Source organism: Nocardia pseudovaccinii (assembly GCF_050942345.1).
Classification (GTDB): Bacteria; Actinomycetota; Actinomycetes; order Mycobacteriales; family Mycobacteriaceae; genus Nocardia; species Nocardia pseudovaccinii.
The window spans coordinates 1319041-1376711 of the sequence record NZ_CP192074.1 but is presented as its reverse complement, the minus strand read 5'-3'; the positions used below and the strand labels follow the sequence as shown (position 1 = coordinate 1376711).

Below are 57671 nucleotides of genomic sequence, written 5' to 3'. Positions count from 1 at the left end.
CAGACCAGCAGCTCCAACTCCGTTTCCGGAGCGCGGAATTCTCGGGTGCCCAACTCGGGCTCTGGCAGTGCGCTCCGGTCGACTTTGCCATTGGCGTTGAGCGGCAGGGCATCCAGTTGGATCAGCACGGCCGGAACCATGTAGCTCGGCAGGGTATCGGTCAGTGCGGATTTCAGCGCGTTCGGCTCGATCGGCTCGGTAGCGGTGAAATACCCGACCAGCAGGTCACCGCGATGGGCGATGACGACGGCCTCGGCGACCGCCGGACGTGAGCGCAGCGCGTGCTCGATTTCGGCGAGTTCGATGCGGTAGCCGCGCACCTTCACCTGGAAGTCACGGCGCTCCACGTATTCGAGGTTGCCGTCCGCACCCCAGCGGACCATATCCCCGGTTCGATACATCCGGGTGCCGGGTGCGCCGAACGGGTTGGCCACGAACCGTTCCGCGCTCAGGTCGGGCTTTCCGTGATAGCCGCGGGCCAGCTGCGCGCCGCCCAGGTACAGCTCACCGGTCACACCCGTCGGGACCGGATGCAGGCGGTCGTCGAGTACGTAGACCTGGTTTCCGGATTCGGGTGTGCCGATGGGGACGACCGTCTGGCGAATACCGCCGCCGGTGCGGAACCGGGTCACCGAGACCGCCGCCTCGGTGGGGCCGTACAGGTTATCGATCCTGGCAGTGGTACGTGCGCCGATCCGGTCGACGGTCGCGGCGGGCAGTGCCTCGCCGATGACGAGCAGTCGCCGCAGCGATCTCGGCAGTCGCTGGTCGCCGCTGACCTCGGCCAGCATGGCCAGCAGCGCTGGCACCAGCGTCACCGTGGTGACCGAGGCGCGCCGGATCAGATCCAGCACGCTCGCCGGATCACGCTGTGCGCCTTGTGGTGCCAGCACCACTCGGGCACCGGTGCGCAAGGCCCACCAGAATTCCCAGACCGAGAGATCGAAGGCGGCCGAGGTCATCAGCAGTGTGGCGCCGTCGGCTTCGAGCGCGTATTCCGTTTGCAGCCAGTCCAATTGGTGTGCGACCGCCGCGTGCGGGACGGCGACGCCCTTCGGGGTTCCGGTCGATCCCGAGGTGAAGATGACATAGGCGGTGTGTGCGGGAGTCAGCGTCGACGGCCGCTCCTCACCACGAATCGGACTGCTGTCGAGGACACCGGCGGCAACCGAGATATCCAGCACCACATCGTGATCCGCCACCGACTCGGGCAGCATCGGCCGCTCGGCCGAGGTCAGCACCAGCGCCGGGTTCGCGGCGGCGAGTACGCTCGTGGTCCGGTCGAGCGGGTGGGCCGGATCGAGCGGGACATACGCGCCGCCCGCGGTCACCACCGCGTACATTGCGACCAGCAGGTCGACACTGCGCGGAATAGCCAGGGCCACCAGCGATTCCGGGCCGATACCGCGGCCGATCAGCGCGCGGGCGAGCCGGTTCACCCGTGAGGAGAACTGGCCGTAGGTGACCACTACGGCGTCATCGACAATCGCTACCGCATCGGGCGTCTCGGCGACCTGCGCCTCGAAGGCCGCGATGAGGGTAGTGGTAGCGAATTCGTATTCGGTCCGATTCCAGGACACCAGCATCCGGTCGCGTTCGGCGGTGTCCAGTAGCGCCAGATCTCCGACCGGCAGCCGCGGTTCGGCACAGATGGCGGCCAGCAGGCGTTGCAGTCGTCCGGCGAGACCGGCGACCGTGGCTTCATCGAACAGTGCGGTGGCATAGGTGATCGAAGCGGCCATGCCTGCCGCATTTCCATCCGGACCGTAGCGATCGGTGACGACCAGATGCAGGTCGAATTGCGATATTTCCGAGTCGAAATCGACTGCGGTGGCCGTCGATCCGTCCAGTGCGAATTCCGCCTCGGCCTGGTTGTGGAAAGAGAAGCCGACCTGGAACAGCGGATGCCGTGCGGTCGAACGCTCCGGATTCAGTACCTCGACCAGCCGCTCGAACGGTACGTCGGCATTGGAGAAGGCGGCGACATCCGCGGCGCGCACCCGATCCAGGAGTTCGGTGAAACCGGTAGCCCCGTCCACCTGGGTACGGAGCACGAGCGTATTGACGAACATGCCGACCACATCGTCGAGTTCGGCCGCACCACGGCCCGCGACGGGAGTACCGACGGCGATATCGGCGCTGCCGGACAGGCGGGCCAGCAGTACCGCGAAGGCGGCGTGCAGGACCATGAACAGTGTCGCCCCGGTGTTCCGGCCCAGATCCGCCAATCGCGACTGCATATCGGCGTCGATGGTGAAGTCGACATGCCGACCGCGGGTGGAGACGATGGCGGGTCGGGGGCGGTCGGTCGGAAGCGTGAGTTGTGCGGGCAGTCCGGTGAGGGTTGCGGTCCAGAACCCGAGTTGCTGAGAGATCAGCGAATCCGGATCCTCCTCGCTGCCGAGCAGATCCCGTTGCCAGCGGCTGAAATCCGCGTATTGCACCGGCAGCGGGGTCCACTCCGGTGCATTGCCGTGCTTACGTGCGGCATAGGCGGTCATCACGTCACGTGCCAGCGGTACCAATGACGAGCCGTCCGCGGCGATATGGTGCACGACCACTACCAGCACATGCTCACCGAAATCGACGGGACCGGCCACCGGACGGAACAGCCTGGCGCGCAATGGAACCGAGTCGGTGACATCGAATCCGCCACCGACGAAATCCGCGACCGCGGAGCTCAGATCGTCGACGGGCACCGGAATCGGGGCCAGCACCGGCACTCCCGCGTCGGCCATCGGCAGAACAACCTGTACCGGTCCGCTTTCGCGCTGCGGGTAGACGGTGCGCAGCACTTCGTGGCGTTCGACCACGTCGCTGATGGCCGCATCGAGTGCCGCGATATCGAGATCACCGGTCAGTCGTACTGCCAGTGGGATGTTGTAGGCGGTGGACTGGCGGTCGAGGCGGTTGAGGAACCACATGCGCTGCTGTGCCAGCGAAAGCGGGATCGGATCGGTGTCGGCGCGCCGGGCCAGTGCCGGACGTGCATGCGTCGCAGTGGTGTCGAGAGCGGCGGCCAAGGCCGATACGGTCGGGTTCTCGAAGACAAGTCGCACGCCGACCGAGGTCTCCGATCGAGCGCTCAGCCGTGCGGCCAATTGTGTTGCGGTCAGGGAGTTTCCGCCGACGGCGAAGAAGTCGTCGTCGAGACCGACCGCTGCCAGGCCGAGCACCTCGGCGAAGACCTCGGCCACGATCCTCTCGGCGGCCGTCTCCGGTGCACGGAAGGTCGCGGTACGGAACTCGGGTGCGGGCAGTGCCTTGCGGTCCAGCTTGCCGACCGGGGTCAGCGGGATCTCGTCGAGGACCATGATGGCGGCGGGCACCATATAGGCGGCCAGTGAGCGCGCGGCGAAAGCGGTGAGCTCGGCGGTGTCGATCGCTCGGTCAGCTACCACATACGCGACCAGCGAAACCGAACCCGCGGCATCGGTGTGCCCGATCGTCACCGCGAATTCGACGCTCTCGTGGGCCGAGAGCACCGAGTCGATTTCACCGAGTTCGATGCGCTGACCGCGCACCTTCACCTGATAATCGGCACGTCCGACGTACTGGATCGCGCCGGATGCGGTCCAGCGCACCAGATCACCGGTCCGGTACAGCCGTCCGGCCGCTGGACCGTAGGGATCGGCGACAAAACGATCCGCCGTGAGTCCCGGCCGCGCGTGATATCCGCGAGCCAGACCCGGCCCGCGCAAGTACAGTTCGCCGGTCACCCCATCCGGGACGGGTTGCAATCGAGTATCGAGCACCACCGCGGAGATGCCGTGGACAGTGGTGCCCAGATCGAATTCGCCGGGCCGCAGCGGCGCGCTGATATTGGTGATGATCGTGGTCTCGGTCGGGCCGTAGGTGTTGTGGAACGCACGCCCGGTTCCCCAGCGCCGCACCACATCGGGGCCGTACGACTCGCCGCCGACGGTCAGGTGGGTGAGTTCGGGGAGTTCGTCGGAATCGAGTGTCTGCAGCACTGCCGGGGTGATGAAGGCGTGGGTCACCCGTTGATCCCGGATGAGCGCGGTCAATTCCGCGCCGCCGTAGACACCGGCCGGGGCGATCACCAGTGCGGCACCTGCGGGCAGGGCGAGCAAGAGTTCGAGCATGGAGGCGTCGAAGCTGGGCGATGCCACGTGCAGGACGCGCGATGTCGCGGTGACCTGGTAGCGATCCCGCTGTGCACGCGCCACTCCCGCCAGGCCGCCGTGGGTGGCGATTACGCCCTTCGGGGTGCCGGTCGAACCCGAGGTGTAGATCATCCACGCGGGATTGGCCACGCGGACCGGACGTGTCAGCTCATCGGGAGCAATGGGTGCCGCGCTCGAATGCCGCATGCGGGCCGCCGTGGCGGGTGCGTCGAGCACCAGCCATTCGACGGCGTCGGGCAGCATCTGGCGGCACGTAGTGAGCGTAAGGCCGACGGCGGCACCGGAATCCGACAGCATGTGTGCGATTCGATCTGCCGGGTATGTCGGGTCGACGGGGACGAAGGCCGCACCGGTCTTGGCCACCGCCCAGACCGCGAGCATGGATTCGGCGGAGCGCGGTATGGCCACGGCGACGAAGTCCTCGGCGCCGATGCCGTGGCCGATCAGCATTCTGGCCAGGCGGGACGAGTGCTCGTCCAGTGCGCGGTAGGTCAGCGCACCGTCGTCCGAAATCAGCGCCAGGGCATCGGGATTCATCGCAACGGTTGCGGCCATCAGTTCGGCGAGGGTATGCGGCGACACCGGTTCATCGCCCCGCCTGGCCAGCAGTTCCGTCCGTTCGGCCGGAGTGAGCACATCGACGGCCCCGATCGGCGCGGACGGATCGGCGGTGAGTGCGCCGATTACCCGACCGAACCGTCGAAGCAGTCCGGTAGCGGTTGTCTCCTCGAAAAGTTCTGTCGCGTAGTCGAGTTCGATTGCCAGGTGACCTTCGATGTCGAGTTCTGCCGCGACGGTGAACTGGAGATCGAATCGTGCGACCGGCTCATCGAATTCGACAGCCGTCAACTCCAGGCCGGGCAGCGTGAATTCCTCCGTGCCGGTATTCGGATAGCTCAGCGCCACGGTGAACAGCGGATGCTCGGATTGCGTGCGCTCGATGCCGAGTTCATCGACAACGCGCTCGAACGGCACGGTCGCATGGGCGAACGCGGCCAGATCGTTTGTTCTGGTCTCGTCGAGCAGATCGGTGAACGAGCGGGCCGGGTCCGGATATGTGCGCAACACCAGGGTGTTCACGAACATGCCGACCAGGTCGTCCAGCGCCGCCGCACCGCGGCCCGCGACCGGGGTGCCGATGGCGATATCGGCGGACCCCGACAGACGGGCCAGCAATACGGCAAGTGCGGCGTGTACCACCATGAACGGTGTCGCGTTGTGACGCGCGGCAAGCTCGTAAATGCGGGCGCCGACCCCACCGCCGATGCGCGCGCGCACCGTGCCGCCGCGCTTGGACGCGACAGCTGGGCGTGGCCGATCGGTGGGCATAGCCAGTTCTTCCGGCAGACCCCGCAGCGCTTCGGTCCAGTAGGTGAGTTGTTCGGCCGCAACCGAATCCAGCTCGGCCGTCTGCCAGAGCGCGTAATCGGCGTACTGTGCGGCGAGCTCCGGCCAGCCCGGGGTCCCCCCGACCACTCGGGACAGATAGGCCGACAACAGGTCTCGCAGCAGTGGCCCCATCGAATAGCCGTCGGCCGCGATGTGGTGCAGCACGGCGACGAGTACATGGCTGGTCGCGTGCTCCCGCAGCAGTATCGCGCGCACCGGCACCTCTGCGGTGATATCGAAGCCGGTGCCGAGGAACTCGGCGATGCGCTCGTCCACCGAGCCGGGCGTCTCGACCACCAGGGATACCGGGGCCGGTTCGGCGGGCAGGATCACCTGGTGTCCGATGCCGTTCGCATCGGCCGGATATACCGTGCGCAGTGCCTCGTGACGGGCGATCACATCCGCGAACGCGGCACACAGCGCCGCCTCGTCCAACTCGCCCGCGATGCGCACCGCGACCGGGATATTGTGGGCGGCCGAGTCCGGGTCCAGCCGGTTGAGGAACCACATGCCGCGCTGTACGGGCGCGAGCGGAATGCGCTCGGGGCGTGGCCCGGCGATCAGTGGTAGGACCCGGTCATGTGCGTGCGCGGCCAGGCGTGCCGCGAAAGCGTGCACGGTGGGCGCCTCGAACAGCAACCGCACGGGCACCCGACCGAGCCGCTCGCCGAGCCTGGCCAGGACTCGGGTGGCGATGAGTGAGTTGCCGCCGAGGTCGAAGAAGTTGTCGTCGGCACCGATCGGCGACCGCGCGAGTACGGCCTCGAATGCCTCTGCCACCAACCGCTCGACCGGGGTGACCGGCGCACGGTAGGCGACGCTGTCGAATACCGGCTCCGGCAGTGTCTTTCGATCCAATTTGCCGGAGGCGTTGAGCGGGAAGGCAGCCAGTACGACGATCGCCGATGGGACCATGTACGACGGCAACACATCCACTGCGGCAGCCAGAACTGCCGCGCGCACATCTTGTGCGTCGCTCACCACATAGCCGACGAGCCGGTCGCCGACCACGCTGGCCGCGGCCTGCGACACAGCGGGCACCGCCGCGAGTACGGCCTCGATCTCGCCGAGCTCGATGCGCTGGCCGCGGAACTTCACTTGGAAGTCGGTGCGGCCCAGGTACACGAGTTCAGGGGTGACGCCACTCGTGTCCCAGCGGACCGAGTCGCCGGTGCGGTACATGCGTTCGCCCGCGGGTCCGAATGGGTTCGCTACGAAGCGGTCCGCCGTCAGGTCGGGCCTGCCGTGATACCCGCGGGCGAGTTGGGTGCCCGCGAGATACAACTCCCCCGCGACCCCGGGCAGTGTCGGTCGTAGCCGGGAATCCAGCACGTACACGCGGCTGTTCCATTCCGGATTGCCGATCGGCATCACGGTGCGTTCGATTTCACCGGTGACGTCGCGGTAGGTGATGCTCACCGCGGCCTCGGTCGGGCCGTACAGGTTGTGCAGGCGCGCGGAACTCACCGCGCCGAAGGCACGGACGGTCTCGGCGGGCAGCGCTTCGCCGATGACGAATACCGTGCGCAATGTGTCGAGGTCGGCGGCGGTTTCGACATGTCTGGCGAACTCGCTCAACATCGATGGCACGAAATCGGTGACGGTCACGCCGTATTCGGCGATTGCGCTCGCGAGGTACCGGGCATCGCGGTGGCCGTCCGGAGCGGCCAGCACCAGCGTCGCACCGATGCGCAGCGGCAGGAGGTAGCCCCACAGCGAGACATCGAAGCTGGTCGCCGTCTTTTGCAGGTATACGTCTTCGGCGATCAGCTGGTACTCGGACTGCATCCACGTCATCTGGTTGACGATCGCGGCGTGGGAGACGCTGACGCCCTTGGGTTTTCCGGTCGAACCGGAGGTGAAGATCACATAGGCCGGGTTCTGCGGGTGAATCGGCGCGGTCCGCTCGTTCACCGCGATCGGGTCGTCGGCACAGTGAACCAGTGGAACGGTATCGACGCACACTGTCGCCCCGGCATATCCGAAGTCCTGACGATCACGCTCTGTGGTGAGCAGTGCGATAGGTGCGGCGGTGTCGATGATGTGAGCGATGCGCTGGGCAGGATGGTCCGGGTCGATCGGCACATAGGCGCCGCCCGCCTTGAGCACCGCGTACATGGCGACCACGAGATCGGTAGAACGCCGAATCGCCAAGGCCACCAACGACTCCGGCCCGACACCGGTCGCGATCAGATATCGAGCCAGCTGGTTGGTCCTGCGGTCCAGTTCGCCGTAGGTCGTGGTGGTTCCGTCGAAGACCAAGGCGATATCGTCCGGTGTCGCGGCGGCCTGTTGCTCGAATTCGTCGAGCAGCATTTCCGCGACGAACGCGGTGCGCGCGGAGTCGTTCCACGCAGTCACCACCCGTTCCAGCTCACCGGTCTCGAACAGATCGATATCGCCGACGACCTGTTCCGGATGGTCGATCACCGCGCCGAGCAGGCGAATGAAGCGTGCGCCGAACGTCGCGATGGTCGACTCGTCGAACAGGTCGGTGGCGTAGGTGAAGCGCAGCGCGTCATCGGCGACGGTCAGTTGCAGATCGAATCGTGTTGTCTCGTAGCCGATCTCGTATTCGGCGACCATGATGTCCGCCAGCTCCACCGATACGGGAGCGAGATTCTGGAAGAACAGCGCGACCTGGAACAGCGGATGCCGCGCCTCGGAGCGCGGCGGATCCAGCACCTCCACCAGCCGCTCGAACGGCACATCGGCATTGGCGAAGGCATCCAGGTCACCGTCGCGGACCCGACGCAGTACCGCGGCGAAGGAGTCCGCCCCCGCCACCTCGGTGCGCAGCACCAGTGTGTTGACGAACATGCCGACGAGGTCGTCCAGGGCGGCGGCACCGCGACCCGCGATCGGTGCGCCGATAGCGATGTCATCCGTGCCGGACAGTCGCGCGAGCAAGGCGGCCAGCGCGGCATGGACGACCATGAACGGGCTGACGTCGTATCGGGCGGCGATGGCGGTTATGCCGTCGCGGATGGCCGCACCGAGCCCGATGGTGGTGCTCGCGGCGGCGTGGCTGGCAATGACGGGACGTGGCCGATCCGAGGGCAGATCGAGCTGAGCGGGCAACCCGCCGAGCACGCGGGTCCAGTAGCGCAGTTGCTGTGCGGCCACCGATTCAGGATCGTCCTCGGCTCCGAGGATCTCACGTTGCCAGAGGGCGTAATCCGCGTACTGCACACGCAGGTCTGTCCACGTCGGTGCGGTGCCGGTGGCCCGTGCGGCGTATGCGTTCGCGATATCGCGCGCCAGCGGAGCCATCGAGAAACCGTCCGCCGCAATGTGATGCACCACGAGGGCGAGTAGGTGCTCGCGATCCGACAGGGCGGCCAGGCCGATGCGCACTGGTATTTCGGTGGTGACGTCGAAAGGTCTGGCAACCAGATCCACCAGCGCCGACGAATCCAGCCCGACGATTTCGGGCTTCGCGTCCAGAATCCGTTGGAAGCCGGTGCCATCGACGTCCGGATATACGGTGCGCAGGGTTTCATGGCGGGCGACGACGTCGGCCAGCGCGGCGGCGAGCGCATCGGTGTCGAGATCTCCGGTGAGCCGGATCGCGACGGGAATATTGTTCACCGTCTCGCCGGGATCGAAGCGGTTGAGGAACCACATCCGTTGCTGTGCGGGGGAAAGCGGAATCAGGTCGGGGCGTTGGCGCGCGGTGAGCTCCGGACGTCCGCCGGTACCGGTGAGCAGGGCGGCGCGGGTGGCCATTCCGGCAACGGTCGGTGCCTCGAACATCATCCGCACGGGAACTTCGGCATCCAGCGCGGCACCGATCCGGGCGGCCAGCTGAGTAGCGATCAGTGAATTGCCACCGAGTGCGAAGAAGTTGTCGTCGGCGCCGATTCCCTCGATGCCGAGCAGTTCGCCCATGATCTCGGCAACGGTCTGTTCGGTCTCGGTCGAGGGAGATCGGTAGGTGACGGTCTCGAATACGGGAGCGGGCAGCGCGGCGCGATCGAGCTTGCCGGAGGTATTGAGCGGGAGAGCATCGAGCACGACGAAGGCCGACGGAACCATATAGGCGGGCAGTGCGGTGTCCAGTTCCGCGCGCACGTCGTCGATATCGACTGCGGGGTCCGCCACCAAGTAGGCGACCAACTGATCGCCTGGTCGCTCGTCGCTACGCACCACGACAACGGCCTGGTCGATGACATCCATTGCGGTGAGCGCGGATTCGATCTCACCGAGCTCGATCCGCAACCCGCGCAGCTTCACTTGGAAGTCGGTGCGGCCCAGGTACTCCAGCTCACCGCTCGCGGTCCACCGGACGAGGTCACCGGTGCGATACATCCGCTCCCCCACACCGCCGAGGGGATTCGCGACGAAACGTTCAGCGGTCAACTGCGGCCGGCGGATATAGCCGAGCGCCAACTGCTCACCCGCGAGGTACAACTCACCGGGCACACCCACCGGCACCAGCCGCATCCGTGCATCCAGCACCAGCAATCGGGTGTTGAATACCGGCTTGCCGATCGGCACCGACTCCGCATCGGCATCGGTCACCTCGTGGAAGGTGACATCGACCGCCGCCTCGGTCGGCCCGTACAGATTGTGCACGCGGGCTCCGGTCAGCGCACGGGCCCGCTGCGCGGTCGGTCCGGGCAGCGCCTCACCTGAGGCGAATAGCGCGCGCAGCGTGACACAGTCACGCACACGGGGTTCGGCTAGGAACACGGCGAGCATCGAAGGCACGAAATGCGCGACGCTGATTCCTTCATCGCTGATCAACCGCGCCAGATAGGCCGGATCCCGGTGACCGTCCGGCCGCGCGAGCACCAATCGCGCTCCGATCTGCAACGGCCAGAAGAACTCCCAGACCGAGACATCGAAAGTCGCCGGGGTCTTCTGTAATACCGCGTCGTCGATGTGGAGCCCATACTCGGACTGCATCCACACCAGGCGATTGACAATCGCGGCATGTGACACCGCGACGCCCTTGGGACGGCCGGTCGAACCAGAGGTGAAGATGATGTACGCGGGGTGGTCCGGCAACAGCACGCCGAGACGATCCGTTGTGGTCAGCGGCGCGGATGAATATCTCGTCAGCTCCAGACGATCGATCCGTACCTGGCGTGCCGTAACTGCTTCCAGATCGGTACCAGCGGTCAGCACCCACACCGGACGCGCTGTCTCGAGTACATCGGCGATCCGGTCGGCCGGATGGTCGGGATCGAGCGGCAGGTACGCGCCACCGGCGACAGTGACCGCGTACATGCCGACCACCAAGTCGAGCGAGCGCCGCATGCCGAGCGCGACAACCGAATCCGGGCCTACGCCATGCCCGACCAGCCATCGCGCCAGGCGATGGACCCGGCCCGCGAACTCGGCATACGTCAGCGTCGCATAGCGACTCGATGAGGGGTGGTGGTCGGGCGACGGGTGGGCCAGACTCCGCCCCTCGAACATGACGGCGGTCGCGTCGGGTGTCCGCAACACCTGTTCCTCGAACAGCGAAACCAGAGTCTGCGACCGGTTTACCGCGAACGACGTTTCGTTCCAACGATCGAGCAGGAACAGCTCGTTCCGGTCCAATAGCTCGATATCGCCGACGCGTATGGCGGAATGGGCGACCACCGCCTCGAGTAGGCGCACGAAGCGGGCGGCGAACGATTCGACTGTCGCCCGGTCGAACAGATCCGTCGCGTAGCGCATGACGGCACGCAGCGCGGTACCGTCGCCCTCCGCGAGTTCGAGCGCGAGGTCGAACTGGGCGACCTGATTGTCGATGGGATACGCGGCGACCTCGAGCCCGGGTAGGCGCAGCACCGTATCGTCACGATGCTCGAAGGTGAGCAATGTCTGCACGATCGGCGAATGCGCTTGCGAACGAACCGGATTCAGCTCATCGACGAGTCGCTCGAACGGCAGGTCGGCATGTGCGAATGCTCGGATATCGGTGGCACGCACCCCGGCGAGCAGTTCGGCGAAGGTTGCCCCGGCCGCGACCTCGGTGCGCAACACCAGCGTGTTGACGAACATGCCGACCAGATCGTCCAGCGCCGCCTCGGCCCGGCCCGCGACGGGGGTGCCGATGGCGATATCGTCCACGCGGGCCAGGCGGGCCAGCAGCGCCGCGTAGGCGGCGTGCACCACCATGAACGACGACACCCCGTGTTTGCGGGCCAGATCCGCGATCGCGGCGGTCAGTTCCGAAGTGATGGCGAACTCGACCGCAGCGCCACGACCCGATGCCACGGCGGGGCGCGGCCGATCGGCGGGCAGTTCGAGCACCGGGGCGAGTCCGTCGAGTTCGGTGCGCCAATGCGCGATCTGGCGGGCCAGTACGGACTCGGGATCGTCGGCCGAGCCGAGCACGTCGTGCTGCCACAGTGTGAAGTCCGCGTACTGGACCGGCAGCGGCTGCCATCGCGGTGCCACACCTTCGGTGCGGGCGCTGTATGCCACCATCAGATCCCGCGCCAGCGGAGCCGTCGAGACACCGTCGGCGGCGATGTGGTGCACCACCACGACGAGCACATGATCGTCGGAAGCGACCCGGAACAGCGTGGCACGCACCGGTATCCGGGTGCGCAGATCGAAGCCGATCCCGGCGACGCCGACAACCGCCGCGGTCAGGTCGGATTCGGCGATATCGACCCGCTGCAACTCCACGGTCGATTCGGTCACCAACTGTGCGGGACCGATGCTGTCCGCAGGGAATACGGTGCGCAGCGACTCGTGCCGGGTGACAACATCACGCAACGCGGCACGCAGCGCTGCTTCGTCCAATGCACCGGTCAGGCGGATGGTGATCGGAATGTTGTAGACGGCCGATTCCGGATCGAGCCGGTTCAGCAGCCACATCCGAGTTTGGGCCAGCGACAATGGAAGACGCTCCGGACGATCTCGCGTCACCAGCGCGGGCCGCACGACATCGGCGCGGGTCACCCGCGGAGCCAATTCGGCCACGGTCGGTGCTTCGAAGATCTCGCGCACGGTCAGCGCGCTACCGAACGCCGCGTTCGCTCGAGCCACGAGGCGCATGGCCAAAAGTGAATTGCCACCGCGCGCGAAGAAGTCGTCATCCGCGCCGATCCGCACGCCACCGATCAGGTCGGCCATCAGTGCGGCGAGTACCGACTCGGTGCCTTCCCGCGGTGCGCGGAACTCCATTGCGGTACCGGCGACTTCCACTGCTGGCAACGCCGCGCGGTCGAGTTTGCCGACCGTGGTGAGCGGCATCTCGTCGAGCACAACCAGTTGCGCGGGCACCATATATGCGGGCAGATGCTCACGCACCTGCGCGAGTACCGCATCCGAGGACAGTTCCGCCCCACTGATGTAGCCGACCAGGCAGTCATAGCCCGAGGTGTCGCGCATCGATATCACCGCGGCATTCGTCACGCCCGCCACCCCGGCCAGCGCCGATTCGATCTCCCCGAGTTCGATCCGCTGACCACGCAACTTGATCTGGAAATCATTGCGGCCCAGGTAGATCAGGTCGCCGCCGCGGTTCCAGCGCACCAGATCGCCGGTGCGGTACATCAGCCTGCCAGGCACACCGAACGGATCGGCCACGAAGCGCTCGGCGGTCAGTCCGGCGCGTCCGTGGTATCCGCGGGCCAGTTGGTCGCCCGCGAGATACAGCTCGCCCGTGACACCGACCGGGACCGGGCGCAACCGTGCGTCCAGCACATAGGCGCGGGTGTTCCAGCACGGACGTCCGATGGCGACATCATGGCCGGAATCGCCGTCGGTGAATTCGTGATAGATCGCCGAGATCGCCGCCTCGGTCGGGCCGTACGCGTTGTGCACCGCGCCGCCGACATGTTCGCGAATCGCGGCGAGCAGGTCCGGCGTGAGCGCCTCACCGCCGCAGTGCAGATGACGAAAGGAGCGCAGCGCAGCGCCCATGCCCTCACCGATGAGCGCCGCGAGTACCGATGGCACGTACTCGGCGATGGTGATGCCGTGTTCGCGTAGCATTCCGGCGAAATACGCCAGGTCGAGGTGGCCGCTCGGACGGGCGATCACCAGCGGTGCACCGACCGCGATCGGCAGGAAACACTCCCACACCGAGACATCGAAGGTGAGCGGGGCACGCTGCAGAATGCGGTCGGCGGCGGTGACGCCGTAGCGGAATTCGAGCCAGCGCAGCTGGTTCATGATGGCGCGGTGGGTGACCGCGACCCCCTTCGGACGGCCGGTCGAGCCGGACGTGAACAGCACGTACGCCGTATTGTCGCGGCGCAGTGGCGCTCTGACGCTCGGCGCGGCGTCGAAGCCGCTGAGGTCGGTGAGATCGACGACACCGACGTCACCGAGGTCGGGCAGTTCCGCGCCGCCGACGGCCAACACCAGAGCCGGTGCGGCACTGTCGATCACCTGCGCGATCCGTTCGGCCGGATGGGCCGGATCCAATGGCAGGTAGGCACCGCCCGCGCGCACGATCGCGAATATGGCCACCAGCATGTCGACAGATCGCAGCGCGGCGAGTCCGACGATCGTCTCCGGACCGACACCTGCCGAAATGAGCCAGCGCGCAAGCCGATTCACCTGGGTTTCGAGTTCCGCGTAGGTCACCGAAGTGTCCTCGAAGATCACCGCGACGGCATCGGGTGTCGCGGCCACACGGGCCGTCAGCAGATCGTCGAGGGTCTCCGAAGGCAGTAGCCGCGCGGTGGCATTGCGATCCGAGAGCAGCAGTCCGCGTTCTGCCACCGACATCAACTCGACATTGCCGACGAGGGTTCGCGCGTCACGCACCATGGCGCGTACTACCCGCTCGAAACCCGCCAGGAACCCATCGACGGTTGCCTTGTCGAAGAGGTCCAGCGCGTAGTGCAGATGCACATCGATGCCGTCGGCCGCGCCGTCGGTGTCGTAGTGGTCGGTCAGCGTCCAGTCCAGATCCAGCTGGATCGGTGCGGGCCCGATATCGAGCGCGGCGATATTCAAACGGTGCAGCCGGAAGTCCGGCTTGGACTGGTTCTGCAATGCCATCGCCACCTGATACAGCGGCGCATGTGCCTGCGAGCGAACGGGATTCACCACATCGACGAGCTGTTCGAAGGGCACGGCGGCGTGATCGAAGGCTGCCAGATCCGCTGTGCGGACGGTCGCCAAGAGCTCACCGAGCGTTGCGTCGGCGCGCACCTCGGTACGCAGCACCAACGTATTGACGAACATGCCGACGAGCTCGTCCAGGGCTTCGTCACCGCGTCCGGCGACCGGCGTACCGATGACGATGTCGTCGGCAGCGCTCAGGCGGCTCAGTAGTACCGCGAGCGCGGCGTGCAGCACCATGAACGGGGTGACCCGATGGGCGGCCGCCACATCCTGTATGCCCTGGTGCAATACCCGATCGAGACGGCCGGTGATGGCACCGCCGCGGTTCGAGGCGACCGCAGGGCGCGGCCGGTCCGTGGGCAACGTCGACACCTCGGGAACGCCCGCGAGCCGACCGGTCCAGTAGCGCAGCTGATGGGCCAGCGGCGAACCCTTGTCATCGGCCCGGCCCAGAGCATCGCGCTGCCAGATCGCGAAGTCCGCGTACTGCACGGCGAGCGGACTCCAGGACGGTGCGACATCCGCGCAGCGAGCCACATAAGCGGTAGCCAGATCCCTGGTCAGCGGCGCGAAAGACCAGCCGTCGGCGGCGATGTGGTGCACGACGAACAGCAGTACGTACACCTGTTGGCGGGATCTGCTGGCACCGTCGTCGATTCGGAGTAGCCGGACGCGCAACGGAACTTCGGTTGTGACATCGAATCCGGTCTCGGCCGCGCTGGCGACGAGTTCGGGCAACTCGGATGTCGACACCGCACGAGCGACGAGTTCCACCAGCTTGGTCCCGGCGGGCAGCACCACCTGCGTCGCGGCGCCGTCGTGTTCGGGATAGATGGTGCGCAGTGTCTCGTGCTTGGCGATGACATCGGCAATCGCACGTTCCAGTGCGGGCACATTCAGCACACCGGTGAGGCGCAGCGCGAAGGGGATGTTGTATCCGCCACTCGCGGAGTCGAATCGGTTCAGGAACCACATGCGCTGCTGGGCGATGGACAGCGGAATCGGCTCAGTGCGATCCTGAACCGTCAACGGCGGCAGGGCCGGAGGTGGCGCCTGCTGCTCGACCGTGATCCGACGCGCCAGCTCGCGCACTGTCGAGGCGTCGAAGACGGTGCGAACGGGTACATCCGCCCCGGTCGCCCTGGTGAGCCGCGCCGCGAGTTGCGTGGCGATGAGCGAATTGCCGCCGAGGGCGAAAAAGTCGTCATCCGCGCCGACCAGGTCGATACCGAGCAGCGCGCTGAATGTCTCGGCGACAAGGGTTTCCGCGAGATCGCTCGGCGCGCGGAATTCGGCAGCCGCAAAAGCCGGTGCGGGCAATGCCGTTCGGTCCAGCTTGCCGGAGGTCGTGATCGGGAATTCGTCCAAGGCGACAAAGGCCGACGGGACCATGTAGGCGGGCAGCCGCCGCGCGACTTCGGCTCGGACGCTATCGATATCGAGTTCACTGCCCGCCACCAGGTACGCGACCAGCTGGTCGCCGTGGTCGTCGCGAACCACGACGACTGCCTGCGCGATTCCGGCAACCGACAGCAACGCCGACTCGATCTCACCGAGTTCGATCCGCAGGCCGCGGACCTTCACCTGGAAGTCGGTGCGGCCGAGGAATTCCAGCACACCCCGCTGATCGGCCGCCCGCCAGACCACCAGATCGCCGGTGCGATACATCCGGGCACCGGCCGGACCGAACGGATCGGCCACGAACCGCTCACCGGTCAGATCGGCCCGGCCGAGATAGCCGCGGGCCAGCTGAGCTCCGGCCAGATACAGCTCACCAGGTACACCGACAGGCACCCGACGCAACCGCGCATCGAGCACATACGCACGGATATTCCAGATCGGCCCGCCCATCGGCAGCGGACCGCTATCGGCAGCGGTCACCTCGTATGCGCTGACCTCGACCGCCGTCTCGGTGGGCCCGTACATGTTGTGCACCCGCGCGCCGGTGACCGCGCGTGCCCGCTGCGCGATGGTGGCGGGCAGCGCCTCGCCTGAGCAGAACACGTGCCGCAGTGTGGGCACATCGATATCGTCCGCGACGAAGACACCGAGCATGGACGGTACGAAATGCGCGACCGTAATCGACTCGCGCCGAATCAGATCCGCCAGATACCCCGGATCCTGATGACCATCCGGACGAGCCAAAACCAGCCGGGCGCCGACCTGCAGCGGCCAGAAGAACTCCGGCACCGAAACATCGAAGGTCACCGGCGTCTTCTGCAGCAGCGCATCGGTGCCATCGAGCGCGACATGCGCCGACTGCATCCACAGCAGCCGGTTCACGATGCCGCGGTGGGTCATCGCGACACCCTTGGGCCGCCCCGTCGAGCCCGAGGTGAAGATGACATAGGCGGTATTGGCGGCCCGCAGCGGCGCGCGCCGATCCACATCGGTAACCGGCGCGGCCGAATACTTGGAAAGGTCGAGTCGATCGATACGGACCTGCGTGGCAGCGATATCCAGATCCATACCCGAGGTCAGCACACAGAGTGGAGCGGCGGTATCGAGGATGTGACCGGTGCGTTCGGCCGGATGGTCCGGATCCAGCGGTACATAGCCGCCGCCCGCCACGGTGATGGCATACATGCTCACCACGAGATCGATCGAGCGTCGCATGCCCAGTGCGACAAGCGAATCCGGACCGACGCGCTGCGCTGTGAGCCAGCGTGCCAGCCGGTTCACCCGTCCGGCGAATTCGGCATAGGACAGGGTTGTCCCCTCGAAGGTGAGCGCGGGTGCTCCTGGAGTGCGCACCACCTGCTCGGTGAACAACGAAGCGAGCGTCCGGGTTTCGTCGACAACGTGCGTAGTGTCGTTCCAGCGATCCAATATCGACCGCTCGTCGGGAGCCAACAGCTCGATCTCGCCGATCCGGGTCTGCGGCATATCCGCCACGATGGCGAGCAACCGCCGAAAGCGACGGACGAACGCGGCCACGGTCGCCGCATCGAACAGATCGGTGGCATAGCGCAGGCTGCCGCTGAGCCCGTGATCACCGGCGCGTTCGTTCACCACCAGATGCAGATCGAATTTCGCGGTGGGATCCGGCGATTCGAGCGGTTCTACGGTAAGCCACGGGACTTCGAGCGCCCGACTGCCCGCGACGACACGCGGTGCCGTACCGAAGCTGAACAGCACCTGGAACAGCGGGTGCGCTCCTGTGCTCCGGTCCACGCCCATGGCATCGACCAGCCGCTCGAACGGCAGATCGGCATTCGCGAAGGCAGCGAGGTCGGCATCACGCACGCCCGCAAGGAGTTCGGTGAAGGTGGCTGCCGCAGCGACCGGGGTGCGCAGTACCAAGGTGTTCACGAACATGCCGATGAGCGCGTCGAGTTGGCGTTCGCCGCGACCGCTGACGGGCGATCCGATCACCACGTCATCGGTGCCGCTCGATCTCGCAATCGTCGCCGCGAAGGCCGCGTGCACCACCATGAACAGCGTCGCACCGCTGCGATGTGCGAGTACGCGCAGGGCGGCGGCCAACTCGGGTTCTATCTCGAAGCCCACTGCGGCACCGCGATTCGATGGCAGCGCGGGGCGGGGGCGATCGGTCGGCAGCGCGAGTTGGGTCGGCATGCCGTCGAGGGCGGCGCGCCAGAATCGCAACTGCTGGTATGCCGGATCGCCCGGTCGGTCCTCGGAACCGAGCAACTCGCGATGCCAGAGGCTGTAATCCGCGTACTGCACCGGCAGCTCGCGCCCATCCGGCCTCCGGCTGGGCCCGCCCGTCGCCCGACCACCACCCCCCACGGAATCGCTGCGCGATGCGGTACCTAATCTGGCCAGGTAGGCGTGCACCAGATCGGTGACCAGCGGTGTCATCGAAAGTGCGTCGGCCGCGATGTGGTGAACGACGAAGACCAGCACGTATTCGTCGCCAGAAATGCCGCGCCGGTCGTCCACCCGATCGACGATCAATAGCGCGACGCGCGAAGGCAGTTCGGTGGTCACATCGAACCCGGCGGTCGTGATCGCGGTAATGGCGGCCGTCAGATCGGCACGTTCGACAGGTACCGGATTAAGAGTCAGGCCGATGCCAGTCGGCGTCAGAATCGACTGGTACGGACCGGATTCGCTGTCCGGGTAGATGGTGCGCAGGGATTCGTGCCTGGACAGCACATCGAGCACCGCACGCTCCAGCGCGGTGACATCGAGCCTGCCGGTGAGCCGGAGCACGACCGGGAGGTTGTACACGCTGGCGGCGCCGTCCTGGGTTTCGATCCGGTTGAGGAACCACAGCCGCTGCTGCGCGGGCGAAAGCGGAATCCGTGCCGGACGCTCGCGGCGCACCAGCGGCCGTGCGGCCGCACCGGCTCTGCTGAGCTCGTCGACGGCGGCCGCGAATCCCTCGACCGTCGAGGCGTCGAAAAGAGCGCGCACCGGAATGCGCGTGCCGATGGCCTCCCCCGCCCGCGCGGTGACCTGGGTGGCATCCAGCGAACTGCCGCCGAGCGCGAAGAAATCGTCATCGAGACCGACTCGTTCCACCCGCAGCACCTCGGCGAATACCGCGGCGACCAGACGCTGTGCCGCATTGGTCGGCGCTCGGAAGCTCTGTTGCCGCAGCACCGGCACCGGCAGCGCCTTGCGGTCCAGCTTGCCGCTGCTGTTGAGCGGGAATTCGGACAGCTCGATCAGCGCGGTCGGCACCATATATCCAGGAAGACGCCGGGCCAGCCCGGCCTTGACAGCGTCGAGATCCAAAACGCCGCCCGGCGTGCGAATCACGTACCCCGCGAGATAGTCGCCATCGATCAGCCGTACCGCGGCCTGACTCACCTCCGGCGCCACGAGTAGTGCCGCCTCGATCTCGGCGAGCTCGATGCGCTGACCGCGGAACTTCACCTGGAAGTCCATCCGGCCGAGGTAGACGAGTTCCCCATCGGCGCTCCAGCGCACCAGATCCCCGGTGCGATACATTCGCGCACCCGCTCGGCCGAAAGGGTTGGCCACGAAGCGATCCGCGGTCAGATCGACCCGGCCGTGATAGCCGCGGGCCAGCTGGTCACCGGCCAGATACAGTTCGCCGGGTACCCCGATCGGTACCGGATGCAGTCGCGCATCCAGCACGTACACCTGGGAATTCCACTCCGGCTCGCCGATCGGCACCAGCTCGTCGTCGACCGTGACCTCGCGATAGGTAATGGACACGGCCGCCTCGGTCGGGCCGTACAGATTGTGCAGCGCGGCATCGCTCACCGCGTGGAAGGCCGCGACGGTCTCCGGCGGCAAGGTCTCGCCGATGACGAAAACATCGCGCAGCGAATCGAGTTCGTTCGCTTGGGCGTGGGCGGCGAAAACCGCGAGCATCGATGGCACGAAGTCGGTCAGTGTGACGCCGTGGCGGGCAATGGTTTCCGCGAGGTAGCGCGGATCGCGGTGGCCGTCGGGCGTGGCGAGGAGCAGGGTCGCGCCCGCGCGCAGCGGCAGGAAGTATCCCCACAGCGAAACGTCGAAGGTGGTCGCGGTCTTCTGCAGATAGACATCGCCGACGCGCGGCCGATATTCGGCGTGCATCCAGGCGAGTTGGTTGGCGATGGCGCGGTGCTCGACCGATACGCCCTTCGGTCGGCCCGTCGAGCCGGAGGTGAAGATTACGTAGGCGGGGTGCTCGGGCCGCAGCACCGCACGGCGCTCGCGATCGGCGATGTTCGCCGCCGAGTACTCAGAAAGGTCCAGTTCGTCGATATGGTGCAGGTGCACGCTCGGCGGCACGGTCGCGGGGAGGGTGAAGCCGGTACCGCGCATGGTGAGTACCGAATGCGGCCGCGCGGTATCGAGGATGTGCCAGCTGCGTTCGGCCGGATGTCCGGGATCCACCGGCACATAGGCGCCACCGGCGCGCAGCACCGCGTACATCGCGACGACCAGCTCGATCGAGCGCGGCATCGCGAGCACCACCAGCGATTCCGGGCCGACGCCGGTGCTGATCAGCATGCGCGCGAGGCGATTGGCCCGCTCGGACAGTTCGGTGTAGGTGAGTGCGGCGGTATCGGACACCAGGGCAACGGCCTTCGGCGTGCGCCGAACCTGGCTGTCGAACCCTTCGTGCAGAAATTGATCGGCGACTCTGTGCCCGCTGGCATTCCAGCTCGCGGTGACATAATCGAGTTCACCCGAGTCGAGAAGTTCGATATCGCCGACCGTGACATCCGGATCGGCGGCCGCCGCGCGCAGCAGCCGGAGAAATTTGATACCGAACTCGCGCACGGTCGCGGCGTCGAACAGGTCGGTGGCATAGGTGAATTCGGCGCGGTAACCCGTCTCGGTATCGGAGAGGGTCAGCTGCAGATCGAATTTGGCGAAGCCGGGATCGAAATCGACCAGCTCCGCGTCCAGGCCGGGCATAGTCAATGCGATCGGGCCGATGTTCTGCATGAACAGCGCGACCTGGAACAGCGGATGCCTGCCCTGGGAACGCGCCGGGTTCACCACCTCGACCAGATGCTCGAAGGGAATATCACTGTGCGCGAACGCATTCAGATCGCGCTCGCGCGCATGGGCGACGAGGTCGGCGAAGCTCAGCTCGCCCCGGACCTCGGTACGCAGCACGAGGGTATTGACGAACATGCCGACGAGGTCGTCCAGTGCGCGATCGCCGCGTCCCGCGACCGGTGTGCCGATGGCGATATCGGCGGTGCCGGACAGGCGCGCGAGCAGGACCGCGAGTGCCGCATGGACCACCATGAAGGGCGTGGCTCGACTGCGGGCGGCGATCCGGTCGATCGCATGGCGTAGCTCCGCGTCGATGGCGAACTCATGGGTCGCCCCGCGGTAGGACGCGACGGCGGGGCGGGGCCGATCGGCGGGCAGATCCAGCTGTGCGGGCAGGTCGGCCAATTCGGCGGCCCAGAATCCGAGTTGGCGTGCGGCTACCGATTCCGGATCGTGCTCGCTGCCGAGCACATCCCGCTGCCACAGCGCGTAGTCCGCGTACTGCACGGGCAGCGGCGCCCAGTCCGGTCGACGTCCGGCACGACGGGCCGTATAGGCGGTGACGAGATCGCGCATCAGCGGTCCCATCGAGACACCGTCGGCCGCGATGTGATGCACCACCAGGACCAAAGTGTGATCCTCGGGTCCGCTGCGCAGCAACCGCACCCGGACCGGAATTTCCTCGGTGACATCGAATCCCTGTACCGCGCTGGCCAATACCGCGGCGGCGAGTTCGACCTCGGGAATATCGCTCGGGGAAAGGTCGAACACGGCGTGCATCGGCCGCACCACCTGAGCCGGACCATCGGCGGTCTGCGGATAGACGGTGCGCAGGATCTCGTGCCTGGCAACGAGGTCGGTGATCGCCGCGGACAGGGCGGTGACCTCGAGTGCACCGTGTAGCCGCAGTGCGACCGGAATATTGTCCACCGCCGCGGTATCGAAGACGTAGGCGGATTCGGTGTGCGTGCCGAACCGGTTGAGAAACCACATGCGCCGCTGCGCCGGGGACAGTGGAATGTGCTGCGGCCGCGCGGCCGCTGTGATCGCCGGTCGTGCGGCTCCGGTCCGTGCCAGCCCGGCCAGCGCCGCTACCGTCGGGCGGTCGAAAAAATCGCGGACATCGACGGTGATGTCGAGCGCGGCCCCGATTCGGGCAATGGCGCGGGTGGCGATGAGCGAGTTGCCGCCGAGCGCGAAGAAGTCGTCGTCCGCGCCGACCCGTTCCGCCTCCAGCAGCTGGCCGAAGATCTCGGCGACGGCCACCTCTGCCTCGGTCGATGGTTCCCGGTACGCGGCCGATCCGAATACCGGTTCCGGCAGTGCGCGCCGATCGAGCTTGCCATTGGCATTGACCGGCATTTCGTCGAGGACAACCACCAGCGACGGCACCATGTAGTCCGGTAGGTCCCGGCGCGTCGATTCCAGTACCGCGGCCGGATCGACGATGACGCCACCGTCGGCCACCACGTAGCCGACCAGATGATCGCCGCCCGCATGCCGATGCAGCAGCACCGCGGCCTGCGTGACCTGTTCATTGCGCAGCAGCGCCGCCTCGACCTCGCCGAGTTCGATCCGCAGCCCGCGCAGTTTGACCTGGAAGTCGATGCGGCCCAGATATTCCAGTTCGTCCGGGCCGCCGCTGCCGTCGGTGCGCCAGCGGACCAGGTCGCCGGTGCGGTACATCCGATCACCAGGCGCACCTTCCGGATTGGCCACGAATCGGTCGGCCGTCAGTCCGGGACGGGCCACATAGCCGCGGGCCAACTGCACACCGGCGAGATACAGCTCACCGACGACGCCACTGGCGACCGGCCGCAGATTGTCGTCCAGCACCAGCAATTCGGTGTCGTCGGCGGGCGCACCGATGGGCACGATCGTGCTGTCGGCGGCGGTGACCTCGTGCGCCGTGACATCGACGGCGGCCTCGGTGGGACCGTACAGGTTGTGCAGTGTCGCGCCGCTGATATCGCGGAAGGCGGCCGCAGTGGCGGCCGGTAGCGCCTCGCCGGAGGCGAATACCAGGCGCAAGGTCCGTGCCGCGCTTTCGATCTGCGGCTCGGCCACGAATACCGCGAGCATGGAAGGCACGAAATGCGCGACGGTGACGCCGCGTTCGGCGATCGTGCGCGCCAGATATGCCGGATCGCGATGACCATCCGGCGCCGCGATCACCAGTCGCGCACCGACCTGCAACGGCCAGAAGAATTCCCATACCGAGACGTCGAAGGTGAACGGCGTCTTCTGCAGCACCACATCGTCGCCGCGTAGCCGATACAGCCGCTGTCGCCACCGCAGGTTGGCCAGAATCGAACGGTGCGATACCGCAACACCTTTCGGACGTCCCGTCGATCCCGAGGTGAAGATGACGTAGGCCGTATTGTCCGCAGACGGACGCAGGCGGTCATCGATCGACACCGCTGCCTCGACGGTGTCGAATTCGTCGATCCGCAGTACCGGGATACCCGGTCCGAGCTCGGGCTGGTCCTGGGTCGTGGTGAGTACCAGGACCGGCGTGGCGACCTCGAGCACGTAGCCGATGCGTTCGGCCGGATGCTCCGGATCGATCGGAACATACGCACCGCCCGCCTTCAGTATCGCGTACATGCCGACCAGCAGGTCGAACGAGCGTCGGACGGCAAGCCCCACCAGGCTGTCCGGGCCGACACCCAGGTCGATCAACCGCAGCGCGAGGGCGTTCACCCGGCCGTCGAACTCCGCATATGTCAGCGTCGCGTAGCGACTCGATGAGGGGTGGTGGTCGGGCGACGGGTGGGCCAATGCCGCACCCGCGTACTCCAGGGCTACCGCGTCCGGTGTCCGGCGCACCTGTGCCTCGAATTCGCTGACCAGGGTCTCGATCGGCGCGAATATCGACGGCAGCACGTGCGCCGCCGCCGTCAGGGCGTCATCGAGCAGTCGCTCCAGCACGGTGCCGAGTGCGCCGTCCCCGGACTCCAGCAGGGCGGGCAGCTGGCTGGAGACTACGACCGATACCAGCGCGTCGGCACCGAGACCGCCACCCATCGCCTCGTCCAGCACCATGATCTCGGTGGCCAGCACACCGTAGGTGATGGTGGTCCCGTCGTGCCGCAGAGCGACCCGCTCCGGATCCAATTCGGCGACCTTGTCGATCAGGATGGGGAGATCGTCGAGTCCGTACGCCCGGCGCAGTGCCGAATGATCATATGCGGCAATACGATTGCCGAGTTTGCTGGATGCGACCGATTCTGCCTGGGGCATCAGTTGATTCCTTCCGAATCGACTTCCGAATCCGAGTTGGAGAGCACGGCCCGCGCCTCGCTGCGCAGGGACCGCAGGACTGCGGCGAGACCACTACCGCCGAGGGCGGCCAGGAGGCCGGGCACCACTCCGGCCAGGGCGACGTTGATGAGCGCATCCGGTTTCGCTGTCGCGCCCATGGCTTTGGCGACCGTCGCGAGCTTGGCGGCCAGCTCGCCGAACGTCACCGTGTGCGCGTCGTGGGTGAAAGCGACGGCACCGGAATCGATTTCGGCGGCAGCGGCGATCAGCGCGGCCAGATCCGCCGGGCTGTCGGGCCGTTCGCCGTGGGAAGTTTCGCCGCGAATATCGATGGCGCGAATGGCGATAGCCGGATCATCCGCGACTACCTCGAATATCCGAAGTAGCCGCGCGGCGAACAGCCGGACGGTGGCGGCATCGAAAATATCGGTCGCGTAGCCGAATCGCATATCCAGTCCGGACAGGTCACCGGCCGCGTCGAACAACTCGATGCCGGTGAGCTGCAGGTCGTATTTGGCCTCCGCCAGCGCGAGATCGAGCACCTCGACCTCGAGCCCGGGCAGCGTGACGGGGCCGGACGGCATGTTCTGGAAGGTGAACATCACCTGGAACAGCGGTGTATAGGCACTGGATCTGGTCCGGCCCACGGCATCGACCACCCGCTCGAACGGCACGTCGGCATGTGACAGCGCCGCGATATCGCGATCCCTCGCCTCGTGCAGCAGATCCGCGAAGCCGGTGCGCGCGTCTACCTCGGTGCGCAGCACGACGGTATTGACGAACATGCCGATCAGATCGTCGAGTTCACGTTCGCCACGCCCCGCGACCGGTGCGCCGATAGCGATATCCGGGGTGCCGGACAGCTTGGCGAGCAGGACCGCGAATGCACTGTGGATCAGGGTGAACAGTGTTGTGCCGTGCGCACGGGCAACCGCCGCCAACCGCGCGGTGAGTACCGTGTCCACCTCGAAACCGACTGTGCCACCGCGCATATCCCTGCGCGCCGGACGCGGTCGATCGCTCGGCAATGGAAGTACTTCGGGCAGCCCCGCCAATTCTGTTGTCCAATAGCCGAGTTGCCGGGACAGCAGGCTGTTCGGATCACGATCCGAGCCGAGCAACGCGCGTTGCCACACGGTGTAATCGGCGTATTGGACCGGCAATGGCTCCCAGCCGGGCGCGTTGCCCACGATCCGGCTGAGGTAGGCACGCATGAGATCGCGCGTCATCGGGGCGACGGAATAGCCGTCGGCGCTGATATGGTGCAGCACCACAACGAGCACGTGCTCGTCGACGTCGGTGCGGAACAATGCCGCGCGGACCGGCGACGCCGAGGTGATATCGAAACCGGCGGCGACGAATTCAGCGATGCGCGTGTCGATATCACCCGGTGCCAACAGGGTCGGTTCCAGATCGACCTCGGCAACGTCCAGTACTTGCTGCACCGGTTCGGGCTCGGCATCCGGATATCGGGTGCGCAGGGTTTCGTGGCGTTCGATCACGTCCAGAATCGCCGCGCCCAGGGCAGTGATATCCAGTGCACCGGTCAGGCGCAGTGCTGCGGGGATGTTGTAGGCCGAGGAATCCGGGGCCAGCCGGTTGAGCACCCACATCCGCTGCTGTGCCAGCGAGAGCGGGGCAGGTGCGGTGCCGGAACGCCGAGTGAGCGCGGGCCTGGCATCGGCGTCGCCGAGCTCGGCCAGTCGCGTGGCGAGCAGCCCGACGGTCGGTGCGTCGAATACCGCGGCCACCGGGACCCGCACTCCGAGTGTCGAGCCCAACTGCGCCGCCAGCCGGGTCGCCAGCAGCGAATTGCCCCCGAACGCGAAGAAGTCGGTATCCAGCCCGACCGCTTCCCCGGTTGCGATCACCTCGACGAACGTGGCCGCAACCAAGCGCTCCAGCTCATTGGTCGGGGCTCGGAAGGCAGCCGCGGTGTACACCGGCTCGGGCAGTGCGGCCCGATCGACCTTGCCGTTGGCATTGAGCGGCAACGACTCCAGCACCACGATCGCGGCGGGCACCATGTAGGTGGGCAGCTCTGTCGCCACCGCCGCACGCAACGCACCGGCCAATTCGGTCGCAGCCGCCGAGTCCGGCACCGCGACATAGGCGATGAGCCGAGTTCCAGTGTGCGCCATCGCGACCGCGGCGCGCACCTCCGGCAACCGCAGCAGCGCGGCCTCCACCTCGCCGAGCTCGATCCGGAAACCGCCGATCTTGACCTGGAAGTCGGCGCGCTCCAGGTATTCCAGCGTGCCCTCCGGACGCCAGCGGACGATATCGCCGGTCCGATACATCGTCGCGCCGACGGCGCTCGCGAAGGGATCGGCGACGAAACGGTCGGCCGTCAGCGCCGACCTGCGTTGATAGCCGCGCGCCAATTGCGCACCGGCCAAATACAACTCACCGGTCACACCCACCGGGACCGGCTGCAGCCGTGCATCGAGCACGTAGACCCGACTGTTCCAGACGGGCGCGCCGATCGGCACGATATGGGTCGGGTCCGCATCGACTTCGCAGGCCGTGATCGACACGGCTGCCTCGGTCGGGCCGTACAGGTTGAACAGTCGCGCGCCGGAATGTCCGGCTCGGCGACGGAATTCGATCGCGGTGGCGGGCGGCAGCGCCTCACCGATGGCGAGCACCTGCCGCACTGAATTCGGCAGCGGCGCATCCGATACCGCGAGCAGCATGCCGACCAGCGACGGCACGGCGTGCAACACCGTCACCGCATGCCGTTCGATCAGGGCCCGCAGCCTATCCGGTTCGCGTTCGGTGCCGGGCTCGGTCACCACCAGGCGACCACCCGTCGTCAGGACCGACCAGAACTCCCACACCGACAGGTCGAACGTCGCTGGAGTCTCGAGCAGCGCACTCCCGTCCGGCCCGAGTGCGAATCGGTCACGCAGCCAGGCCAACTGGTTGACGATCGCCGCGTGCGAAATGGTGACGCCCTTGGGCAGTCCGGTCGAGCCGGATGTGAAGATCACATATGCCGGGTGCTCGGGTCGCAAGGGTCGCGCCCGTTCGTCATCCGTAATCGGAGTCGCCGCGTAATCAGCCAGCTCGAGTCGATCCACTTCCATTGTGGGAAGGGATATTTCGAGGGGAACAGGATCGCGTGACGTGGTGAGCACACACGCGGGCGCGGCCGTCTCGACGACGTACGCGATGCGGTCGACCGGATGATCCGGATCGATGGGCACATACGCACCACCGGCTCGCACCACCGCGTACATGGCGACGACCAACTCGACCGAGCGCCGCATAGCGAGCACGACGGTCGCCTCCGGGCCGACCCCGTCGGCAATCAACTTGCGCGCCAGCCTGTTGACCGCAGCATCGAATTCGGCATAGGTGAGCAATGATTCGGAGCCCGCATCGATCAACGCCACGCCCTCGGGCGTCCGCGCGACCTGAGCATCGATGAGATCCGCCAACGTCGCCGAGGCCACCGGATGCGCGGTCCGATTCCACTCTCCGAGCAACCGCCCACGCTCCGCCGCTCCGAGCAGATCCAACTCACCGACAGCCGTATCCGGCTGGACAACAACCGATTCGAATACTCGCAGCAGCTGCTCACTGAACCGCTGCGCACTAGCGCGCTCGAACAAGTCCGTCGCGAACCCGAGCGCGAGATCTATGCCCCCAGGCACGCCGTCCGCACTGTAGTGATCGACAGCGAACAAGTGCAGATCGAATTGCGCTACCCCACTGTCGAATTCGAGCTCGCTCACTTCGAGCCCGGGTAGCCGTAGTTCACCGCGCTCGTGATTCTGGAACGAAAGCCCGACCTGGAACAGCGGATGCCGCGCTGTCGATCGCTCCGGATTCAGCACCTCCACCAGGCGCTCGAACGGCACATCCGCATGCGAGAAAGCGCCGATATCGGCTGACCTGACCCGCTCCAGCAGCGCATCGAAGCTTTCACCGCCATCGACCCGAGTACGCAGCACCAGCGTGTTCACGAACATGCCGATGACATCGTCGAGTTCCGCATCGCCCCGGCCCGCGATCGGCGTGCCGACCGCGATATCCGGACTGCCCGACAGCCGAGCGAGAAGTGCGGAGAATGCGGCGTGTACAACCATGAACAACGTTGCGCCACTGCGTCGTCCGAGCGCGACGAGCGCGCTGTGCAACCGCGCGTCGATCGCGAACTCCACCTTCGCGCCGCGCAGACTCTGCCGCGCGGGCCGCGGGTGATCGGTCGGCAGCGCCAGCTGGTCCGGCAGTCCGTCCAGGGTTCGGGTCCAGTACGCGATCTGTTGTGCCGAAAGCGATTCGGGCTCGTCCTCGCTACCGAGCAGTTGCCGCTGCCACAGTGCGTAATCCGCGTACTGCATGGCGGGCGGTGTCCAGCCGGGCGCACTGTCGTCCAGGCGTGCACTGTAGGCCAGCATCAGATCACGGACGAACGGCGCGAGCGAGGATCCGTCCGCCGCGATGTGATGCAGCACCGCCGCCAATACGAACTCCGCGCGCCCCACTATCCGGAACAGCCGCATCCGCACCGGGATATCGACGGTCACATCGAACGTGGTGGCCACCAGCTCCTGAATCCGCTCCGGCAGTTCGGCTTCAGCGATATCAATCGGATCCAGCGACGGGATCGCCTGCACAACCGGCACGATCAGCTGGGTCGCCGCACCGTCCACTTCCGGATACCGCGTCCGCAGCGACTCATGTCTGCCGATCAGATCCGCGACCGCGGCTCGTAGCGCCGCGATATCCAATGCGCCGGTGAGCCGCAGCGCCAACGGAATGTTGTAGGCAATGGAGTGCTGGTCGAACCGGTTGAGGAACCACATCCGCTGCTGTGCCGGGGAGAGCGGAATCCGGTCCGGACGGGCGCCTGCCACCAGCGCGGGCCTGGTCGCGGCCGTATCGCTCGCGCCGACCGCTGCGGCAAGATCGGCGACCCGCGGCGATTCGAACAATGCGCGGACTCCGACGGTGCGCCCGAGCGCGGCCCCGATGCGAGCCGCGGCCTTCGCGGCCAGCAGGGAGGAACCGCCGAGGGCGAAGAAGTCGTCATCCGCGCCGATCAAACCGTCCATTCCGAGCACATCCGCGAAAGCCCCGGCGACGATCTCCTCGACGACAGTCCCGGGTTTGCGATAGGTCGTCGCCTCGAACTCCGGGGCGGGCAACGCCGCCCGATCCAGCTTCCCGTTGACGGTCAATGGAATTCGATCCACCGCCACGATCGCGGCGGGCACCATGTGCTCGGGCAACCGGCGCGCGAGCTGTTGTCGCAGCTCCGCCCGATCGACCGCGTCGAAGCCGACCACATACGCGACAATGCGCGGCTCATCCACCAGATCGCTGCGCACGACCACCGCCACCTCGCGCACCGCCGCACTCGCATCCAGCAGCGCCGCCTCGATCTCGCCCAACTCGATGCGGAACCCACGCAGGTTCACCTGCTGGTCGGCCCGGCCCAGATACTCCAACTCGCCGTCGGCCGTCCACCGTGCGAGGTCACCGGACCGATAGGCCAGCACACCGTCCCCCGCGTACGGATCGGCCACGAACCGGCTCGCGGTGAGCGCGGGCCGTCCGAGATAGCCACGCGCCAACTGCCCACCGGAGACATAGATCTCGCCGGGTACCCCGACCGGTACCGGCCGCAGCCGCGCATCGAGCACCCGCACAACCAATCCGGGTATGGCCCCACCGATCACACTCGCCGAGCCGATACCCGCCTCGATCGGCCGATGGGACACATGCACGGTGGTCTCGGTGATGCCGTACATATTCACCAGTCGCGGCGACCGCGGATGCCGAGCGAACCAGCCGACCAGCCGCTGCGGTTCCAATGCCTCGCCACCGAAAATCACATAGCGCAGTGCGAGTTCGGCAGGCTCGGCGGCAATCAGTTGATAGAAGGCCGACGGCGTCTGGTTCAGCACTGTCACCCGTTCCGCGGCAAGCAGTTCCAGGAACTGCTGCGGTGATCGCGAGGTGTAGTAGTCGACCACCACGAGCGTGCCGCCGTGCAGCAGCGCACCCCAGAGCTCCCAGACCGAGAAGTCGAAGGCGTAGGAGTGGAACAGGGTCCAGACATCCGAGGGCCCGAACTCGAAGTGGCACCGGGTGTTATCGAGCAGGCGCAGCACATTGCGGTGCGGGATGACCACGCCCTTGGGATTCCCGGTGGATCCGGAGGTGTAGATGACGTAAGCCGTATGCGCCGGATTCAGCGGCCTGCGTCGCTCCGCCTGGGAGACGGCGGTCGAACACTGATTCGCGGCCGCGATGTCGATCACCGGCCCGCCGAACCAGCCGGGTGCCAATTCGGTTCCGGCGCTGGTTATCGCGCAGATCGGACGCGCGTCATCGAGTACGTATTCGATCCGATCCGCCGGATAATTCGGATCGATCGGCAGATAGCCACCGCCCGCCTTGATCACCGCGACCAAAGCGACGACCAGTTCCACCGACCTAGGCAGCGCCACCGCCACCAGCGCTTCCGGTCCGACCCCTGCGGCGATCAGCCGCCGGGCCAGCCGGTTCGACCAGGCGTCGAGTTCGGCATAGGTCAGCGATCGCGTCCCCGCGCGGACGGCGACGGCTGTCGGATCGATCGCGGCGGCCAGCGCGAACCGGTCGGCCAGCGTGACGGTATCGGTGACGTAAGTCCTGGTCGGAGTCGACCATTCATACAGTGCGCGATGCTGTTCCTCGGCGCTGAGCAATTGGATATCCCCGACCACGACCGTGGCATCGGCGGCGATGGCGGCCAGCACCTGGGTGAACCGGCGACCGAGCACCGCGATCGTGTCCGCGTCGAAAAGGTCGGTCGCATAGGTGATCTCGATATCCATGCCATCCGCACGGCCATCGGCGTCATCGGATTCGACCACCGTGAACTGCAGATCGAATTTGGCTGCCGCCGCGTCGAATTCGACCGGACGCACCACGAGATCGGCGAGTTCGAGCGGCGGCAGCGTGAAGTTCTGGAACGTCAACGCCACCTGGAACAGCGGATTCCGATTCTGTACTCGTGTCGGCGCGATGACCTCGACGAGCCGCTCGAACGGCACGTCAGCGTGCGACAGCGCCTCGATATCCTGTGCGCGGACGGTATCCAGTACCGTCTCGAACCGCGACCTGGTGTCGATATGGGTGCGCAATACCAGGGTATTGACGAACATCCCGACGAGCCCGTCCAGCGCGGCATCACCGCGACCCGCGACCGGCGTGCCGATCGCGATGTCCGCACTCACCGACAGCCGGGACAACAAGACGGCCAGCGCCGCATGCATCGTGCTGAACAGCGTTGTATCCCGCTTGCGGGCCAGTTCGCGCAGTTCACTGTGCAGATCGGAATCGATGCGGAGCCGGTGGGTGGCACCGCGATACGACGACACGGCCGGGCGCGGCCGGTCGGTGGGGAGTTCCAGTTGTTCGGGCAGACCCGCCAGCGTGCGCCGCCAGAAGGTGAGCTGCCGGTGCGCCTGCGACTCCGGATCCGCATCGTCACCCAGTGTTCCGGCCTGCCAGAGCGTGTAGTCGGCATACTGCACGGGCAATCCCGCCCATGCGGGCGCAGCGCCGTCTCGACGTGCGGTATAGGCGGTCATGAGATCGCCCGCGAGCGGTCCGAGCGAGAACCCGTCGGCCGAAATATGGTGTAGCACAAGCGCTAGCACGTGTTCGTGGCCATCGGTAAACAGTCGGGCCCGCAGTGGCACCTCGGTGGTCAGCTCGAAGGTGGTCGCCGCGAATGCGGAAAGGTGCTCCCCGAGTTCGGCTTCGGTGATCAGTTCCGCTTCCAACGACGGAACAGCCGCACTGATGATCACCTGCTCCGCGCCATCAGGCCCGTCGGGATAGATCGTCCGCAGCGTCTCGTGCCGAGCGACCACGTCCGCCAGCGCGGCGGACAGTGCAGCCACATCCAGATCGCCGGTGAGCCGCAGCGCCACCGGAATGTTGTCCACGGCATCGCCCGGACCGGCCGAATCGTCGGCAAGGAACCGATTGAGGAACCACATGCGCTGCTGAGCCGATGAAAGCGGAATCCGCGCCGGGCGCGGGCGCGCGCTCAACCCGATGTAGCCGCGTCCCTCATGCGCCTCCGTCGCGGCCGCCAATGCCGCAACGGTGGGCGCCTCGAACAGCATCCGCACCGGCAGCCGCATATCCAGCGCCGCACCCAACCGGGCAACGACCTGGGTGGCGTTCAGTGAATTTCCACCGAGAGCGAAGAAATCATCGTCGAGGCCGACCAGCTCGACATTCAGCACCTCGGCAAAGGTCCGCGCAACTATTTCCTGGGTCGCCGTGCCGGGAGCCCGGAAAACGGCGGCCTCGAATACGGGCGCGGGCAGGGCCTTCCGATCCAGTTTGCCGGAAGCATTGAGCGGAAATTCATCGAGCACAACGAACGCGGACGGCACCATGTACGCGGGCAGTTGCCTGCTCAGAGTGGATTTCAGGGCATCGGTATCGACCCCGGTGTCCGCGACGACATAAGCGACCAGTTGCTGCCCGTCCCCCAGCACCACCACCGCCTGCGCAATCGAATCCAAGCCGGTGATCGCGGTTTCGATATCACCGAGCTCGATTCGCAGACCACGCAGCTTGACCTGGAAATCGGTGCGCCCCGAATACTCGAGCGCCCCATCCGCACGCCAGGTCACGAGATCCCCGGTGCGATACATTCGCGCACCATCGCCGAACGGATTCGCGACAAACCGGTCACTCGTCAGATCGGCCCGCCCGATATAGCCGCGCGCCAATTGCGCACCGGCCAAATACAACTCGCCCGCAACCCCCACCGGCACCGGTCGCAACCGCCCATCGAGCACATAGACCTGGGTGTTGAATACCGGCCCACCGATCGGCACGGTGTCCACGTCGGCATCGGTGACCTCGTGGCTGGTGACATCCACGGCCGCCTCGGTCGGGCCGTACAGATTGTGCACTGCCGCACCGGTCAGCTCACGCAGCCGATGCGCGGGCTTCGGCGCCAATGCCTCCCCCGACACGAATACCATCCGCAGCGAATCACAGTCGGCCGCTGCCTGTTCCGCGACGAACACCACCAACATCGACGGCACGAAATGCGCGACACTGACTCCTTCACGGCGAATGACCCGCGCCAAATACGCCGGATCACGATGCCCATCCGGCCGCGCCACCACCAGACGCGCCCCGACCCGCAACGGCCAGAAGAACTCCCACACCGACACATCGAAGGTGGCGGGCGTCTTCTGCAGCACCACATCGTCAGCGGTCAGCGCGTATGTGTCCTGCATCCACTCCAGACGATTGACGATCGCCGCATGCGAAACCGCGACCCCCTTCGGCCGCCCCGTCGAGCCGGAGGTGAAGATCACGTACGCGGCATTGCCCGGCGTCAAGGAGCCGAGCCGATCGTCATCGGTGACCGGGGCGTCCGAATAGTCGGAGGTGTCGAAGAGATCTACATCGAGCACCGCCCACCCGCACGAGCGTTCCTCGGTGTCGAGGTCCAGCCCATCCTCCGAGCGGGTCAGCACGCACACCGGACGCGCCGACCGCAGCGCCTGGGTGATCCGCTCGACCGGATGCTCAGGATCCACTGGGACATACGCACCGCCCGCCGTGAGCACGGCGTACATGGCCACGACGAGATCCACCGATCGCCGCATGCCGATGGCCACCGTGGTATCCGGACGAACCCCGATCGACACCAGCAGCCGCGCGAGCCTGTTCACCCGACCGGCGAATTCCGCATATGTCAGCGTCGCGTGGCGACTCGATGAGCGGTGGTGGCCGGGTGACGGTTGGGCCAGCCACTCGCCCTCGAAGGTGACCGCAATGGCATCCGGAGTCCGCGCGACCTGCGCCTCGAACAGCGATACCAGCGTCGCGTCGGCATCCACCGGATGCGCCGTCGCATTCCAGGTGTCGAGGATCAGTGCCCGCTCGTCATCGGCGAGCAGATCGATATCACCGATCCGTACCTGCGGATCCGCGACCGCATCGAGCACGCGCTGCAGCCGAGACGCGAACGAAGCGACCGTCCGCGCATCGAACAGATCGGTGGCGTACTCGAAGGTCGCTGCCATACCGGCTCCGCCGACAGACTCGGTCAGCGTCAGTTGCAGATCGAATTTCGCTGTCCGCGTATCGATATCGAGCATCGAGGCCTCGAGCCCGGCCAACTCCAGGCTGGTCTGCGCGGTGTTCTGGAAGTCGAGCATGACCTGGAACAGCGGATGCCGGGCCGCGGAGCGATCCGGATTCAATACCTCGACCAGCCGCTCGAACGGCACGTCGGCATGTGCGAGGGCACGCAGATCACCGTCGCGGGCCACCGCGATCAAGTCGGCAAAAGTCAGTTCGGGCCGCACATCGGTCCGCAGCACGAGGGTGTTGACGAACATCCCGACGAGCCCGTCCAACTCGGCGGCGCCGCGACCGGCGACGGGGGTCCCGATCGCAATGTCCCGCTGCCCGGCAAGTTTCGCCAGCAGCGTGGCGAATGCCGCGTGCAGCACCATGAACACGGATGCGTTCGCGCCCTCCGCCACATCACACAGCCGACGATGGGTCGCGGCATCGATGGTGAAGGCATGGCGCGCACCACGACCCGACGCGACCGCCGGACGCGGCCGATCCCCTGGCAGTGCCAGCACATCCGGCAGATCGGCCAATTCGGTCGACCAATAGCGGATCTGCGCGGCGATCAGCGATTCCGGATCGTCCTCCGCACCGAGGGTTTCCCGCTGCCACAGCGTGTAGTCGGCATACTGCACCGGCAACGGCACCCAGTTCGGCTCCGAGCCCACGCAACGTGCGGCGTAAGCGACCATCAGATCCCGGGTGAGCGGCGCGATGGACCAACCGTCCGCACTGATGTGATGAATCGAAACAACAAGCACATGCTCGGTCCCGGCGCGCAGCAATGTGAGTCGAACCGGTGCCTCCCGGTCCACCGCGAAAGGCATGGCCGCCAGCGCTCGAACCCGATCAGCCAACTCCGTGGCATCGACCGGCTCCGGCACCAGCGACACCGCATCCACCGGCAGCACATCCTGCTGCGGCACACCGTCGACCGCCGGATATCTGGTGCGCAGCGCCTCATGCCTGCCGATGACATCGGCGACCGCATCCGTCAGCGCGCCGAGATCGAGCACGCCGACCAGTCGCACCGCGGCCGTCAGATTATTCGAGACGGAGGCGGCATCGAACTGATTGAGGAACCACATCCGCTGCTGTGCATAGGAAAGCGGCACCACATCGGGTCGAGCTTGCGCGACCACCGCCCGTCGCGCGGTCCCCGAACCGGGCAGATGCACGGCCAACGCGGCCACCGTCGAATGCTCGAACAACAGCCGCACCGGGATATCGGCGTCGAGGACCGCGCCGATTCGCGCGACAATCTGCGTGGCCACCAGGGAGTTTCCGCCGAGTGCGAAGAAGTCGTCGTCCAGCCCGACCCGATCGAGACCGAGCACCGCCGCGAACACCTCGGCAACCGCATGCTCGGCAGACGTGACAGGTGCACGAAACGTCTTCGCGGTCGGCACCGGATCGGGCAATGCCTTGCGATCCAACTTGCCCGAGCTGGTCAGCGGCATTTCCGCCAATCCGACATAGGCCGTCGGCACCATGTACGAAGGCAGTACGGCGCGCAGCCGCTGCCCCAGCACCTCGGTCAGCTCCGCCTCCGGCATGTCGGCGACGACATAGGCGACCAGCAGCTCACCCGCCGCGTGCGCGAACACCCGAACAGCCGCGGCACGCACATCGTCGGCAGCGACCAGCGCCGCCTCGATCTCACCGAGCTCGATCCGCTGCCCACGCAGCTTTACCTGAAAGTCACTGCGCCCCAGATACTCCAGGTCACCCGCTCGATTGCGCCGCACCAGATCACCGGTCCGGTACATCCGGGCTCCGGCCGGTCCGTACGGATTGGCCACGAACCGCTCGGCGGTCGATTCCGCCCGCCCGTGGTATCCGCGCGCCGACTGAACGCCGGAGAGGTAGAGCTCGCCGACGACCAGGTCCGGCACCGGCCGCAACCGCGCATCGAGCACCAGCACCTGACTCGAACGCACCGGCCGACCGATCGGCACTGCCCCCGCCACCGTCGGATCCACGGGCGCATAGGTGGCGTGCACCGTGAATTCCGTAGGGCCGTAGAGATTGTGCAGTTCGGCTCGGCACACGGCAGCGAAGCGGGCCGCGGCTTCACCGGTCATCGCTTCACCTGCCACGAAAACCGTACGCAGCGAGGCGATCTCGGCAATACCGGTGGCATCGGCGAATACCGTCAGCATCGACGGCACGAACGAGGTCATCGTCACCCGGTGCGCCGCAATGGTCGCGGCCAGATAGGCACTGTCCCGATGCCCGTCATGCTCGGCGACCACCATGCGCGCGCCGCGCGTCCATGGCGCGAACAGCTCCCACACCGACACATCGAAGGTCGGCGGAGTCTTGAACAGAACCACATCGTCTGCCCCGATGCCGTATTCGTCGGCAATCCAGTCGATCTGATTGACCACCGAGGCATGCTGTACCGCAACACCTTTCGGCAAGCCCGTAGAGCCCGAGGTGAAGATGACGTACGCGGTATCGGCCGCCCGCAACGGACGCAGCCGATCCGAATCCCGCACCGGCGCATCCGAATAACCGGAGCAGTCCAGCGCATCGACCGCGAGGACCGAAGGGCCGGTCGACCACCCGTCGGCCGTCCGAGTCAGCACACACACCGGCCGGGCCGAGGCAACGACCTGTGCACGCCGCGCCGCCGGTTGATCCGGGTCCACCGGCACATACCCGCCACCCGCGGTCAGTACGGCATAGGCCGCGACGACGAAGTCCACCGACCGCCGCATACCCAGCACAACCAGCGTCTCGGGCCCGACACCGGCGGCGATCAGCCGACGAGCAAGCCGATTCACCCGCCGCGAGAACTCCGTATACGTCAGCGCGCCATGCGCGTCCACCAGCGCGACAGCATCGGGTGTCCGCCGCACCTGGGTCTCGAACGCGGCAGGCAGCGTCGCGACGCGGCTCGACGACTCCGCGATTCCGCACTCGATCGCACGCTGCCGACCTGCCACATCCAGCAGCGGCAGATCGCCTACCGCCAGCTCGACATCGACCACGATCGCGCGCAGCAACCGAACCAACCACTGCGCATAGTCCGCGATGGTGGATTCGTCGAATAGATCTGTGGCGTACGTGAATTCCGCACAGATCCCCGCCGGTGCCGAACCTTCCCTGAGTCCGGCACCGGCGAAGCCTTCGGTGACCGTGAGCTGGAGATCGAACTTGGTCACTCCGGTGTCCAGGGTACTGGTGCAGACCGACAAATCGGGGAGTTCGAAGGCGATGTCCGCAGCATTATCGAAAGCGAGCATTACCTGGAACAGCGGATGCCGCGCCTGCGAGCGCGGCGGGTTGATGGCATCGACCAGCTGCTCGAACGGCAATTCGGCATGGCCGAAGGCGGCGAGATCGGTCTCGCGCACCCGCTCCAGCAGCGACGAGAACGGAGCGGCGGCATCGACCACGGTCCGCAGCACCAGGGTGTTGACGAACATGCCGACGAGATCGTCCAGCGCGCGTTCACCACGGCCGGCCACCGGCGTGCCGATCACGACGTCGTCGCTACCCGACAGCCGCGACAGCAGCGCGGCGAGTGCGGCGTGCAACACCATGAAGTTCGAAACGCCCTGGACACGGGCAAGTTTCACGACCTCGGCGTGCACGTCGCCCGGAATTTCGAAACCGAACACCGCACCCCGGCCGGATGCGACCGCGGGCCGGGACCGATCGGCGGGCAGCTCGATCAGATCGGGCGCACCGGCGAGCGTGGCGGTCCAGAACTCCAGCTGCCGAGCCGACGCGGCATCGGGATCCTCGGCCGACCCGAGCAATTCGTGCTGCCAAAGGCTGTAATCCGCGTACTGCACCGCAAGCGGCAGCCATTTCGGCACGTCGCCCGCGTGCCGAGATCCGTACGCGGACATCACATCTCGCGCCAACACTCGCAGCGAAACGCCGTCCGCGGCAATGTGATGCAGCACCAGCGCCAGCGCACAGCTCTCGTCATCGACCAAGAAGATCCGTGCCCGAATCGGTATTTCACACTCCAGGTCGAATCCGAGCGCCGCGAACCGAGCCAGCTCGTCGTCCAGTCCGTCCGCACCGATCGACTCCGGCTCACCCACGACGACAACCTCGTCCGCGGACAACACGACCTGCTGGGCCGCCACTCCAGCCGATACCGCGGGAAAGACCGTGCGCAGCACCTCATGCCGATCGACCAGATCGGCCAAGGCCAGCCGCAGCGCGGAAATATCGACCGCACCGCGCAACCGCACCACGAACGGCATGTTGTAACCGGCGCTGGAAGTCTCGAACCGGTTGAGGAACCAGATCCGCTGCTGCGCCGGAGATAGCGGAACCAGCGGCGGCCGGTGCCGCGCCCGCAGCTGCGCGAGCACCGGCACGCCACTGGATCCACCCGCCCGCTCGATGAGTTCGGCGAGCGCGGACACCGTGGTAGCGGTGAACAATTCGCGAACCCCGAGCCGACAGCCCAGTTCGGCGCCCAACCGCGCCGCGACCTGGGTGGCCACCAAACTATTGCCGCCGAGCGCGAAGAAATCGTCGTCGCGCCCGACTCGATCATGTCCGAGCACCGCACCGAACACCCGCGCGACCGTGGCCTGCACCGGCGTCGCGACCTCGGCGTAGTCCGTCGAGATCCGCTCGGGTGCGGGCAACGCGGCACGATCCAATTTGCCGGAGGCATTGACCGGCAGCGCATCCAACATCACGAATGCGGCGGGAACCATATACGCGGGCAGCGCGCGCAGCGCCGCGCTACGCAGTTCGGCGGGAGACGCCGCGCCGGGCTCGGCTTCGACCACGTAGGCGACCAACTGCTCGCCCACCCCGGCGTCATCGCGCACCACGACCACCGCGCGCACCACCGAATCGACGGTCCCGAGCACGGCTTCGATCTCACCGAGCTCGATCCGCAGCCCGCGCAACTTCACCTGAAAATCGGTGCGGCCCAGGTACTCCAGCTCACCGTGGGTGGTCCAGCGCACCAGATCACCGGTGCGATACATCCGGGTGGCCGACCCGAACGGATCCGCGACGAACCGATCGGCGGTGAGCCCGGAACGGCCGACATAACCACGGGCGAGCTGTACCCCCGACAGATACAGCTCGCCCGCAGCCCCGACCGGTACCGGCCGCAGCCGCGAATCGAGCACGTAGAGCCGGGTGTTGAAGACCGGCGCGCCGATCGGCACCGAGAGGGTATCGGTATCGGTCACTTCATGGAAGGTGACGTCCACCGCCGCCTCCGTGGGACCGTACAGGTTGTGCAGCCGAGCACCGGTCAGCGCCCGCAGCCGCTGCGCCGGCGCCGCGGGCAGCGCCTCACCGGACGCGAAGACCATACGCAGCGCGGTGCGACCGGTGAACTCCCACTGTGCCAGAACGACTTCCAGCATCGATGGCACGAAATGTGCTGTTGTCACGCCATATTCGTCGATCACAGCCTGCAGGTAGGCCGGATCGCGATGACCGTCGTGCGCGGCGAGTACCAGCCGCGCGCCGATCTGCAACGGCCAGAAGAACTCCCACACCGACACGTCGAAGGTGGCTGGCGTCTTCTGCAGTACGACATCGTCCGCCGACAGCCGATACTGCTGCTGCATCCACACCAGCCGATTGACGATCGCCTCGTGGGTGACGGCCACCCCTTTCGGCAGTCCGGTCGACCCCGAGGTGAAGATCACGTACGCGGGCTGCCCCGGCCGCAGCGCGGCGGTGCGTTCCCGATCCCAGACCGGGCCATCCGGATATACCGCGGGATCCCACCCATCGAGACGGATCACCGGCACTCCGGAAAACTCCGTAGCCTCAGTTGTCAGTACACATGCCGGTCGCGCGGTCGCCAGAATGTGCGCGGTCCGCTCGGCCGGATGATCCGGATCCAGCGGCACATACGCCGCCCCCGCGGCGAGCACGGCGTACATGGCGATTACCAGCTCTGGCGACCGGCGGATGTTCAGCGCGACCAGCGTCTCGGGTCCGACGCCGAGTCCGATCAAATGCCGCGCCAGCCGATTGCTGCGCGTCGCGAGCTCCCGATAGGTCAGGTCCGGCACACCCGCGAACCGCACCGCGACCGCGTCCGGCGTCCGCGCGACCTGCGCCTCGAACAGCGAAACCAGCGTCGGCGCACCGGCGACCGCCGCTGGCACATCGAAACCGGTCGCATTCCAGATCCGGGTGCTGACCTCGAGTTCCAGTTCGGTCGCCACCGGCACCGCCGCCATCGGCGTATCGACCTCGGTGGCCACCAACCGCTCCAGATACCGCACGAACCGCCGCTGATGGCGCGCAATGTCGTCTGCGGCATAGAGATTCGGATTCGCCTCGAAATCGACGTGCACGCTGTCGCGCTCGCCGTAATAGACATTGAAGCTCAGATCCTCCACCGGCCCGGTGGACAACACGTGGTAGCGGCCGACCGTTTCGCCCAGCGTCAGCTCGCTGCCGAACAGCATGATGTTGGCCAGCGGTCCGAACAGCGCACGGCGCGCGGGCCGCCCGTCGTGCTCGGCATCGCGGCGGATGTCCTCGTGCCGATACCGCTGGTGCCGCAGCGCACCCGCCACCTCGACGCGCGCTGCCCGCAGCAGATCCCCCCAGGTGCCGTCGACCGCGAGCCGCAGCGGCACGATATTCGACAGCATTCCGGCCGACCGCCGCATGAGCGCGGTGGTGCGCGCCGTCACCGGCAGACTCAGCACCGCCTCGTCTCGATCGGTGAGCCGCCCGAGATATCCGGCGAAGGCCGCGAGCAGTACCACCGCGAGCGTCGAATCCTGGTTCGCCGCAAGCATATTCATGCGATCGACGAGCGCGTCCGGCAGTACCCGCCCCACCACCAGATTGGTCGCCGCGCGCGGTGCGGTCCGCCCGTCCAGACTGGTCGCGCCGTCGAGCCCCGCGATCCGCTCGGCCCAGTGCGCCCGGTCGGTCTCGAAACGCGAACTGTCCCGGTAGGCGAGGTCACCGTCGACCAATTCGGTCATCGCCCCCGGCTGGACCGCCTGCGGCTCGGTGCCGAGCACCCTTGCGGTATACAACTGCGCCACCCGCTGCGTATTGGTCAGCGCGCCGAACCCGTCGAGCACGATGTGATGCGCCCGCAGATACCAGAAACACCGCTCGTCCGCGACCCGCAGCACGGCACCCGCGAACAGCCGATCGGTCAGCATGTCGACCGGCGCGCCCGCATCCGCCCGCATCCATTCGCGCGCCGCGCCCACCGGATCGGCGTACTCACGCAGGTCGATTGCCTGGATATCGACCGAATTCGCCGGATCCACACATTGATTCGGCACACCGCCGGATTCGCCGAGGCGCACCAGCACGGATTCGTATTCCCGCGCCGCGATGACCGAAACCTCCTGCAGGATCGCGGGATCCAGCACGCCGGGCACGTCCACGTATTGGGCCACATTGATCGGCACGCCGGGATCGAGCAACTGCGCGTACCAGACCCCCAGCTGCGCCGGTGCGAGCGGAAACGGCTGGTTGTCCGGAGCGTCCGGTAAGCAGTCACTCGCCAGGCGCGCGGCCCCGTCCGGTCGCGCCCCACCCAACTCCGTACCGTGCACCAGAGCCTCCTTGTTCGGCGTAAAAAAGCACGCCGAACGCATTCGGGCAGCACGAATAAGCCGCTGCGGCAACACTGTTCAGCGTTGACACATGGCTTCGACGCCACCACAAGAAGATTCGGCGAATGCGCGGGGCATGACGACACCCGCGCGGGATCGAAACAGATTGCGCCCCGCGTGCGCCTAGCTCTCGAGCACTCCTCCAACGTCGCTGCCGCGGTGCGGGCGCCGCGGCGGTGTCAGCTACATCACACGGATGTGATCCGCATTGCGAACACTAGGCGCTTCGTTAATAAAAAGGAACTTTTTGCACTAAAAAAAGTTGGTCGGCTGTCCAGCGTGCTCAGCTGGGTCGACACAGCTGGGCAAAGCTGTGTCCGCGACCACAATTCGATCGCGGATGTGAGACACAGCACTTTCGGATGTGCAGACTATGAGCGGGAACGTTGCATCCGCGTTGCATCCGCGCCGAGCCGCCGATCGAGTACCCGAATTTTGGCCTCGATCTGCGCATACAGCGGTGAATCGCGATCTATGGTCGCGCGGTACGCGACCCAGGCCGCGGCATCGTCGCGCCCTTCCGCACATGCGGTCCACCGACGCAGCACCGCGGCGTCACCGGAACCGAGCACCGCGGCCCGCAGCCGGACCCGAAGTTCATCGCGAATATCGATAATTCCCGGCGCGGTCGAGCGCGGCAGGACCGGACCCGCGTACAGGCGTAATGCGGTATCGACATCACCGGAATCGAGCGCGGCCCGCAGCGCCTCGATATCGGTTGCGATATGCACCCGCAACCGATAAGGGCGCGAACCGAATACGTTCGGGCCGACGACCGCGCGCAATCGCGACATGGCGGCGCGGATGGTGCCGTTGTCCAGATCCGTGTCGTCGAGCAGCAGTGCGAGATGATCCGCGCCCAGCCCCTCCGGATGTTCCGCGAGCAGCAGCAGAATCTCGGCGTGCCGCTGCGACAACGGAACTCGATCACCCGCGACGGTCAGCAGCGGCTGTCCGAGCCCGAGCACATCCAGACCCAATCGCGCCGCCGCGATTTCACCGGTCGGACTCACCGCCTCGCGCTGACCCGCACGCATCGCGGTCAGCAGCAGATCCATTTCGGCCGCGGTCGAGGTCGCCTTCACCAAGGCCAGAATCTCCGGCTTCGCCACCCGCACGCCCCCGGCGATCATCAGCACCCCGACCAGCCTGCCGTCGGGATCGTGCACCGGCGCCGCGGCACCGGTGATCTGATGCATCCGGTGCAGAAAGTGTTCGGGCCCATGGATCCACGCGGCCCGCCCGGTGCGCACAACCAGGCCGACGGCATTCGTGCCGATGCGGCGTTCGCTGAGATCATCGCCTGCGCGCAGACCGATTTCGGCGGCGGCATCGATCTGATCGGGATTGCCGTGCACCCACAGCACCCGGCCGAACTGATCGGCGACCGCGACGATCAAACCCGTTCTGGCCGTGTCCTGTACGAGCAATTTGTCGATCAGCGGCATCAATGCGGCAATCGGATGTGCGTCGCGGTAGCGCTGCAGATCCGCGCCGCGCAGACCGCGCCCGTCGAGCGTATCCATCGGGTCGACGCCGCCGCGAACACTGCGCAACCAGGATTCGAGCACGACGGGACGCAGCAGACCGGCAAGCTGCGACAGCTGCTCGCCACCCGCGCTAAGATATCCGTGTGCTTGTGCGGCATAGGCTTCCAGTGCGCCGAGCTGAGTGCCGGGTTCGACGCCGTGCCGTGGGGGCCGCCCACCTGCAAGATTGCTGACCATTTGCCTTTCTTTCCGCCCCAAACTGTACCGGCGCGCATAACTCGGACAAGGGCGGTTGCCTTCGTTTGTCCGCCAGGTCACACCACATTCAGACCTCGCGCAAATGTGACCTACCCATCTTCCAGACCCCCTGGGTGAGGTATTCGGCGACGCGTTCGGCGATCAGTACCGTCGTCGCCTGCGGACCGCGACTCAGCGGCACCGGAACAACGGAAAGATCCACCACCGATAAACCGGTCGTGCCGTGCACTCGGCACTGCTCATCGACCACCGCGCGCTCATCCTCCGCACCGCCCATTCGGCAGGTGCCCGACAGATGTTGCGAAGTAGCCAGATTCGCGTGCAGCCACGCGTCATCCGGTATCGATTCCGGCGGGCGCACCATCGGTATCGCGTGCAATATCTCGCGCGCCGCGGTAACCGCCTCCCGTAACCGCATCCGATCCGCCGACTCCGATAAGTAGCGGTAATCGATGTACGGCGGCACGGTCGGATCGGCGGAACGGAGCCGGAGCACGCCTTCGGAATGCGGACGCATGAGCGCCACACCCAAACGTTGGGTATACGGGGTAAACGTTACGGCGTACGGACGGATTTCGGCATCGTCGAGTTCCAGCACATATTCCAGCGGGATGCCTTCGACAGTCGCGTGCGACGGATCGAAGCGGTAGTCGATGCCGATCTCGGGGTGATCGCTGAACCCGGCGCCGACGGGCGCGGGATGCACCACCGGAATATCGAGCGCCCGAAGTCGTTCCGGATCGCCGATACCCGAGCGCAACAGCAGCGCGGCGGATTCGATTGCGCCCGCGCACAACACGATGCGATCCGCGTCGAGTGCGCCCGGCTTGCCCTCGTGCACATAGTCCACGCCGATGGCGCGCGTGCCGTGGAAACGGATGCGGGTCACCAGTACGGCGCCGGTCACCGTGAGATTCGGCCGCGCGAGCGCGGGCGCGAGATATGCCGAGCCGGTGTCGACGCGCCGACCGTCCTCGATATTCCACGGCACCGGCCCGAAACCATCGGCCGGACCCGTGCCGGGCAGTGCGTTCAGGTCCGGGATGAATGGCAGGCCGAGTGCCGTACATGCCGAGGCGAATTCGCAGCTCAGGGGCGCGGGAACAGCGGGGCGACGCACCGGTATCGGGCCTGCCGTACCGTGTCCCGGCTGGTCGCCGAAGTCGTGGTCGCGCTCGAGTCGGCGATAGGCGGGCAGGACCGCGTCGAAGGACCAGCCGTCGAGTTCCTTGCTCCACGCGGCGAAATCCGCGGATGTCGCCCGCACGAAGTAGCCGCCGTTGACCGCACCCGATCCGCCGATCACCTTGCCGCGCACGATATTCCCGGTGACCGCACCTGCCAGCGTGACGGGATATCGCCACACCCACGGTGATTCGTGCCCGATCGGCATCCGAGTCGCATCGAGCAGTGCCGCCGGATCGGCCGACACCGGCCCCGCCTCCAGCAGCCGCACCCGATGCTCCGGGTCCGCGCTCAGCCGGGCCGCCAGTACACACCCGGCCGAACCACCACCGACGATCAGTGTGTCGATCATCTACATCAGCTCATCGGGTGGTACAGCCATTACACGTTCGATTCAGCTCCGGGGCGTACTCGGCTTGAGCGATTCCAGGCTGCGCGCGCGGAATGCGCCGAGCCACAAGCCCGTTCCGTAGGCGATATCGTCCATCCGCTTGTAGGCCACGTAGCGGAACGGGTCGAGCCCGCCCGCGTCGCGATGGGTGAACCAGTCGGCCAGACCGTCCGCCACCGCCATGGTGACCGCGATGCGCCGGACCCGCCGGGAAAGAATCATCGCCAACATGGTGACCGGCCAATAGTGCCGGCACATCGCCGAGGCCAGTCGCCAGATACCCGCGAAATAGCCGCGCGCCAGATAGATCGCCGCGATCCGGGTCGGGTTGTCCAGTCCAGTGAAAACCCGGCGTAGTCGGGCCAGCGCGGTCACCAGGGTGATGAGTCCGCCGAGCAGTCCCCACTTCGTCAGCGTGGCGAACAGCATGGTCGCGACCACCGTCCAGAACGGCACCGACAGCGGCGTCACCATGCCCGCATGCCGCTCGCCCAGCGGCGCGGCACCGGTGCCGTAGAACAGCTTGCGACCGAACCAGGCGCGGAACGAGATTCGATGATCGTGCGCGACGTGCGCCGCAGGCTCATAACGCAGCCGCCAGCCCGCCTGCTCCAGCCGCCAGCACAGATCGACGTCCTCGGCCACCTGCATCGTCTCGTCGAACCCGTCCTGCGCGAGCAGCGCCCTGCGGCGCACGAGCATGGCTGCGCTCGGCACATACGAGACCAGTCCGCGCGACTGCACGGCCGATTCGCGCCGACCGAGATCGAGCGAGGAGCGGGTGTGCTCATAGCGCGCGAGCGCGTTCGACTCCGGATCCAGCGCGACGATCCGCGGCGCGACCAGCGCGACCTCCGGATCGCTGAAGTGTCCGAGCATCACCTCGAGCCAGCCGCTGCGCGGGACCACATCGGAGTCCAGGAAGGCGACGAAGTCGGTTGTCGCGGCCCGCAACCCGGCATTGCGCGCGGCGGCCGGCCCCTGTCTGCGGTCGTGGCGCAGCACGGTCACCCGGCAGCGGGTGCCACGGTTGCGCGGGATCTCGACAGGCTGATCCGAACCGTCGTCGACGACGATCACATTGTGTCCGCGCAATGCCGCGAGCAATCGGGCGAGGCCGTCGGCATTGTTGTGCAGTGGCACGATCACGGTCACATCGTCGAGGGACGGCAGCAAACGGGGGCGCGGATTACCGACGCCGGAGTCGAGCAGCCGTCTGGCAACAACGGCGGACTTCGGGCCGGTGACCTCGAGGTACCCGTCGCCGATCATCTCGGCGGCCTCCGGGGCAAGTCGCAGCAACCGGGCGGGTGAACCCCCGATCAGGATGCGTCCCCCGGAGTATGCGCGTACCCGTGGATCGATCCGCACCCCGAATCCGTCGGGTAGGCGATCGTGGCGCATTCCTGGCATGTTAGGCGGTGATTCGCGCATTGGCACCATCAGTCCGGAAAAAAGGACGGAATTCCGCACGAATCCGCCCGTGTGGCGCAAGAACTCCCGCCGAATCGTGTCTTCGGCGGGTCGCGAGCGACTCGCCGAAGACAGCTGGCAACGCAAGGGCAATCATCAATTTGCCACTCGATAGCCATCGTCGATCAACGGGATAGCGCATAACTGGCTACCGGCCCGACATCAGTTCAGCGGACTTTCGTCGCAGGCCCGCGCGGGACGCCGCTCCGGCGAAAGGCGATCGGACGCGGGCCGAGATACCGACAGTGTCAGCGGAATCGGTCCCGACTTACGCGAACCGGGTCGGCTCGGCGCAGTGCGCCGGGAATGGTCCACCGACGAACGCGGAATCATCCGCCCGGCATCGGCCAGCGCCGCCTCGCCGTAGCCCTGGACGCATTCCGGATCCGGTCCGTCGGCGGGCAGGCCGGTGAAGAACTTCGCCGCCATACAGCCACCGCGGCAGGAGTCGTAGTGCGCGCAGCCGGAGCACGCACCGCCGCCGCTCGGCTCGCGCAGTTCGGCGAAGAGGTCCGATTCCTGCCACACGGTGCGGAAACCGCCGTCCGCCACGATATTTCCGGCGAGGAACTTGTCGTGGATGGCGAAGGGACAGGCATACACGTCGCCGAGCGGATCCACCAGGCAGACCACCCGGCCCGCGCCGCACATATTCAATCCGGGCAGCGCCGAACCGAAAGCGGAGAGATGGAAGAACGAGTCGCCGGTGAGCACGCCCTCGCCGTTGCGCACCAGCCAGTCGTAAAGCACCCGTTGCTGTTCCGGCAGCGGATGCAGTTCGTCCCACACATCGGCGCCGCGTCCCGAAGGCCGCAGGCGAGTCAAACGCAGTGTGGCGCCGTACTTGTCGGCGATCGCCTTGAACTCGTCGAGCTGGGCGATATTGTGCCGGGTCGCGACCACGGAGAGTTTCGCGTCCGCGAATCCCGCGGCCGCCAGATTCTCCAGCGCCCTGATCGCCATGGCATAGGAACCCGGTCCGCGCACGGCATCGTTGACCTCGGCGTCCGCGCCGTCCAAAGAAATCTGTACGTCCACATAGTCACTGGCGGCCAAGCGCGCGGCGACCTCGGGCGTGATGCGAACTCCGTTGGTGGAGAACTTCACTCCGACATGGTGCGCGGTCGCGTAGTCGACGAGCTCCCAGAAGTCCGGGCGCACAGTGGGTTCCCCGCCGCCGATATTCACGTAGAAGATCTGCATGCGCTCGAACTCGTCGATGAGCGCCTTGCACTGCTCGGTGCTCAGCTCGCGCGGATCGCGGCGGCCCGAGGACGACAGGCAGTGCACACAGGACAGATTGCAGGCGTAGGTCAACTCCCACGTCAGGCAGATCGGTGCGGCCAAACCGTTTTCGAACTTATCGATCAGTCGCCCACCGGTGACGGCCGACGGCTGCGCGGCGAGCGGCAGCGGCGCGACCGCGGGGATCGGAGCACTGCCCGGCGCGGCCTGCCTGATCATGTCGGAGTCGGCCAGCTGATCCAATGCCCGGACATACTGTCCGGCTTGGTCATCCGTGACGCCCGCCGCATGCAGGGCCGCGCGTGCCGAGACATGCGCGGGCAGCGACCGCACGATCTCGAGTATCCGGGGACTCTTCAGAAACGAGAGCTTGCGGGTGCCGAAGTGGTAGAGCAGCGCGCCGAAGGACTCCGGCCGCAGCGCCACCCGCGGATGCAGCTCCCATCGGGTATCGAGATCGAGCATGGTCGCGGCGCCCGTCAGTAGACGCCGCACATACCGTCGATGGAGACCTCTTCGATGAGGGTCTCCTCGACCAGCGGCGCTTCCTCGATCGAACGGGACTCGGCCGCACCGATCCGTCCGGTGTTGTCGGTATCGGTGTGTCCGATGGATCCGTACTCCGGCATGCCTACCTCCGAGATGTGACCGGGTTCCGCGGCCACTGGTGTAGCCGTCATCACACAATAACGTCATGAGCTGACAAAATGGAACAGGGGAAGCGCAGCTCCCGCTCGACGCACGCGCGGACGCACGCCGACCTACTCACAGCCGCGCGCTCTAGACTGCGGGTGGCAAGCAGCTGAACAGGACGTGACGGGCGATTCGACCCGCAGTGGTAGAGGTGGCATGGGAGTCGGACGAATGCAGACGAGCGGGGGCGGCGGCAATACCCCGCGGTGCGAGCTCAAGGCCCGGAGGCGGAAGCTTGCGTAACCACGGAGGGCCTGGGAGCACCGCAAGTAGGACACTGTCGGAGTCCGAGATCGTCGAGGCCGCGTTGCGGGTGGTACGTGAGGACGGTGTGGAGAAGCTATCGATGCGACGGCTCTCCCGTGAGCTCGGCGTTTCCCCGATGGCGCCGTACTACTACGTCGCGGATAAGCGCGAGTTGCTCGATCTCGTCGCCACCGCGGCGCTGACCGGAGTTCGCAAACCACCGGCCGATTCCGGACCGTGGCAGCAGCGGCTGCGCGATCTGATCGACCAGATCGATGAGAAGCTGCGCAAGCATCCCGGACTGGGCGATGTGCTGATCGAACAGATGCTGGGCAAACAGCTCGACCTGATCGCCGCGATCATGGAGATCCTGCTCGAGGCCGGTTTCAATGATCGCAATGTGCTCGCCGGGTACGCGACGATCCACACCTACCTGTTCGGCCGCCGCCGGGTGAATCCGCGGGAGCCGCAGCCGCTGGCGGATGTCGCACTGCCCGAATCGGTGGCACGAGCCACCAAATACATGCCGGACCTGCGCGGAAAGTACGCCTACGACTTCGGCATGGAGGTACTGATCGCGGGCCTGGAGGCCCAGCTTGTCCGTCAGCCCGATCCCGACGTACGATGAAACTGAAACACGTTCTAGTTTTGGTTCGGTTCGAGAGGACGCCATGACCACCGTCGAGGTTCCACACGGTTCGCGATCGGTCGTGCTGCGGGTAGCCGCGGTCATCACCGAGACGCCGGACACCTGTTCGCTGGTCTTCGACGTCCCCGACGACCAGCGCGAGCGTTTCAGCTATCAGCCAGGTCAGTTCCTCACCCTGCGCATCCCGAGCGATCTGACCGGCTCGGTGGCCCGGTGCTACTCGCTGGCCAGCTCGCCGTACACCGACGACAAGCCCAAGGTGACCGTCAAGCGCACCGTGGGCGGCTATGGGTCGAACTGGGTGTGCGACAACGTCAAAGCGGGCGACGCGATCGAAGTGCTGCCGCCCTCCGGCGTTTTCACGCCGAAGGATCTCGATGACGATCTGCTGCTGTTCGGCGCGGGCAGCGGCATCACGCCGGTGATGTCCATCTTGAAGTCGGCGCTGGCGCGCGGCGGCGGCCGAATCGTATTGATCTACGCCAATCGCGATCACGAGTCGGTGATCTTCGCGGGCGAGCTGCGTGAATTGGCCGAGAAGCATCCGCAGCGGCTCACCGTGATCCACTGGCTCGAGCACCTGCAGGGACTGCCGACCGCCGACGGTTTGGCCGCCCTGGTCGAGCCGTACACGAGCTACCACGCCTTCATGTGCGGGCCCAAGCCGTTCATGGACCGGGTGCACGACGCACTGGCCCAGCTCGAGGTGCCGCGCTCACGCACCCACGCCGAGGTGTTCAATTCCCTTGCCGGAGACCCGTTCGCGGATCAGGCGCCGGTCGCGGTGACCGACGAGGAGGCGGCCGATGCGGCCACCGTCGAGGTCGAACTCGACGGCGAGGTGCACGAGCTGAAGTGGCCGCGCAAGCAGACCCTGGTCGACATCATGCTGTCGAAGGGTCTGGATGTGCCGTACTCCTGCCAGGAGGGCGAATGCGGTTCCTGTGCGTGCACGGTGCTCGAGGGCAAGGTCGAAATGGACAATGCCGAAATCCTCGATCCGGAGGATATCGAGAACGGCTATATCCTCGGCTGCCAGGCGCATCCGGTCACCGATCACCTGCGCATCCAATTCTGAGCCCCGGTGGGTTTACAGCTCGCGATAGTGGACGCGTAAGGCGGGATCGAGGCGTTCGGTCGCGTAACTCAGTGCGGTGCGGCCCATTTGCGCCGCGTGCTTGTCGAGGAAGCCGGTGAGCAGTTGCTCGTCGACGCGCTTGCCGACCTCGCGCAGCATCCAGCCGAGCGCCTTCTGGATCAGGTCGCGACGGTCGTCGAGTAGCCGTTCACCGAGTTCGAAGGTGGTCGAGGCATCGCCCGCCTTGATGAACGCGAAGGTTGTCAGCAGCGCTACCCGGCGCTCCCAGAGCGAGTCCGCGCCCGCGAGTTCGAAGAGCAGGTCGCGGGGTCGGTCGAGTAGCCAAGGGCCGATGATGTTTTCGGCGGACACGTCGACCAGATCCCAGTTGTTCACCCGGCCTCGGCGCACCGCGGCGAGGTAGAACTCGACCATCGCCGCCTGCGCATCGATATCGAGCGTGCGCGGTTTGGCCGCCGCGGCGAATCTGGCATTGAGAATGACCAGCGCGGCCAGGCGGTCCTCGTGCACGGCACTGTTCAGCAGTGTGTCGATCTCGTCGAGCGGAAGTGCCGCAAAGCGTTTCGCGATCGATCGCGTCGTGGGCACGCGCACACCGAGGAAGACATCGCCCTCGCCGTACTCACCGGGCCCGGTCTTGAAGAACCGCTGCAGATGGATGGCATCGGCCGGGTCGGCGACCTCGGCCAGCGCCGCATGCACATCGGCGGCGGTCGGCAGCGCCGCGCTACCCCTGGGCACCCAGAATCCGCCCCGACTCGAAAGCCGCCGCGCTGGTGGGCAATTCACCCGGCCGACCGCTGTTGCGCACCCGCACCTCACCGTTGCCGGTGGTCGGGCGGTCGAGTGCCTCCATCCGCCGAATCGTCTGCGCCGCAACGGCTTGCGCACTGTCGAACAGTCGCACGCCATCCGGCAGTGCGGCCACAATCGCATCGATGACCAGCGGATAGTGCGTGCAGCCGAGCACCACACCCTCCACATCGTCCGGCGTCTGTTCGGCCGCGCGCGCGATCGAATCACGGGCCGCGACCAGATCACCGCGATCGATCGAATCCGCCAGACCAGGGCAGGCGATGCCGACCACCTTCGCATCGCCGCCGAAGCGGGCGATCAGATCGGCCTGATATCGGCTGGCCGTGGTCGCCGCGGTCGCCCACACCGCGACCGATTTGCATACCGCCGCGGCGGGTTTGATCGCGGGAACCGTGCCGACCACCGGAATGCCCGGCCCGACCTCGGCGCGAACCTTGTCCAGGGCGGTGACGCTGGCCGTATTGCACGGCAGCACGAGCACTTCCGCGCCGAGCCGCACCGAGCTCCGCGCGGCGTCGACCACCCGGTCGGTCACCCACTGTTCCGGCTTGGGACCCCATGGCGCGCCATCGGGGTCCAACTGGAGTAGCAGGTCGACATCGGGCCGCAGCTTGCGCAGCCAGGCGGCCGTGGGCAGCAACCCCAGCCCGGAATCGATGAGCGCGACGATCACCCGACCACCGTATTACAACGGCACAATCGCTACGGCTGGGCGGCCTCGAGCAGGTCCCCGATCGGCGCACCTGCGGCGATCTTCGCGCGGACCTTCATCACCTGAGCGGTCTTTCCGGCACCGACCACACCGGTCAGATTGCCGTGCTGCGAGTAGTAAGCGAGGAATTTGCGGCCGTCGTCGGAGACGATATGGATGTCGTCATCAGCGCTCGGGGTGCCCAGCGCCTGGATCTTCACGTCGTACTGATCGCTCCAGAAGTACGGCACCCGTGCCGCGGTCGGCAGCTCCGCGCCCAGCAGCGCACACGCCAGCAGCCGCGCCTGCTCACCGGCATTGGTCCAGTGCTCGACGCGCTTGCGCTGCCCGGTCTCGTGCAGCCAGGCCGACACATCGCCGACCGCCCACACACCCTCGACCGAGGTGCGTCCCACCTCGTCCGCGAGTACACCGCCACCGGCCGACGGTTCGGCGAGTGCGATACCGGAATCGGCGAGCCATTCGGTGACCGGCCGTGAACCCACACCGACTACCACCAGATCGGCGGTCACCTCGCTGCCGTCGGAAAGCCGGGCGCCGCACACTCGATCGTCAACAGAGAGGAAGGTGTCCAGGCCGGTTTCACAGCGCAGATCGACGCCCTCGTCACGATGCATGCGGGCGACCAGCGCACCGATCTCGGCGCCGAGCACCGAGGCCAGCGGCGTCGGCTGCGGTTCGACCAGTACGACCTCGACGCCACCGGCCCGGAAGCTCGCCGCGAGTTCACAACCGATGAATCCGGCCCCGACCACCAGGGCGGTACCCGCACCGGACAATTCGTCGCGCAGAGCGGCGGCGTCGGCATAGCCGCGCAGGACATGCACGCCCTTCAGATCCGGCAGCCCGGGCAGGCGACGCGGCCGCAGACCGGTCGCGATGATCAGCTGGTCGTAGTCGAGCGTGCCGCCGTCGGCCAGGCGAACCTGGCGCGCGGCGGTGTCGACGCCGACCGCCTCGGTATTCAGCCGCAGGTCGATCTGCTTCTCGTCGAAGAATTCGGCGGGGCGCAGGGTGGTGTCGTCGGTTTCGCCGCGCACGAACTGCTTGGACAGCGGCGGGCGATCGTAGGGCAGCCGCGACTCCTCACCGATGAGGAGCAGTTCACCCTCGTACCCGGCGCGGCGCAATTCCTCCGCCGTCCGCAAACCGGCCAGACCAGCTCCGATGATCACAATCGGCCCGTTCATGGTTCGCTCGCTGCGCTCCCTCACGCGACCTTCCCTTCGTAGTGCCTGGCAGGCGCCGGGTCGAGTTGGCATCCGTCACCAAGGGTGACGCAGCTAACCCTAACCTTTGCTTGGGCGCGAATCGCCGTGAGGGCCGTCACTCCGCACTGCCCGACCTATCGGTGCGCAATCGTATCCATCCCTATATTGATCGGGCGGTCAATCAGAGTTAGATCTGAGTAAGGAGAACAATTCAGAGCCTGAGGAGGCATCCCATGTTCACCGAAAGTCGCGCGCAGGACTTCCTGGCCGTTGTGCTGGGCGTCTTCACCGCGCTGTCACCCCTGTGGGTGACCCACAACGACAACGCCATGTGGACGCTGATCGTGCTCGGCGTACTCATCGCCCTCACCGGCCTGGCGCAGATGTACCGAGCGAGCCTGACGGCCGCCGACTACGCGATGGGTCTGTTCGGCGCGTTGCTGTTCATCTCCCCGTGGGCGATGGACTACACCGACTACCGCGGCGCATCCTGGACCGCATGGGTAGTGGGCGTGGTGACGGTAGTGGTCGCGGTGGCGGCGCTGCCGACGGTGTCGGGCCGGTTGCACGACATGGCGCCGCATCACTGATGCAGATGCCGAAAACCCGGCGAAGCGGGCGTCGTCGTAGCGCGAAAGTCGACGGCGACGCCCGTCAGCTCATTCTCGATGCCGCGGAACGACTCTTCGCGGCACAGGGATTCGACGCGACCGCGACAGCGGCCATTGCCGAGGGCGCCGGTGTCCCCAAGGGTCTGGTCTTCTATTACTTCCCCACCAAGGATTCGATCCTGTCCGCGCTGATGGCCGAGCGAGTGCCCGCCCAGCCGATCGCCGATATCGGCACCGTGGTCACACCGGGCGATCCCGCGGCCAGTCTGATCAATCTCGACGCCGCGCTCAATCTGCGCGATCACCATTCGTCGGTGCTGCGCGTGATCATGTGGCGCGAGGCCGATACCCATCCCGACGTGCGTCGGCAATTGCGCCGCCTGCGCGATCAACTGCTCGACGTCACCGCCCGGGTGCTGCAGGCCAGCGCGCCCGGCCCGGTCCAGCCCGGCACGTTGCGCGCGTGTGCCGCGGCCTGGGTTTCGGCGATGTTCGCCATTGCCAGCAGCGATCGGCTGCATGCGCTCGACGGACTGCCGCTGCCGACAGCGGATGAAATCTGCAATGTCGCCCAGGTCGTCGCGGCGGGTATGACCCAGCTCGGCTGAGCACCTAAATCTGAAAGACTCGCGTTCTCAATACGAGTCCACGGTGCGTGATACAAGTTCCAATTGTGGAGATCAATCGAATTCTTCGAGATCTCACCGGTCTCGCGACGCGCTCGGTGCTTGTCGGCCTGCTGGTCGGCGCTTCGACGACAGTCCTGGGCGGAACCGAGGCCCAGGCCGCACCGATTTATCCGGATCCGGATCCGGACCCTTTCTATGCGGCGCCGCCCGATCTGGCGAATAAGAAACCGGGAGACGTGCTCGGAACGCGGCAGTTGCCGCCCATATTTATCTTTCCCGATACCACCGTCACGCTGATCAAATTCCGTTCGACGAATTCCACCGGCCGACCGATCGCGGCGACGACCACGGTGCTGACACCGCGCTCACATCAACCCGATGGGCCGGTGCTGTCCTATCAGCACATCATCAACGGCCTCGGGACGAAGTGCGCGGTTTCCCGGGTGCTCTACACCTCCGATCCGAATTTGCAGGTCCGCGAGGCGATATTGCTCAACGCCCTGCTGTTGAGCGGGTGGAGCATCGCTCTGCCCGATCACCTGGGTCCGACCTTCGCCTACGGTGCGGCCCGGCTCGGCGGCCAGATCACCCTGGACGGCATTCGCGCCGTACGCCGGGTTCCCGAACTCGCCGCCGCGCGCAGCCGGATCACGATGGCCGGATATTCCGGCGGCGGTATGGCCACCGCATTCGCCGCCGCGATGGCGCCGAAGTACGCACCGGAACTCGAGATCGCGGGCGCCGCGACCGGTGGCGTCCCGATGAATTTGGTGAAAATGCTGGAGGCGGTCAACTTCAATCCGCATCCGGCATTCGGACTGCTGATGGCGGCCGCTATCGGGCTGGAACGGGAATATCCGGACCGCTTTCCGATCAGCAATTATCTGAACACGCGCGGTGTTGCGGCACGCAAGGCAATCGCCAACGGCTGCACCAATGAAATCCTCACCACCGGTGCGGGACACAGCGTCCGGGATTACGCGAGCAGTATGACGATGATCGGCGACCGCAACGCCAGGGCCGTGGTCGAGGAGAACAGTCTGGAACTGTTCGACGGAATCCCGAAAATACCGATATTCGAATGGCATTCGCCCAGTGATCCGCTCATCCCGACCGATTCGATCCTGAATGTCGACCGCCGCTACTGCGCTGCCGGAGTGCCGCTACAGGCCGAACTGACCTACTCCCCCGAACACCTGAGCGCGGCCATCCTCGGCATCCCCTCGGTGCTCTCCTGGCTCGCCGCGCGCTTCCGCGGCGAACCGGCGCCGAGCAACTGCTAGTCGGCGAGAAAGGCGACAACATCGGGGACGAACCGCTTCACGACCCCGATATGCGTGGTTTCCGGGTAGATGATCAAGTGCGAGTCCGGGATTCCGTCGGCGGTGCGACGGAAGGTCTCGGTGCTGTAGGCACCGTCGCGGTCGCCGCCGAGGACGAGGGTCGGCGCGGTGATATCGCCGAGCCGACCGGCGAGGTCGAAGGAGTCCTCGGCACGGATGAATGCCAGCGTGTCCGCCGGATTCTTCGGGCGTGCAAGGGGATCGGCCAACCACATACCCGCTGCGGCAATGCGCTGTGCGATCGGCGAGGTGGAGCCGACGGCGGCCATATGGTGCAGTGCGCGCCTACCCGCGTAGGCCGCCTCGCCGTAGGCCAGTTGCGCCGCGCGGGTTGCATTTTCCAGGGTGTAGCCAGATGAGGCGATGATCAACCGCCGCACCGCGCCAGGTCGATCCGCCGCGAGTTGCAGCGCAAGCGATCCACCCGAGGAGACACCGAGAACATCGACAGGCGTACCGAATTCGGCCAGCAATGCGTCCGCGTGCTCGGCGGCGATATCAGCCATCGTCGTCCCCTCGGCCATACCGGGCGCGCGGTTCACCGCAAACACCCGGAAATGCGCCGCGAGCGGTGCCAACGTCTTGATTTCGGACTGCCGCATCCACCCCGTCGGATTGGCATGATCCGGGGTGAACCACCGGAGGAATACCAGCGGTCGCCCGGCTCCGAGCGCGAGATACGGCATGCCGTGCACCAAAGTCCCCTCGGTGACGTCGAGCGCGCTGGCCAGTGCCGAACTCCTCATTGCATCCTCCGATCAACCGGTCTTTACCCCTTTTGCCCGACGTTAACCAAAGTGGCGGTGACACGCGATGACCACCGACGTCATGGACAGGAATACCGTTCCCCGGCAGGACGCACCGAAAACCCGAGCGGCGCCGCACCTTTCGAAGCGGCGCCCGAAATGCCGAACGGCGCCGCCCCTTTCGGAGCGACGCCGTTCGAAAGCGATTCAGGGAATCACTTGATGATCTTCGTGACGCGACCGGCGCCGACGGTGCGGCCACCCTCGCGGATCGCGAAGCGCAGACCCTCGTCCATGGCGACCGGCTGGATCAGCTTGACGGACATCTCGGTGTTGTCACCGGGCATGACCATCTCGGTGCCCTCGGGCAGGGTCACAACGCCCGTCACGTCCGTGGTACGGAAGTAGAACTGCGGACGGTAGTTGTTGAAGAACGGGGTGTGGCGGCCACCCTCGTCCTTGGACAGGATGTAGGCCTGACCCTCGAACTCGGTGTGCGGGGTGGTGGTGCCCGGCTTCACGACGACCTGGCCACGCTCGACATCTTCGCGCTTGATACCACGAACCAGCAGACCGACGTTGTCACCGGCCTGGCCCTGGTCGAGCAGCTTGCGGAACATCTCGATACCCGTGATGGTGGTCTTGGTGACCTTCTCGCGGATGCCGACGATCTCGACTTCCTCGTTCACGTTGATGATGCCGCGCTCGACACGGCCGGTGACGACGGTGCCACGACCGGTGATCGTGAAGACATCCTCGACCGGCATCAGGAACGGCTTGTCGGTCTCGCGAACCGGGGTCGGGATCGAATCGTCGACCGCGTTCATCAGCTCGACAATGGACTCGGTCCACTTCGGGTCGCCCTCGAGCGCCTTCAGA

Annotated in this window: 17 protein-coding genes (2 of these 17 only partly in view); 5 read left to right on the top strand and 12 right to left on the bottom strand. The window is 66.4% G+C overall.

The window, feature by feature from the left end:
- The 7 genes from ACQPZ2_RS06275 to mftA all read right to left on the bottom strand — a co-directional run.
- A protein-coding gene (locus ACQPZ2_RS06275; RefSeq protein ID WP_433524687.1) for a non-ribosomal peptide synthase/polyketide synthase crosses the window boundary here: on the bottom strand, window positions 1–24248 show its 5' portion. It extends 1009 nt beyond the left edge of the window; 24248 of the gene's 25257 nt are visible here — the first part of the coding sequence; it begins with the start codon at window positions 24246–24248; its stop codon lies off the left edge, out of view.
- On the bottom strand, window positions 24248–41935 hold the full coding sequence (locus tag ACQPZ2_RS06270; protein ID WP_433524686.1) for a non-ribosomal peptide synthase/polyketide synthase: 17688 nt from the start codon (window positions 41933–41935) through the stop codon (window positions 24248–24250). The genes ACQPZ2_RS06275 and ACQPZ2_RS06270 overlap by 1 nt, the downstream gene beginning before the upstream one ends.
- 431 nt (window positions 41936–42366) lie before the next feature.
- Window positions 42367–43722, bottom strand: coding sequence for a GAF domain-containing protein (locus ACQPZ2_RS06265; protein ID WP_433524685.1), 1356 nt, complete (start codon window positions 43720–43722; stop codon window positions 42367–42369).
- An 88-nt stretch (window positions 43723–43810) separates the two neighbouring features.
- Entirely contained in the window at window positions 43811–45280 is a 1470-nt protein-coding gene (mftG, locus tag ACQPZ2_RS06260; protein ID WP_433524684.1) for a mycofactocin dehydrogenase MftG, read from the bottom strand.
- Between the two features lie 42 nt (window positions 45281–45322).
- Window positions 45323–46723 carry a mycofactocin biosynthesis glycosyltransferase MftF gene (gene mftF, locus ACQPZ2_RS06255; protein ID WP_040695816.1) on the bottom strand — a complete coding sequence of 467 codons (1401 nt, stop codon included), beginning with the start codon at window positions 46721–46723 and terminating at the stop codon, window positions 45323–45325.
- Window positions 46724–46954: 231 nt separating this feature from the next.
- On the bottom strand, window positions 46955–48502 hold the full coding sequence (gene mftC, locus ACQPZ2_RS06250; RefSeq protein ID WP_433527340.1) for a mycofactocin radical SAM maturase: 1548 nt from the start codon (window positions 48500–48502) through the stop codon (window positions 46955–46957).
- Window positions 48503–48516: 14 nt separating this feature from the next.
- On the bottom strand, window positions 48517–48591 hold the full coding sequence (gene mftA / locus ACQPZ2_RS06245) for a mycofactocin precursor MftA (RefSeq protein ID WP_245720762.1): 75 nt from the start codon (window positions 48589–48591) through the stop codon (window positions 48517–48519).
- A 374-nt stretch (window positions 48592–48965) separates the two neighbouring features.
- Here mftA and mftR2 point away from each other — a divergent pair, with 374 nt between their 5' ends.
- Together mftR2 and ACQPZ2_RS06235 are read left to right on the top strand one after the other, a co-directional pair.
- The gene (gene mftR2, locus ACQPZ2_RS06240) at window positions 48966–49604 is read left to right on the top strand and encodes a mycofactocin system transcriptional regulator MftR2 (RefSeq protein ID WP_433524683.1); all 639 of its coding nucleotides are present in this window, start codon (window positions 48966–48968) and stop codon (window positions 49602–49604) included.
- A 43-nt stretch (window positions 49605–49647) separates the two neighbouring features.
- Window positions 49648–50703: a 2Fe-2S iron-sulfur cluster-binding protein gene (locus tag ACQPZ2_RS06235; protein WP_433524682.1), complete on the top strand. Its 1056-nt coding sequence runs from the start codon at window positions 49648–49650 to the stop codon at window positions 50701–50703.
- A gap of 12 nt (window positions 50704–50715) precedes the next feature.
- Here the strand turns inward: ACQPZ2_RS06235 and ACQPZ2_RS06230 are convergent, their stop codons facing one another.
- The 3 genes from ACQPZ2_RS06230 to ACQPZ2_RS06220 are packed head-to-tail and all read right to left on the bottom strand — an operon-like array spanning window position 50716 to window position 53442.
- Window positions 50716–51465: a DNA alkylation repair protein gene (locus ACQPZ2_RS06230; protein ID WP_433524681.1), complete on the bottom strand. Its 750-nt coding sequence runs from the start codon at window positions 51463–51465 to the stop codon at window positions 50716–50718.
- Window positions 51452–52213: a glutamate racemase gene (locus tag ACQPZ2_RS06225; RefSeq protein ID WP_433524680.1), complete on the bottom strand. Its 762-nt coding sequence runs from the start codon at window positions 52211–52213 to the stop codon at window positions 51452–51454. The genes ACQPZ2_RS06230 and ACQPZ2_RS06225 overlap by 14 nt, the downstream gene beginning before the upstream one ends.
- A gap of 29 nt (window positions 52214–52242) precedes the next feature.
- A complete protein-coding gene (locus ACQPZ2_RS06220) occupies window positions 52243–53442 on the bottom strand; it encodes an NAD(P)/FAD-dependent oxidoreductase (protein ID WP_433527339.1) in 1200 nt (399 codons plus the stop codon).
- A 254-nt stretch (window positions 53443–53696) separates the two neighbouring features.
- Here ACQPZ2_RS06220 and ACQPZ2_RS06215 point away from each other — a divergent pair, with 254 nt between their 5' ends.
- The 3 genes from ACQPZ2_RS06215 (at window position 53697) to ACQPZ2_RS06205 (ending at window position 55986) form a co-directional block, all read left to right on the top strand.
- Window positions 53697–54053, top strand: a complete 357-nt coding sequence (locus ACQPZ2_RS06215; RefSeq protein ID WP_063037083.1) for an SPW repeat domain-containing protein — start codon at window positions 53697–53699, stop codon at window positions 54051–54053.
- A 5-nt stretch (window positions 54054–54058) separates the two neighbouring features.
- Complete coding sequence (locus ACQPZ2_RS06210; RefSeq protein ID WP_433524679.1) at window positions 54059–54682, top strand: TetR/AcrR family transcriptional regulator; 624 nt, start codon at window positions 54059–54061, stop codon at window positions 54680–54682.
- Between the two features lie 116 nt (window positions 54683–54798).
- A complete protein-coding gene (locus ACQPZ2_RS06205; RefSeq protein ID WP_433527338.1) occupies window positions 54799–55986 on the top strand; it encodes a lipase family protein in 1188 nt (395 codons plus the stop codon).
- Here the strand turns inward: ACQPZ2_RS06205 and ACQPZ2_RS06200 are convergent.
- Window positions 55983–56792 carry an alpha/beta fold hydrolase gene (locus tag ACQPZ2_RS06200; protein WP_433524678.1) on the bottom strand — a complete coding sequence of 270 codons (810 nt, stop codon included), beginning with the start codon at window positions 56790–56792 and terminating at the stop codon, window positions 55983–55985. The two genes, ACQPZ2_RS06205 and ACQPZ2_RS06200, sit on opposite strands and share 4 nt — an antisense overlap.
- 215 nt (window positions 56793–57007) lie before the next feature.
- Window positions 57008–57671 carry the 3' portion of an elongation factor Tu gene (gene tuf / locus ACQPZ2_RS06195; protein ID WP_433524677.1) on the bottom strand. 527 nt of this gene lie beyond the right edge of the window, so the window shows 664 of its 1191 coding nt (coding positions 528–1191); the start codon falls outside the window, past its right edge; its stop codon occupies window positions 57008–57010.

Excerpts from the sequence above, each read along its gene's own strand:
- mftC (WP_433527340.1), bottom strand. The coding sequence starts at position 48,502 with ATGCTCGATCTCGATACCCGATGGGAGCTGCATCCGCGGGTGGCGCTG.
- ACQPZ2_RS06215 (WP_063037083.1), top strand. The coding sequence starts at position 53,697 with ATGTTCACCGAAAGTCGCGCGCAGGACTTCCTGGCCGTTGTGCTGGGC.
- mftG (WP_433524684.1), bottom strand. The coding sequence starts at position 45,280 with ATGATCGACACACTGATCGTCGGTGGTGGTTCGGCCGGGTGTGTACTG.
- ACQPZ2_RS06220 (WP_433527339.1), bottom strand. The coding sequence starts at position 53,442 with ATGAACGGGCCGATTGTGATCATCGGAGCTGGTCTGGCCGGTTTGCGG.
- ACQPZ2_RS06265 (WP_433524685.1), bottom strand. The coding sequence starts at position 43,722 with ATGGTCAGCAATCTTGCAGGTGGGCGGCCCCCACGGCACGGCGTCGAA.
- mftF (WP_040695816.1), bottom strand. The coding sequence starts at position 46,723 with ATGCGCCACGATCGCCTACCCGACGGATTCGGGGTGCGGATCGATCCA.
- ACQPZ2_RS06200 (WP_433524678.1), bottom strand. The coding sequence starts at position 56,792 with ATGAGGAGTTCGGCACTGGCCAGCGCGCTCGACGTCACCGAGGGGACT.
- ACQPZ2_RS06210 (WP_433524679.1), top strand. The coding sequence starts at position 54,059 with ATGCCGAAAACCCGGCGAAGCGGGCGTCGTCGTAGCGCGAAAGTCGAC.
- ACQPZ2_RS06235 (WP_433524682.1), top strand. The coding sequence starts at position 49,648 with ATGACCACCGTCGAGGTTCCACACGGTTCGCGATCGGTCGTGCTGCGG.